General features: G+C 62.2%; 44 protein-coding genes and 1 pseudogene. 23 read left to right on the forward strand and 22 right to left on the reverse strand.

All coding sequences use genetic code 11. The features are described 5' to 3' along the window. Positions 1–3,050: DUF5801 repeats-in-toxin domain-containing protein (locus AC1D05_RS33960; RefSeq protein WP_477447132.1), on the reverse strand; the 3,050-nt coding region annotated here is incomplete at its 3' end. A gap of 322 nt (positions 3,051–3,372) precedes the next feature. Here AC1D05_RS33960 and AC1D05_RS33965 point away from each other — a divergent pair. Next, positions 3,373–4,317, forward strand: a complete 945-nt coding sequence (locus tag AC1D05_RS33965) for a transglutaminase-like cysteine peptidase (RefSeq protein WP_477447134.1) — start codon at positions 3,373–3,375, stop codon at positions 4,315–4,317. Positions 4,318–4,401: 84 nt separating this feature from the next. On the opposite strand, the gene AC1D05_RS33970 is transcribed toward AC1D05_RS33965, so the two are convergent. Genes AC1D05_RS33970 through AC1D05_RS33985 form a run of 4 tightly spaced genes read right to left on the reverse strand, consistent with a single transcriptional unit; the run spans position 4,402 to position 9,989 of the window. Beyond that, positions 4,402–5,043: a ribbon-helix-helix domain-containing protein gene (locus AC1D05_RS33970; protein WP_477447136.1), complete on the reverse strand. Its 642-nt coding sequence runs from the start codon at positions 5,041–5,043 to the stop codon at positions 4,402–4,404. Beyond that, positions 5,033–6,322: an HlyD family type I secretion periplasmic adaptor subunit gene (locus AC1D05_RS33975; RefSeq protein WP_477447138.1), complete on the reverse strand. Its 1,290-nt coding sequence runs from the start codon at positions 6,320–6,322 to the stop codon at positions 5,033–5,035. The genes AC1D05_RS33970 and AC1D05_RS33975 overlap by 11 nt, the downstream gene beginning before the upstream one ends. Positions 6,323–6,367: 45 nt before the next feature. Further along, on the reverse strand, positions 6,368–8,500 hold the full coding sequence (locus AC1D05_RS33980; protein WP_477447140.1) for a type I secretion system permease/ATPase: 2,133 nt from the start codon (positions 8,498–8,500) through the stop codon (positions 6,368–6,370). A gap of 40 nt (positions 8,501–8,540) precedes the next feature. Continuing rightward, a complete protein-coding gene (locus AC1D05_RS33985; protein WP_477447142.1) occupies positions 8,541–9,989 on the reverse strand; it encodes a TolC family protein in 1,449 nt (482 codons plus the stop codon). Positions 9,990–10,445: 456 nt separating this feature from the next. Here AC1D05_RS33985 and AC1D05_RS33990 point away from each other — a divergent pair, with 456 nt between their 5' ends. After that, positions 10,446–10,982 carry a hypothetical protein gene (locus tag AC1D05_RS33990; RefSeq protein WP_477447144.1) on the forward strand — a complete coding sequence of 179 codons (537 nt, stop codon included), beginning with the start codon at positions 10,446–10,448 and terminating at the stop codon, positions 10,980–10,982. A 36-nt stretch (positions 10,983–11,018) separates the two neighbouring features. On the opposite strand, the gene AC1D05_RS33995 is transcribed toward AC1D05_RS33990, so the two are convergent. The 11 genes from AC1D05_RS33995 to AC1D05_RS34045 form a co-directional block, all read right to left on the reverse strand. Beyond that, positions 11,019–11,594 carry a hypothetical protein gene (locus AC1D05_RS33995; RefSeq protein WP_477447146.1) on the reverse strand — a complete coding sequence of 192 codons (576 nt, stop codon included), beginning with the start codon at positions 11,592–11,594 and terminating at the stop codon, positions 11,019–11,021. Continuing rightward, the gene (locus tag AC1D05_RS34000) at positions 11,591–12,163 is read right to left on the reverse strand and encodes a L,D-transpeptidase (RefSeq protein ID WP_477447148.1); all 573 of its coding nucleotides are present in this window, start codon (positions 12,161–12,163) and stop codon (positions 11,591–11,593) included. Before AC1D05_RS34000 ends, AC1D05_RS33995 begins: the two co-directional genes overlap by 4 nt. Then, positions 12,147–13,310, reverse strand: a complete 1,164-nt coding sequence (locus tag AC1D05_RS34005; RefSeq protein WP_477447150.1) for a CpaE/TadZ family protein — start codon at positions 13,308–13,310, stop codon at positions 12,147–12,149. The genes AC1D05_RS34000 and AC1D05_RS34005 overlap by 17 nt, the downstream gene beginning before the upstream one ends. Next, entirely contained in the window at positions 13,307–13,942 is a 636-nt protein-coding gene (locus AC1D05_RS34010) for a TadE/TadG family type IV pilus assembly protein (RefSeq protein WP_477447152.1), read from the reverse strand. Before AC1D05_RS34010 ends, AC1D05_RS34005 begins: the two co-directional genes overlap by 4 nt. Next, positions 13,936–14,433 (reverse strand): TadE/TadG family type IV pilus assembly protein, encoded by a 498-nt coding sequence (locus AC1D05_RS34015; protein WP_477447154.1) that lies wholly within the window; start codon positions 14,431–14,433, stop codon positions 13,936–13,938. Before AC1D05_RS34015 ends, AC1D05_RS34010 begins: the two co-directional genes overlap by 7 nt. Positions 14,434–14,437: 4 nt before the next feature. Continuing rightward, on the reverse strand, positions 14,438–15,937 hold the full coding sequence (locus AC1D05_RS34020) for a TadE/TadG family type IV pilus assembly protein (protein WP_477447156.1): 1,500 nt from the start codon (positions 15,935–15,937) through the stop codon (positions 14,438–14,440). A gap of 68 nt (positions 15,938–16,005) precedes the next feature. Further along, positions 16,006–16,302, reverse strand: coding sequence for a hypothetical protein (locus AC1D05_RS34025; protein ID WP_477447158.1), 297 nt, complete (start codon positions 16,300–16,302; stop codon positions 16,006–16,008). After that, on the reverse strand, positions 16,289–17,725 hold the full coding sequence (locus AC1D05_RS34030; RefSeq protein WP_477447160.1) for a type II and III secretion system protein family protein: 1,437 nt from the start codon (positions 17,723–17,725) through the stop codon (positions 16,289–16,291). The genes AC1D05_RS34025 and AC1D05_RS34030 overlap by 14 nt, the downstream gene beginning before the upstream one ends. Before the next feature lie 57 nt (positions 17,726–17,782). After that, positions 17,783–18,823 carry a Flp pilus assembly protein CpaB gene (cpaB, locus tag AC1D05_RS34035; RefSeq protein ID WP_477447162.1) on the reverse strand — a complete coding sequence of 347 codons (1,041 nt, stop codon included), beginning with the start codon at positions 18,821–18,823 and terminating at the stop codon, positions 17,783–17,785. Positions 18,824–18,917: 94 nt separating this feature from the next. After that, positions 18,918–19,133, reverse strand: coding sequence for a Flp family type IVb pilin (locus AC1D05_RS34040; protein ID WP_477447164.1), 216 nt, complete (start codon positions 19,131–19,133; stop codon positions 18,918–18,920). 16 nt (positions 19,134–19,149) lie between these two features. Then, on the reverse strand, positions 19,150–19,374 hold the full coding sequence (locus AC1D05_RS34045; protein WP_477447166.1) for a Flp family type IVb pilin: 225 nt from the start codon (positions 19,372–19,374) through the stop codon (positions 19,150–19,152). Between the two features lie 552 nt (positions 19,375–19,926). Here AC1D05_RS34045 and AC1D05_RS34050 point away from each other — a divergent pair. From AC1D05_RS34050 to AC1D05_RS34095, 10 genes are all read left to right on the forward strand, one after another. Then, positions 19,927–21,057, forward strand: a complete 1,131-nt coding sequence (locus AC1D05_RS34050; protein ID WP_477447168.1) for a phosphatase PAP2 family protein — start codon at positions 19,927–19,929, stop codon at positions 21,055–21,057. 109 nt (positions 21,058–21,166) lie between these two features. Further along, positions 21,167–22,555, forward strand: a complete 1,389-nt coding sequence (locus tag AC1D05_RS34055; RefSeq protein WP_477447170.1) for a CpaF family protein — start codon at positions 21,167–21,169, stop codon at positions 22,553–22,555. After that, positions 22,555–23,526, forward strand: a complete 972-nt coding sequence (locus AC1D05_RS34060) for a type II secretion system F family protein (RefSeq protein ID WP_477447172.1) — start codon at positions 22,555–22,557, stop codon at positions 23,524–23,526. Before AC1D05_RS34055 ends, AC1D05_RS34060 begins: the two co-directional genes overlap by 1 nt. An 18-nt stretch (positions 23,527–23,544) precedes the next feature. Continuing rightward, positions 23,545–24,495, forward strand: a complete 951-nt coding sequence (locus tag AC1D05_RS34065; RefSeq protein ID WP_477447174.1) for a type II secretion system F family protein — start codon at positions 23,545–23,547, stop codon at positions 24,493–24,495. Positions 24,496–24,560: 65 nt separating this feature from the next. After that, positions 24,561–25,109 (forward strand): tetratricopeptide repeat protein, encoded by a 549-nt coding sequence (locus AC1D05_RS34070; RefSeq protein ID WP_477447176.1) that lies wholly within the window; start codon positions 24,561–24,563, stop codon positions 25,107–25,109. 1 nt (position 25,110) lies between these two features. Then, positions 25,111–25,650, forward strand: a complete 540-nt coding sequence (locus AC1D05_RS34075; protein WP_477447178.1) for a prepilin peptidase — start codon at positions 25,111–25,113, stop codon at positions 25,648–25,650. 295 nt (positions 25,651–25,945) lie between these two features. Beyond that, on the forward strand, positions 25,946–26,614 hold the full coding sequence (locus tag AC1D05_RS34080) for a methyltransferase family protein (protein WP_477447180.1): 669 nt from the start codon (positions 25,946–25,948) through the stop codon (positions 26,612–26,614). 15 nt (positions 26,615–26,629) lie between these two features. Then, the gene (locus tag AC1D05_RS34085; RefSeq protein ID WP_477447182.1) at positions 26,630–27,643 is read left to right on the forward strand and encodes an acyltransferase family protein; all 1,014 of its coding nucleotides are present in this window, start codon (positions 26,630–26,632) and stop codon (positions 27,641–27,643) included. A 128-nt stretch (positions 27,644–27,771) separates the two neighbouring features. Then, complete coding sequence (locus AC1D05_RS34090) at positions 27,772–28,914, forward strand: hypothetical protein (RefSeq protein ID WP_477447184.1); 1,143 nt, start codon at positions 27,772–27,774, stop codon at positions 28,912–28,914. 261 nt (positions 28,915–29,175) lie between these two features. After that, the gene (locus tag AC1D05_RS34095) at positions 29,176–30,816 is read left to right on the forward strand and encodes a peptidoglycan L,D-endopeptidase MepK (protein WP_477447186.1); all 1,641 of its coding nucleotides are present in this window, start codon (positions 29,176–29,178) and stop codon (positions 30,814–30,816) included. 12 nt (positions 30,817–30,828) lie between these two features. Here AC1D05_RS34095 and AC1D05_RS34100 read toward each other — a convergent pair. Then, positions 30,829–31,588 (reverse strand): annotated as a pseudogene (locus tag AC1D05_RS34100) (SDR family NAD(P)-dependent oxidoreductase). Positions 31,589–31,811: 223 nt separating this feature from the next. Between AC1D05_RS34100 and AC1D05_RS34105 the strand changes: the two are divergent. From AC1D05_RS34105 to AC1D05_RS34120, 4 genes are all read left to right on the forward strand, one after another. Continuing rightward, a complete protein-coding gene (locus tag AC1D05_RS34105) occupies positions 31,812–35,678 on the forward strand; it encodes a caspase family protein (RefSeq protein WP_477447188.1) in 3,867 nt (1,288 codons plus the stop codon). Between the two features lie 173 nt (positions 35,679–35,851). Further along, positions 35,852–39,661 carry a methionine synthase gene (metH, locus tag AC1D05_RS34110; RefSeq protein ID WP_477447190.1) on the forward strand — a complete coding sequence of 1,270 codons (3,810 nt, stop codon included), beginning with the start codon at positions 35,852–35,854 and terminating at the stop codon, positions 39,659–39,661. A gap of 139 nt (positions 39,662–39,800) precedes the next feature. After that, on the forward strand, positions 39,801–41,195 hold the full coding sequence (locus AC1D05_RS34115) for a multicopper oxidase family protein (protein WP_477447192.1): 1,395 nt from the start codon (positions 39,801–39,803) through the stop codon (positions 41,193–41,195). A gap of 82 nt (positions 41,196–41,277) precedes the next feature. Continuing rightward, positions 41,278–42,594, forward strand: a complete 1,317-nt coding sequence (locus tag AC1D05_RS34120) for an NAD(P)H-dependent oxidoreductase (protein WP_477447194.1) — start codon at positions 41,278–41,280, stop codon at positions 42,592–42,594. Between the two features lie 3 nt (positions 42,595–42,597). On the opposite strand, the gene proC is transcribed toward AC1D05_RS34120, so the two are convergent. Genes proC through AC1D05_RS34135 form a run of 3 tightly spaced genes read right to left on the reverse strand, consistent with a single transcriptional unit; the run spans position 42,598 to position 45,786 of the window. Then, on the reverse strand, positions 42,598–43,413 hold the full coding sequence (gene proC / locus AC1D05_RS34125) for a pyrroline-5-carboxylate reductase (protein WP_477447196.1): 816 nt from the start codon (positions 43,411–43,413) through the stop codon (positions 42,598–42,600). Positions 43,414–43,472: 59 nt separating this feature from the next. Further along, the gene (locus tag AC1D05_RS34130) at positions 43,473–44,819 is read right to left on the reverse strand and encodes an O-antigen ligase family protein (RefSeq protein ID WP_477447198.1); all 1,347 of its coding nucleotides are present in this window, start codon (positions 44,817–44,819) and stop codon (positions 43,473–43,475) included. Beyond that, positions 44,788–45,786 (reverse strand): glycosyltransferase family 2 protein, encoded by a 999-nt coding sequence (locus tag AC1D05_RS34135; RefSeq protein ID WP_477447200.1) that lies wholly within the window; start codon positions 45,784–45,786, stop codon positions 44,788–44,790. Before AC1D05_RS34135 ends, AC1D05_RS34130 begins: the two co-directional genes overlap by 32 nt. Positions 45,787–45,956: 170 nt before the next feature. Between AC1D05_RS34135 and AC1D05_RS34140 the strand changes: the two genes are divergently transcribed. From AC1D05_RS34140 to AC1D05_RS34150, 3 genes are read left to right on the forward strand one after another with little or no spacing between them, the layout of a single operon-like run. Then, positions 45,957–47,129, forward strand: a complete 1,173-nt coding sequence (locus tag AC1D05_RS34140; protein ID WP_477447202.1) for a glycosyltransferase family 4 protein — start codon at positions 45,957–45,959, stop codon at positions 47,127–47,129. Next, on the forward strand, positions 47,126–47,920 hold the full coding sequence (locus AC1D05_RS34145) for a WecB/TagA/CpsF family glycosyltransferase (protein WP_477447204.1): 795 nt from the start codon (positions 47,126–47,128) through the stop codon (positions 47,918–47,920). The genes AC1D05_RS34140 and AC1D05_RS34145 overlap by 4 nt, the downstream gene beginning before the upstream one ends. Continuing rightward, on the forward strand, positions 47,917–48,840 hold the full coding sequence (locus AC1D05_RS34150) for a DUF6492 family protein (protein ID WP_477447206.1): 924 nt from the start codon (positions 47,917–47,919) through the stop codon (positions 48,838–48,840). The genes AC1D05_RS34145 and AC1D05_RS34150 overlap by 4 nt, the downstream gene beginning before the upstream one ends. 39 nt (positions 48,841–48,879) lie before the next feature. On the opposite strand, the gene AC1D05_RS34155 is transcribed toward AC1D05_RS34150, so the two are convergent. Beyond that, positions 48,880–50,175 (reverse strand): lipopolysaccharide biosynthesis protein, encoded by a 1,296-nt coding sequence (locus tag AC1D05_RS34155; RefSeq protein ID WP_477447208.1) that lies wholly within the window; start codon positions 50,173–50,175, stop codon positions 48,880–48,882. A gap of 198 nt (positions 50,176–50,373) precedes the next feature. Here AC1D05_RS34155 and AC1D05_RS34160 point away from each other — a divergent pair, with 198 nt between their 5' ends. From AC1D05_RS34160 to AC1D05_RS34175, 4 genes are all read left to right on the forward strand, one after another. Next, entirely contained in the window at positions 50,374–52,953 is a 2,580-nt protein-coding gene (locus AC1D05_RS34160) for a GumC family protein (protein WP_477447210.1), read from the forward strand. A gap of 182 nt (positions 52,954–53,135) precedes the next feature. Further along, positions 53,136–54,035 carry a bifunctional methylenetetrahydrofolate dehydrogenase/methenyltetrahydrofolate cyclohydrolase FolD gene (folD, locus tag AC1D05_RS34165; RefSeq protein ID WP_477447212.1) on the forward strand — a complete coding sequence of 300 codons (900 nt, stop codon included), beginning with the start codon at positions 53,136–53,138 and terminating at the stop codon, positions 54,033–54,035. A 28-nt stretch (positions 54,036–54,063) separates the two neighbouring features. Further along, positions 54,064–55,062, forward strand: coding sequence for a GlxA family transcriptional regulator (locus tag AC1D05_RS34170; RefSeq protein ID WP_032938715.1), 999 nt, complete (start codon positions 54,064–54,066; stop codon positions 55,060–55,062). 159 nt (positions 55,063–55,221) lie between these two features. Continuing rightward, positions 55,222–56,895, forward strand: a complete 1,674-nt coding sequence (locus tag AC1D05_RS34175; RefSeq protein ID WP_477447214.1) for a vWA domain-containing protein — start codon at positions 55,222–55,224, stop codon at positions 56,893–56,895. A gap of 152 nt (positions 56,896–57,047) precedes the next feature. On the opposite strand, the gene AC1D05_RS34180 is transcribed toward AC1D05_RS34175, so the two are convergent. Continuing rightward, positions 57,048–57,327 (reverse strand): transposase (locus AC1D05_RS34180; RefSeq protein ID WP_477447216.1); only part of this gene is annotated, 280 nt, incomplete at its 5' end.

Here is a 57,327-nt window from a genome sequence, read left to right on the forward strand (position 1 = left end):
GTCACCGACACCAGGCCGGCGCCCAGCAGGGTCCCTTCGCTGGTGTCCGGGGTCTCGCCCGAGCCTTCATGCACGCCGCGCAGTTCGGTCATCGTCACCTTGCCGGCGGCGTCGACCGTCAGCGTGAAGACGGTATGGCCAAGGCCATCCTTGCCGTCGACTTCGCCCGCCCCGTTCTGCACCAGCGTCACCGGCGTGCCGGTGAGCGAGTCGACCAGTGTGGTCGTGGAATTGTTGATGGTCAGCGAGTAGGCGGTCGAGCCGGACTGGCCGTCCGCACCCGGCGTCACCGCGAAGGTGGCCGCGAAGTTGCCGGACGAGACGTTGCCGCCGCCCACGCCAACCGAGCCGATCACCGGAATGAAGCTTTCGTCGACGCTCAGCGTCGGCGCCGAGCCGGTCAGCGTGATCGAAGGAACATCGTCCTGGATATTGATTGAGATGGTCGACGTGGATGTATTGCCAAAGCCATCGGTTACCGTGAACGTGAACACGTCCTGCCCGGGTTGCACGTTGGCGCCGTCGTTGCCCGCCGGAACATTCGCTTCCGGCGACGTCAACGTATAGGTGTAGGTGCCATCCGCGTTGACGTGCAGGATGCCGTACGTGCCATTGATGTTCGTGCTGACATTGCCGCTCACGTCGCTGCCGATATTGCCTGATGCAACGCCGGTCACGGTCGCCCCGTCGGGATCCGAGAATGTCAGCGTGCCCGTCGTCGTCTCCGAGCCGTCGCCTGCATGCGAGCCGTCAACCGTCCCGGGGCCCAGGTCGCCGGCCGGCGGCGTCGTGTCGAGGCCCGCCTCGTTCACCGTCGCAATCTCTGCCACCACACGCGGTTGGCTGCCGGTCACTTCGATCGTCAGTGTAGCCGGCGAGGTGTCGCCGTCGCCGTCCGTGATCGTGTAGTTGAACACGTCATTGCCCGTCGTCGTATTCGGGGTGGCGTGATAGCTGTAATCGCCGTCGGCGAAGACCGTCAGCACGCCGTGCGCGCCCGTTACCGTCGTCACGCCGTTGCTGGTAACCGAACCCGTCCAGGCGATCGACGCGATCCCATCGGCTCCCGCCGTGTCCGCCACGCCGGCGCCGTGGGTGCTCGTGCCGGTCTCGACATTGCCCGTCACCGTCTCGCCGGACTGCGCGGCGTCCGTATCGGCTTTCGCCGTCGGCACGTCGTCGATGACATTGATCACCAGGTTCCCGGATGCGGGCTGGTTGTCCAGGTCGGTCACAACGACCGTGAAGCTGGGTGCCGCTTCCGTATTGGCTCCGTCGCCAGCCGTGGCGCTGTGGTAGTCTGCCGTCAGCGTGTAGCTGTAGTGGATCGTGCCTGTGGCGTTCGCGCTGGTGTACTCGTACCACGCGCTCACTGTGCCGCCCGTGGTGGCGTCCGTAAACGTCGTCGGATTGCCCGAATCGCTCGACAGCGTGTGGCCGCCCAGCGACACCGAGTTCACCCCATCCTGCGAGGTGAAGCCGATCGTGCCGCTCACCGCGTTCGAGCCGTCATGCTGCGAGCCGCTCGCCAGTCCCGCCTCGTACACGATCGCACCGGCAGCACCGGCGGCCGGGATACCGCCCAGCGTCGGCGGCTCGTTGCCGATATTGATCGTCAGCGTGGTGTTCGACTGGTCGCCGTCACCATCCGTCAGCGTGTAATGGAACACATCGTTCACGCCGCCCGGCGTGTTCGTCGCGCGGTCATAGGTGTAGTGGCCGTCCGAGTACAGCGTCAGCGTACCGTACTGACCCACGATCGTCGTTCCGGTGACGGCGGACGTCACGTCCTGCGCCGCGCCCGTCCCATAGGCCGAGGTCACGCTCGCGCCGTCCGCACCCTTCACGTCCGCGCTAGCGGACGGGTCGGTCTCGCCGACGCCCGTGATCACATTGCCCAATATCTGCGTATGGCTGCCCGCTCCGACGCTGTTGGCGTCCGCGTTCGCCGTCGGCACGTCGTCCACAATCTGGACTGACAACGTGCCCGGGAGGGAGATGTCACCGTCGGTGTCGGTCACCGTCACCGTCATGTTGTCAAAGATGGGATCGTTGCCTGCTGGATGTGTCTCGCTGTGCAGCAGCGTGTAGCTATAGCTGACCTGACCGGTGCCGGCGTTGTAACCGTTGATGGTCAGCGTGTTGCCGAGCGGCGTGGTGATCTCGATCGGCGTCGATGCGCTGTTGGCAAGTGCTGCACCCGAAATTACCTGGCCGGCGATGGTCAGCGAGCCGACACCGTCGGGCGAGGTGATGGTAAAGGTGCCGGTGTTGATCTCGGACTGGTCACTGTTGGGGGCGGGATTCTGCGCCTCGCCGGAGCCTTCCGAGCCTGAGCTTGCCGGCAGGCCTTTTTCATTGACGATGGTATCGCCGCCATCGACGGAAGGCGTCAGGTCGATGATCGACGGTATGGAATTGGGCTTGATAAGAGACGGGAACAACTCGCGATGATCCGGCTGACCGAACGCCAGATCCGTCGGCGGCAACAGTGCCGAAAGGCCGAATCCGTCGCCGATACCGCCGGGAGGAACCGAGAAGTCTCCGCCCGCACTCGACGTCGAACCGCCTGGGCCTGCCGATATGGAACCGTCGGCGCCGAAAGCAACGTCGACATGGCTCGCCTCGAGCGCCGCGATCAGGGCGACGCGCGGCACTTCGACATCGCCGATGATGAAGGTCGGCACGTTCAGCGCACCGTCCTTGATAACGATCACCGAACCGTCCGCCTGCTCGAGCACGAGGTTATGGCCGTCGACCTTGATGTTGTCGATCGAGACATTGGCTGGAAGTTTCACCACATGGTTGGCGTCGGCCACATATTCGTGCGGTGCGGCTGCCGCCGGGGCCTTCGCCTCCGCGGGTGCTTCCGGCTTGACGGGCGCGCCGCTGCCGACATCGACGGGAACCGGTTCGGCTGCCGCCGGGGCGGCCTTTTGTGCCGGGGCTGCCTCCGCAACCTGGATCTGCGCCTGCGACGGCAGGCCGTTATGTTCAGAGTGCTCGTCCCAAGAATGAGAGACGGTGTCCAAATCGTTACTGTTTGTCATGGCCAAACCCCTTCGGCATTTCCCGGAAAGAGACAGTGGCCACCTCTACTTTGCAACTATCATGCAATCCATTTCATATATTCTGGTATGCTGGCGTCCGCATTTTTTACGCGTGGTAAACTCGAAACATATAACCCGATATACATTGGCTGGTATGCGATCCATCCGATAGGGATCGGCTCTGGTCGCTTGGTAAACAGAAGTATAAATTCGTATAAAATTTTACATAAAATAGGCGTTATCAAGTACAGGAAACTTATCCACCTTCCTTTCCAATAATTTGAGGCGGAATTGGTAGCGTCCACAGTCAAAGGTGGGCGTTATGACAAAAGAAAAATCTGCCCAAGGGGCAATCGGGCTCAAAGCGCTGCTGCTGCTGGTCGGCATCATGAGCCTGCCGCAGCCGTCGTCCGCGAGCAATTTCCCGACGCGTGTCGATCCGGCCGATGCGCTGCTGGCGAAGGTCGAAACGCCTTCGACCCTCGGTGGCATTTCGCTCATGCGGCCGCAGCCCTGGCAGTCTGTCCCAGCCTACAGGATCGGCATGGTTTTCACCAGCTATGGTCCTGCCGCCGTCGATCAGGAAAACGATTCTTCGACGACGCAGGACAATGCCGGGATCGATCCCATCCAGACGGCGGCGATCATCCCCGGCGTGTTCGGATCGGTTGCGCTGTCCATGCATAATTTTCCGGTTTCGGCACGTTGGGCGCCGGTCTACAGGGCAATCGTCGACTGTTCCACGGGCAGTGCGTGCGATGGCAAGAACAGCCTCTTTGTCGCGATCGTCAATGCTGCCAAGGACAAGCGGTTTATCGACAAGCTGTCCTTCATCAACTCAAGCATAAACCACGCGATCGCCTACAAGAAGGACAGCGCGGTTTACGGCAAGCTCGACTATTGGGCCAAGCCTTCGGAAATTCTCGAGCGGCGTGCCGGTGACTGCGAGGATTTCGCCATTCTCAAGATGGCGGCGCTGCTGCGTGCCGGCATTCCGGCGCAGAGCATGTCGCTCGTCGTCCTGCAGGACCGCAAACGCGGTTTCTTTCATGCTGTGCTGTCGGTCAGCACCGGCAGCGGTGTGTTCATCCTGGACAGCCTGAGCAACGTGGTCTCGCGCGACAGCGATCTCCCCGACTACATACCATTGTACTCGTTCAGCACCGACCGCGCGTGGATCCACGGCACCAGGCCCGGCGCGGCGCAAGTTGCCGACATCAAAGGTGGTCTTGCGACGGTCGCGCCCGGCGAGGGCTTGCAGCCGTAGCGTTCCCAAGACAAGCGAAGCAGCCGGTTCGGGACGCCTTCTCTCAGAGGCACGTCACGTCGAGACGGATTTATGCGGCGTGCTTCAGCCGCCGAAAACGAAGGCCATCAGCAGCTCCGGCTCAATCACCGGCGCTCGCACCGCGTTCAATTGCCCCCGGTAGCGGCGATCGCCTGCGCCGATGACGAAACCGGTGGCGACCGGCGTTTCGCCATTGGCGTCGAGCCGCGCGAATATGTCAGCGACATTGAGGTCCAGCGCAAGCTTCAGGTCGTGGCGTGCATCTTCGTTTGGCGCCACCGGCAATTGACGCCTGACCAGTTGCTGGAACGGCGCGTTGAAGGTCAGGATCCTCTTCGACGATGAGAGTGCAAAAGCTGGTGACGGACAGGCGACCAGAATGGCGTTGATCGTCTTGATCGACGCGAGCCTTCGCAAGGTCTGGTTTTCGTCGGCCAATCCGCGCATGCAGGCCACCCGAATTGCCGACGTCAGGTTTCCTGTGTTGGCATGGCTCTCGGCGATCTCGTCGATTAGCATGCCGATCGTGCATTTGCGGTTTTCGGCCATCTGCTTCAGCGAGGTCCAGAACGCCCGCTCCAGACGGATACCGCGTCGTGTGCCGCCACGCGCCACAACACGGAATTCCAGTCCGAAATCCTCCGTCGCCATGGGCGGAAGCAGCCGCTCGCGGTCGGCATTATGGGAGATGGCGCTATCGCTCACTCATTGCCTCCTCGCGTGCCTTGTTGATCGGCTTCATCAGATAGGTGAGGATGGTTTTGCGCCCGGTCTTGATGTCGACCGAGCAGATCATGCCGGGGATGATCGAATAGGTCTTGCCATCCCGCGTCAGCGTCGACCTCTCGGTTGCGACGCGCACCTGATAGTAGGGTTCTCCCGTCTTCTGGTCGACCAGGCTGTCGGCGGTGATGTTGGAGACCTTGCCCTCGATGCCGCCGAAGATCGAGAAATCATAGGCGGTTATCTTGATCAGCGCGTCCTGGTCCGGCCGGATGAAGGCAACATCCCGTGGTGAGACCCGCGCTTCGACCAGCAGGGTCTCGGAAGTCGGCACGATGCCGGCCACGACCGCACCGGGCTGCACGAAAGCGCCAACCGTGTTGATATCAAGCGTGTTGACGATCCCGTCGACAGGCGAGCGGATGTCCGTGCGCGCCACCTTGTCGGTGGCGCCGCGTATGGTCTCATCGACGACCGAAAGATCGGCCAGCGCCTGTGTCAGATCGCCGAGCGCCTCCTGTTGCAACTGCAGGCCGAGCTCGTCGACCTGAAGCCGGGCCTCCGTGATGGCCGACTTGGCTTTCTTGATGGTTTCTCCAGCGAGCGTCAGCTGGCCGTTGAGCTCGCTCATCTCGCGCTCGACGCGGAGCTGCTCGGTACGCGCCATCAAGCCTTTCTTGACCATCGATTCGACCAGCTTTGCCTCCTGGTCGCTGACGGCAAGATTCTTCGTCAGGCGATCGGCATTGGCGGTCGCTTCGTCCAGTTCCTTCTCGCGCTGATCGAGGCGCGACTTGAGAACCGACAGTTTGACCTGAAAGTTGTCGCGGCGCGCGACGAGCAGCTTCTGCTCGTTGTCGCAGATTTCCGGGGCAACCTTCTGGATTTCGGACGGGCACGGAAATGAGCCTTCGAGATTGCCGGCCTGTTCGAAGTTGAGCCGGGCAATGCGCGTCTGCAGAGCCCGCGCCTTGGCCTGCTGCTCGCCAAGACTGGAGGTATTGAACGTATTGTCGAGGCGGATGATGAGGTCGTTCTTCTTGACGACCTGCCCGATCGTCACTGCAATTTCCTGAACGACGCCCGGCTCGCTGGCCTGGATGATCTGGGTCTTCGAGGCGGGTATGATCTTGCCGTCGCCGCGTGCGATTTCGTCGACCTCGGCAAAGGACGCCCAGGCGACAGAAGACACGAAGAGTGCCCCGATGATGAATAAGGACGCCGACGCGAAGAGCGGCGGCCGGTCTTCCCTTGCAAGCATGTCCTACAACCCCAACGCATTGAATGCGTTCAATAAGTCTGTTTCTCAGGCGTTTGTTTTCTGCAGCGCCTGTATCACTTGATCCTTGGGTCCATCGGCGACGATCCTGCCTTGCTCGATGACGATAAGACGGTCGGCCAGCTCGAGCATGCTGAAGCGGTGCGTGGAAACGATCAGCGTCGTGTTCCGGTCGAAAGCCACTTTGAGCTGCTTGATCAGCTGGCGCTCTGAAGCCAGATCCATCGAACCCGATGGCTCATCCAGAAAGACGATTTTCGGTTTTGTCAGCAACAGACGGGCAATCGCCATGGTCTGCCGCTGGCCACCCGAGAGATTGGTGCCGCGCTCGCCGACATTCATGTCGTAGCCACGCGGGTGGCGGGAGACGAAATCGTCGACGCCGGCAGCCTTGGCCGCTTCGACGATCTGCTCATCGGTCGCCTCCGGACAAGCCATCAGGAGGTTTTCCTTGATGGTGCCCGAAAACAGGTCGTTGGCTTGCGCGACGATCCCGACCGCGGCGCGAACCTCCGATGGGTGGTATTGGCGGATGTCGATCCCATCCAGCAGCAACTCGCCTGATGTCGGCAGGAAGAGCCTGCCGATCAGCCGGCCCATGGTTGTCTTTCCCGAGCCTATGCGGCCGATGATGCCGATCCGCTCACCTGGCTTCACAGAGAAATTCAGACCGGTCAGGACCTCGTTCTCGGAGCCCGGATAGACGAAGCCGACATTCCTGAACGCCATGGCGCCGTTGCGAATGGGCCGGTTGACGAAACCCACCGTATCCGGGCGATCCTCCGGCTGCGCCATGATCGAGTTCACCATGCGCAAGGAAAGCATGGCCTGGCGAAGTCTGGACAAGGTGATGGCGATCTGGCCGAGTGGAGACACCGCCCGGCTGGCCAGCATGACGGTGCCGATGATGGCTCCGGTGGAGACGTGTCCCTCCGAGAAAGCGTAGGCGCCGGCCACGATCAGGGCGACAGTGACCAGCTGCTGGATGGCCTGCGTTATATTGCTGGCGGCCGCCGAAAGCTGCTTGATCTTCTCGGACGTGTTGGACGCGTTCTTGGAATGCTCTCCCCATTTGCGCAACAGATACGCCTCGGCCCGCAGCGACTTGATCGTCTCCAGCGTGGAGATGGATTCGACCAGCAGGGACTGTCGCTGCGAGGCTTCGTTCATGGAGGCGGCGACGCGCTTCCCGATGCGCCGCTGCGTGATCAGTCCAACGATCACGGAAGCGACGAAGGCCAGCGCCGGGATGATGACCAGCCAGCCGCCTATCGCATAGATGACCAGGAGAAAAATGAACACGAAGGCCGTGTCGATGAACACGCTGATGGTGTTCGACGTGAAGAATTCGCGTACGAATTCATATTGCGTCACCCGATTTGCGTATTCGCCCGTCGAGCCGGGCCGTGCCGACAGGGACGAGTTCAGCACTTTCTCGAACAGCAAGTATGAAATGCGCAGGTCGGCCTTGCGCCCGGCATAGTCGATGAGGGACGCCCTGGCGGTCTTCAAAAGCAGGTCGAACAGTATGACCGCGCCGATGCCGATCGACAGCACCCAGAGCGTCGATATTGCCTTGTTGGGCAGGATCCTGTCATAGACGTTCATGGTGAAGATCGGCGAGGCGATGGCCAGCATGTTGATGAATATTGCCGACAGGATGACCTTCGAATAGGTGCGCCAGAACGGACCCATCGTTCCCGTCAGCCAATGTCGCCGCTCGATCTTCGGTGCCGAACCGACGTTCATCCCTTCGGCAGCGTTGGCATAGGTTATCGAGAAGGAAACGCCGCCGCTGATGTAGCTGGCGGCCAGCTCGGATTTCGTGATGGTTACGCGGCCGTCTTCCTGAGGAGCGGTGGTGAATGCGCCGTCCTCGGTTTCTGCCAGCAAGGCAACTGGCAACTGGCTGACGCGAAACACGATGGCGGGGAGGTCGATGCGCCCCCGAAGAAAGTCACGATGGCTGAACTCGGTGATTTCAAGGCCGATGCGCTCGGCAATATGCCGGATGGCGTCGATGTCGATACGCGTGTCCGACAGCGGCACGCCGGCGAACAGCACCGTTTGTGCGCTCGGCCTGCCGAGATAGCCGGCAACGGCCGAGAAGCAGGCCTTGAACGCCTCCTTCGGGGAGAGGATGTTGGGTTGCTGGTTCACGATCCGCCCTTAGGGACTTTCGATCGGTCCTTGCCTCCGCCTACTTTTTCCTGACCGGTGCCAGGATATCGAACGGCAGGTCGTTCTTCTGTTCCGACGGCGTCCGCGCGTAGGTTTCGGTGTCGGCCGTTTCCGGTGCCGCGAACTCGGTCCGTGCGTAGGCCACGGCCTGCTTTGGCGGGCGGATGTCCATGGTTTTCAGCAGCTGCCCGGTGGCTGCCAGAAGCCGATACTGGGCAAAGAGAGAGGCGTAGGATGCGGTGTCGGCCAGCGTTGCCGTGTTGAACCGCGTATTCTGCGCATCCAGCACATCGAGCAGCGAGCGCTGCCCAACCTTGAATTGCTCGCGATAGGACGCAACCAGTTTCTCGTTGGAAGCGGCTTGCAGCTTCAGGGTCTTTGCCAGGTCGGCTTGCCGGAAGCGGCGATCCCATGACGTGCGAACGGCTTCTTCGATTTCCCGCAGCACCTGGTGCTGGGCAAGCCGCTGCTCGCTGGTGCGGCGGATCTGCTCCTGCTCGTTGGCCTTGTCGATGCCGCCCCGGTACAGGTTCCACCGCAGCACCAGGCGTGCTTGCAGGTCGGACGTGTCTCCATTGTCGCCGTCGATGTCGTACCCACCCCGAGCGACGCCTTCGGCGACGATCGAGGGGCCGTATTTCGCGCGGGCCGCGTCCACCAGCGAGGCCGCCGCTGCGATATCGCTGTTGGCCATATGGACGCGCGGATTGCTCTCCCGCGCAAGGCCAATCGCATCGTCCAGAGACCTTGGCAGCGCGCCGGAGACATCGGCCGGCCTCGATGCATTGGTGAGTGGCTTCCCGACGGTCTTGTAGAACCGTATCCTCGAAGCCTCCAGCTCCTCCGAGGCTTCCTGCATACGGGCCTTGGCCGCGAACAGACGCTCTTCGGCCTGTTGCCGGTCGGCCTCGTTCAACCCGCCGCCGGCAATGCCTTCCTGGATGTCGTGAAGGATCCCTTGATGGAAGCCGAGGTTCTTCTTTGCTTCTGACACGATCGAAGCCTGAAGCATGTATTCGAGGTAGTCCTGGACGACCGAGAGCCCGATGAATTCTGACCGCTCCAGGACACGAAACGATGCGCCGTCGACGCGTGAGGCCTGACGATTCAATTCGGCTCGCCTTGCGCCACTGTCATAGAGCGTTTGCGAAACCGTCAAATCGGTTTCCGCCGGATAAAGCGCGTCGTGCTCTATATCGAGTGCGCGTCGCGACGAGTTGTCGAGGCGGCGAGCCCCAGCTGACGCTTCCAGGTCGACACTGGGGAGATAAAGCCCTTTCGCCTGGCGCAATTCGAACTCGATTGCTTCGCGATTTTCTATGGCCTGGCCGATCTCGGGATTGGATTCGACCGCAACCGCCATTGCTTCCTTGAGCGTAAGAGCATTCGCATTTGCACAGGTCAGCATCGTAGCTGCCATCAGAAGACCAAGGCGCTTGCCCATAGTCGAGATGCTTGTCGTATTCATTTACCCCGCCCCAACGTTTCCCCACGCCCTTTTCGAGCGCTGAACCAAGCCTGAGCCCGTCTCAGGCGACTATCCAACAATTTCAAGAAATATGTGAGCGAATATTAATTTAGAGCAATCTAAATTAGAGATTTCGGCCATAAGGTTGGGAAATGTAGCAAAAATGGCACAAAATTGGGGTCGACCAGCTTCGGCCAAACGCCGCCTGATGTGGAAAAGTCCAAACGCACAAATGGCTCAAGGCCGGCAGGATCGTGTGACGCCCGCCGGGGCCGAAAGCGCGCGGTCGAAAATCTGAATGACGTTCCGGCCAAGATCATGCCGCGGCTGCATCAAGGACCGATGCTGAGTATCGGGTTGCCTTATGAACTCGCAAGCACGGCCGTAGTGGCGCTTTTGCGTTAAGCCTCGCGCAATCTTTGCGATCTATGCTGATGCCAGATTGTCGAGGATAACATGAAGCGCAGGCCGATATTACTCTTCGCTTTTCCAGCTCTCATCCTGATGATTCTGGCGTGCGAACGGATATCGACCATGCTGCTCGGAGCCTATCCCGCCAGCCCTGCCATGTGGAGGATCTGGCTTGAACTGCGCCCCTTGTCGGCGATGTTCTGGCAACAGATCAACCTGGATCTCGGCGGCTCAATGGGCTTGGATGCCATCATCCTGGTTACGGCGGCAATGGTGTGCTGGAACGCTTGCCACATGAAGCGGGCGACCGCCTTCTTCCTGGCCAACCACGTTGCCCTGCTATTCGCCGGGCTCATGATCGCTTCCAGCAGTCATTCGGAGACGGCGAGCACGCTGGCGGCAATTCCGATGTCCAACGGCCTCCAATTCGCACTGAAGGTCGATTTTACCTGGCAGAACAGCCTGGTGCTCGTTCTGGGCTTCGCGGCCTGCGCGTACTGTCACGTCGCCTTCCTTCGCGAAACGCGGCTGCGCGGAGAGTCTCTCGCCCTGCGCCTCATGACCTTGGGACGGGATATTTAGTCCGGCGCACTTGGCTTTGCCGGAACTCGCCACGCCTCAATTGATCTTGCGATAGTAGACCTTGCCGTCCGGCGTTTCCGTTCGCTGGTAGCCCGGATTAGGGGCAGGGGGCGCGGCGGCAACCCTTCTCTTTGGGGGGCGCGGTGTATCGATAATTGTGGGTTCGGCCGCGACTTCGGTATCAGGAGACGCTTCCGCAACGGTACTCGTCGTGACGACGGGTTCCGGTGCGCTCGAGACGCCGGCGTCGCCGGCCAATGGAAGGTTCTGTTCCAACCGGGCTATGTTGCCGTTGACTTCGTTGAAACTGCCTTGCAGCTGGCTGTCCAGTTTTTCGAACCGGCTTTGAAAACCGTTGTTGACCGTGTCGAGCCGGGCAACGATCCGCTGCTCGAACGCACCGAGTTGCTCGAGATGTCCCTCCACGGTGCGCAGGTCGTTGATGCCTCGGTAGAGATAGATGGCGGCGGTCGCGTTCAGCACGGCAAACAGCGTCAATCCGACGCCGACCACGACGGCCAGCCGCGACCGGCTCGCATCCCTGTCGAGCAGTTGCGGTTCAACGGGCTCGGCTGCTACTGCCGGCACATGCGGGTCGCTGATCGTCGTCATTGAACCACCACCTTGGTGCCGATAGGCACGCGCTTGAAAAGATCGATCACATCCGTGTTGGTAAGGCGAAAGCAGCCCGATGTGCCGTCGAATCCCACGCCCGTGGGATCGTTGGTGCCATGGATGCGGTAGAGCGTGTCATGTCCATCCCGAAGCAAATACAGCGCCCGTGCGCCCAGCGGGTTGTACGGGCCCGAGGGCACCAGCTCCGGCAGCTCCGGCTGGCGGGCGCGCATTTCCCGGGGCGGGCGCCACTGCGGCCATTCCGTCTTGGCCCCGACCTTCACCACCCCGGTCCAGCCAAATCCGTCACGCCCGACGCTGATCTGGTAGCGCAGCGCCTGGCCCTGGCGGGTCACCAGGTAAAGCGCCTTCTCGTTCTTGCGGATGATGATCGTTCCCGGCTGCTCGGTGGTTGCGAAAGCAACGGCCTTGCGCAGGCTGGGGCCCATGGCCGGCAGTGGCGGCCGGTCCGAAAGCGACCGCGCCTCGGCGAAGTCCTGAACCGAGATCGCCAGCGCCAGACTGAGCAAGGCCAGCCCGATCCGATGTCTACCGGGCAGCGTCATCGAGCCGCTCTTTGAACATCTTCTTCAAATCCTTGTTGAAGCGCGCCCGGCTATCCACTTCGGCGGGCAGGATCGCTCGGTTCAAGGCATCGGTCACAAGGGCGTTGTCCAGCGCGACCGATTTGATGTGCGGCGCCTTGAATATCTTCTCGAGCTCGCTGCGCGAAAAATGGTTTCCGAACCATTTGCGCTTGTGCTTGTTGGCGACGAGCGTGATGCTGACCGCATTGCCGCGCAGCTCGCGGATCTTCTTGTAGAGCCGCTTGCCTTGCCGCAGCGAAGCGACATTGAGCTCGAAGACGATGAAGATCTCGTCGCTGGTCGAAAGCACCGAATTGTGCCAGGGCGTTTCGATATTGGGCAGGTCGATGACGATGTCGTCGAACCGGTAGGCGACGAGGTCCAGGAGCCGGAAGACGAAATCGCTGCCGCGCGGCTCGAACGGCAGTTGCGGCCTCTCGAACGCATAGAGGGTGAGACCGGACGGGCGCGTCAGCTTGATGACATCCATCAGCTCGACATCGAGCCGTTCCGGCTGAGCGATGATGCCCGTCAGGTCGAACTGGTTGAACTGATTGATATAGGCGCCGCAATTGGCGCTCTGGAAATCGAGATCGACCAGGCAGGTCGAAGCCGCGCGCTCAGCCGATTTCGTGGCCAGGAATTCGGCCGCCGACAGCGCAAGCGTCGTGGCGCCCGCACCGCCGCTGGCGCTGATGAAGGTGATGATCCGGCTTTTCGTTCCCTGGTTGCCGGTGTCATGGAAGGTCACCGCGTTGAGCAGTTCCTTGCCGTCGAGTGGCTTGTGCAGCCAGTCCGAAGCGTTCATGCGCACCAAAACGCGCGTCTGCTCCGACGTCAGCTCATCGGAAACCGCGATCAGCGGCACGGTCGCCCACAGCGCGCGCGCTTCGACGATGCCTGGCCTGCCGAGCAATTCGCCATTGCCGAGATCGAGGATGACGATGCCCGGGCGCGTGTCGACCGGTGGGCCTTTGAGAAAATCATCCGTCTCGGAAATCCGGACGTCGTAGATCGCCAGCGCATCGAGCCGCGTCGCCACATCGCGCTTGAAGTTCGGATCCGACGAAAACAGCGCCACCTGCTTTCGCTTGGTCGGCGTGACCTTGGTGTTGATGGCGTTCATGGATAGGTGCTCTTCATGTCTTCGCCCGTGACCGTGCTCAGCATGGAGGGCATGGTGATGGTTCCGAACCCGAGAAACCCGGCCAGAAAGAAGAACTGGAACGGATGATTGACAATGCTGACGGTGATCGTTGGTACCGGCCCATTGGGGCGCGTCCAGTAGCCGAGGCCCGAAGCCTGATACTGAATCTGGATCTCGGATTTCAGAAGGGTTGGCAGGAAGGTCAGCATTCCCGGCCGGGTGCTGCTGCCGCTGAAGATGAAGTCGAAAGCGGCCTGGTTCACATTGAGGTTCTGGCATGTTGCGCCTGTTCCACAGGTGCAAGACACAACTCCGGCGGCACTGGCCGTACAGATATAGCTGTAAGTGTTGATGGGAACTGCCTTTCCCACATCCAGTGAGTCGCTGGGTGTTTTTGCCTCGAGCAGAAGTCCGCTGGCGATCGGAGCGGAAATCTGCGCCAGCCTGGCGCCAGCCTGCACCGCTTTGTTGCCGGCATTCCATTGGTAGAAGGCATAGCCAAAGTCGACGAAGCCAAGCAGCAGAGTCAGCAGCAGGGGCATGGCAATGGCCGCCTCCACCATTGCCGCGCCGGATTGGTTTCTCCAGAACCTGCCGTGCGAGATCACCATCCCAAGACACGCTCCTGATGGAAAACATTGAGCGTAAGGGCACTAAAGCCAAGATAAGACCAGAGGCCCAGGGTAGGATACGAATATGCGGTGCTGACCTGCACGACGACGACGGTGCCGGTGCTGCTGAGATAGAGCTGGGTACCCGTCGTGGGATCGATTGCCTGGAGCGATTGTGCCGGGTTGATGGTGACTTGATCCGGGGTCCACCCGGTAACCCTCGCGCTACCGCCCTGAACGGCCCCCTTCGCTGCGAGGTTTTGTGCGTACCCTTTACAAGTATCCCAGTCACTGCTGCAGCGCGCCATATAGCGAGCGGCATCCTCGACGCCGGCTTCGAGAAGCAGACGCGTGTTGAAGATGTTCGAGAACTCGAACACACCGGCCGACAGCAGCAACACGAATGGCGTGACGATCGCTATCTCGACCAAGGCAGCGCCTTGTTCGTCGTGGTGGAACCGATGGAGGAACTGTCTCAGTTTAATCAACATGGCGCTACCGGTACAATTGCGCTTCGTTGCGCTGCAGCTTCTTCAGCGTGTTTTGGCCGGAGACAGTGCTGATATCCTCGATCTCGCCATAGATATCGGCATTGGGCGCCCCACCCGCCGGTTCTGTCAGGAACACACTCGCGAAAGCCTGCACGGGTAAGGTCTGTCCGCCGCCATGAACAGTGTTGGCCGTACAGTCGACAATCGCTACATAGAGCAGTCGTCTGTCAGCGGTCTGCGTCGTCGCATTGCAGGCCGGCGCGGTCTGTTCGAAAGTGCTCTTAAGATCCGCTTTGTGCTGAATTTCGTAATTGTAGACACAATATCGGCTTGGGCTTGCGCCGCACGCGGCTTTCACGCCGGTCCCATCGTCCTTGGGCCAATTCGTGTCCCAATAGCCCGGACTTGTTTTCGTACCCATGAAGTTCCAGTTGCCGTCGCCGAGAGATCCAGCATTTGAACATGTGGTCGCGAAACAATTGTCTCGGGGCACGGCCATAAAATTCTTGGCCTGCCCGGACGTGGGAGCGTTGTAGCTGCAATTGTTCTTGCCTGCGTTTTGAACGTCCATGCCTTTTCTGACATTCGGCGCAGGCGGGTTAATTGATGGGTCGGTCTTGTAGGGGCCGCCATTGTCGTAAATGTCAAAGCGGGTATTGATACCGGCATCCACCGGAGGAATGTTACCCGGACGGGTGGTCACACCACTTTGGTCGTAGCAGGCGGGCGGATTGGTGACAGCGAACATTTCGGTAATCGCAGCCGTATTCTTATCGCCCTCGGGTGATGACAAAAACCCGTAATTGCCCGGACCGTACTGGGCGCTGCTGCCACCTGTTTGTTCTTTCAGCCAGATCATCGGCTTCTTTGTTCCTGATACGGCCGTCTGCAGATCACTCAGGGAGGTTGCGCTATTGGTGAAAGGATTGCAGATGAACATCGGTGTGAACTGGCACAACGCATTGGTGAATCCCGCCACCGCTTGTGGCCGCACGTCCATCCTTTCGGTGCTGCCGACGATGCTGGCTGGAAAAATCGTCGCGAAGGCGCCCGCGCCGTCCGTCGCGCCCGATGCGTTCACAGTCACTTCGGCAAACCTGACAGCCTTGGGATCGGTGCTGGCCCAGTTCTTGGCATTTGAGTCGACACCCGCGGCAGTCAATGTGATGTCATCACTCGCCGGTATCCCGGTCAGATAGGTCACCGTTACGTCAGCCAGGGCGATTTGGTGATCACCTGATGTCGAAAACAGCGTCTTGTTGGCCACAAGGTTGGTGACGGCCCGGTTGGCCCGGGTGATCGCATCCGAATTGCCATCGAGTTCCGCCGCGGCGGCTAGCGCCATAGCGTCGACACCCTTCTGCAGATCGTTGTGCAGGCTGTTGACCCGGCTCATGTCTATGGCCAGCAGCGAGAAGCCGATAAGCACGGGTATCATGATCGCCACCAAGATCATCGCTACGCCGCGTTGATCCTTCCAGAAGGCACGAATGGTCCCCAACATGACCTTACTCTCTGCTTTCCTGCGCAGCCCCTCGCATGCCCGGCGCCCTCCGCATCCTTCCGTTCAGTTCACTGCGACGTCGTCACACCGGACCCGCCGACATTGACCGTGATCGCCGGCGGCGGCGGCGGCGGTGGTGGAAATTTGTAATTGTGCGCGACAAGTGCGGCGCGCGTGCCGTCGCCTTCGATATGTGTGTTCTTCGAAGCCGGATTGAGCGGATCGACGGTCTGCAGCAGCGAGTTGAATTTCTGCGTGTCGCCGGCGGCCAAGGTCACCGTGTCATAGTGGTTGAGATAGTCGGCGGCGCAGCCCGAAAGCGCACCGGCGCAGAGAATGAGGATCAAGGCGCTATTTCTTGACATAGAGCATCTTGTCCTTCGATTTGAAGTCGAGCATGTGGCCATAGGGGCCGGTGACGCCGTCGCCCGTTTCATATTTGCGGATCATGTCCTTGTTCACCTCGAGCTGACCAAGCACGAAGAATTCCGGGTCGTTGGCCGGCCGCGTCTTGTCGAACGGCGTCGCCAGCTGTTCGCCGGGCTTCACCGGCCGCACGATGTGCGGCGTTACGATGACGACCAGTTCGGTCTCTTCCTTCTGGTTGCTCGAATTGCGGAACAGCGTGCCGATAACCGGCACCTGGCCGAGCCACGGCACCTGGTTCTGCAGCTTGGTGGTCTTGCTCGACAGAAGCCCGCCGACCGCGAAGCTTTGGCCGTCGCGCAATTCAACGACGGTTTCCAGCTTGCGGTTGGTGAAGATCGGGTCGCCGGCGGTGGTGAAACTGGTCAGGTCGCTGACCTCCGGCGCCAGCTGGATGTGGATCTTGTCGTCGGCGAGCACTATTGGCGTGAACAGGAGATTGACGCCGAACTGCTTGTACTCGACCTGGACCTGGCCATCCTTGGTGATACTCCGGATCGGCACCTGGCCGCCGGCGTTGAAGCTGGCCGGCTCACCGGACAAGGTGGTGAGATTGGGTTCAGCCAGGGTGCGCACCACCCCCTTGGCCTCGAGCGCCTCGATGATCAGGTCGACCTTGATGTTGCTGTCGATCACCTGGGTGATCAGTGTCGCGAAAGGATTCGACTTCGACAGCAGGCCCGACACCAGGGTGCCAGGGTCTACTCCGTTTGGAGTGGTAGCCGCGATGCCCGTTCCAAACTTGGTTGCATTGCTGTCCCTGCTCCTGAACGAGACGCCGAGATCGCGCCCGGCATTGCGCTTGGCTTCCAGCACGCGCACTTCCAGATTGACCTGCTGGCTGTCATCCACGGTGACTGAATTGATGATGGCGTCGGGGCCATATTGCTGCGCCACCTGCATGATGGCCTCCAGCGTGGCGCCGTCCTTGACGTGGCCGCCAAGCCTGACCCTGCCATTGACCGAGCCGATTTCGATGCGCGACCGTGGCGACACCTGGCGGATGGCCGCCGCCATGTCGCTGACGTCGACACCGACCTCGATCTGAATGACGCCAAGCGATCGTTTTTCAGGTGAGAACAGATTGACCGTGGTGGTGCCGGCGCCCTTGCCGATGACATAGAGCGTGCGGTCGGTCATCGGCTGGGCATCGGCGATCTTCTCATCGCCGACGACGATATCGCCCAGATTGGCATTCACCTGCAGCGTCACCGACTGCGACATGGGCAGGAAGATGCGATGGACGCTCGGGTTCGACACGTCGATGAAGCGGTCGGCTGCATCGGCCGCGAGGCTCGATAGCAACAGCGCTGCCAGACAGGACAACGCGGCCGCAGCCATCCTTACGCAAAACCCCTGCATCCCCGTCTCCCCACTGCTGCTACCGCTGGCAGCCCGACTTTATTAGCCGCAATATTATCATGGTTGTCGCGGCACGTCATATGTATCGAGCTTCATGCCACGAAATACGCCCACTGTGACATTTTTCGGCGGTTCCGGCTGCACATACTTGACCACTTCCTTAACGACCTCGCGCACTTCCGGCGCGGATGCTACGGCCGGAGCGGGTTTGACCTTGCCCAACTCGTCAAGTCGGCTTCCCACCCTCTCCACGGCCTGGGTCAGGCCGGCTATCTTGTCGTCCGCCCGCTTACGCTCCTCGGCTGCGGCAGCTTCCGCCGCTGCTTTCTTGTCGAGTTCGGCCTGCCTTTTGGCAACATCGTCGGGCGTTTCGCCGGTCAAATCCGAGAGCGTCACGCGCTCGGTCGTTTCGCCCTTGCTGGCCGCCGCCTGGCGAAGCGCCAGTGACAATTGGCCGGCACCCGCCGCCAGTGTCAGCTTCTGCGCATCCTTGGTGCTGGCCTCGAGCGTCACTGATTTAACGACGGTAGGGCTATCCTTGCTCTCATCAGCCACCTGGTCGACGGCAAGCACCTTCATGCTCTGCAGAAGCACGTCAACGAAACTCTTGTCCGCGCCATCACTGTCGCGCGCCGTGCGCGTCAAAAGGACATCGACCCGGTCGCCTGGGAAAACGAAGCCGGCGACGCCAAGCACGTCGTTCACCCTGATGGAAACGGCCTTCATGCCTTCGCCGAGCACCGCCGAAAGCGTTGCGCGCTGGCCAGGGCCGGTGATCTTGGTGGCGAGAACAGGCTCATTGGTGCCGATGGCCTGCAACGCCTGCTTGGTGCCTTCGCCAGCCAGCGCTTCTTTTGTTGTCTTGAAAGCGCCGGCCGGAACCGCGCCCGCCGGCCACGCTACTTCGCGCAGCTTGTCGTCGGTCAGCATATCGCCGAATTTCAATGGTACGGCCGCCACGACGACCGTATCGCGCGGTACGTCATCCGTCCGCGCCATCGCATTGCGCTGACTGGCCAGCCAGATATTGGCGAGCACAACCGCCAGCACGCCGAACACGCCGGCGAGAACGATCATGATAAGTGTATTGGCACGCATTTTTCCACCCCACCATCGCCCGCCGGGCGAATGTTAGCCCCTTCAACGCGTAGAATTCTGGGCCGAAATCGAACGATTCCGGCCCAGAGAGTTCTTAGCAAGTGCCACCGGCACCGCCAGTACTGGATACACCCTTGGTGTTCAGGTTCGCGCAAAGGCCGGTGAACTGACTACCGACCCATCCGCCGATGGCAATAATCGCAACGATCGATGCCGCGGCGATGATGCCGATCAAGATTGAGTATTCCACCATGGCAGCGCCGTTTTCATCGGCGTTGAACTGCCTGGCTACGTCGACAAGCCACTTCATGGCTATCGCTCCTTGATCAACCCGGCACGCATGCGCCGGTGCCGCTGCCGGTCGAGCTGATACCCGTGGTATTCAGTTTGGAGCAGAGGCCGGTGAACTGGCTGCCGACCCATCCGCCGATAGCGATGACCGCAACGATCGATGCCGCGGCGATGATGCCGATCAGGATAGAGTATTCGACCATAGCAGCGCCGTTTTCGTCGTCGCGGAACTGCCGGGTCATCGTCATGAGCTTCTTCATGTCAATTTCTCCCTTTGGAGGTTTGAACCCGACGAGACAGAGCCAAGGATGAACCCCATACCCAAGCATCCCCCGTCATATCGATCCTAGGTCCCGAGAAATTGCGGAGTCAAACGGGATTAACGGTTCCTTAACTTTCCAATACATGAACTTGCGAGTTCAGAGCGACGTTAAATTCCAGCAAGAGCTTGATTCGTCTAATTTTTCAAGCGCTCTTAACCATTCGTTCACAATTATGTCGGCTGGCTAATTTAGCTATGTCTACTTTAGTGACAAAGCATACCCCTTTATATCTAAGGGGTTATAGCCAGTTATGGAGTGGATGCCGATGTCTGAGCGCTCAAGGGCTAGGGACGCCTCCAAAGCTTAGTCCGCTACTCATGTTTGGCGGCGTGGAAGTCGGAAAATAAAAAAAAAAAATTTCGCCGCTCGCATCTTAACTATCTTGTAAGTATTGGTCCTTCCCGAACCCAAGGGCGCTTGTCGCGCATGTGGTTAACCGTTAGTTTAGGTATTACAAATTTAGAGAGGGCTAACGGGATGGGGCGGTCGATGCCTGGACGGATGGAAGGCGAAGGACGGGCATTCTCGTACTCGTCGCTTCCGGCGGGCGACTCGACCGATCCGATGGCGGCCACATCATTTAACCGCAGGCCGTTCGGATGCACCCTCTGCGGGATGGCAGGATTTGGAAACGGTCGGCTTGTTGCCTTTATTTCAGTCTTGTTTGCCGGAGCTGTGGTCGCAGATCTGATCTGGTTGCCGTTCTCGACCGTGAATCTCAATAGACCCATCTGGTTCGAAGTGGCGATGTCGATGCCCATGGCCTTGCTGTGGGTGCTCCTTGCAGCGATGCGCCTTCAACTTCGCAAAACGCCTTTTGGCTATCGCGACATGGTAAGTGAGTTCGCTGGCAGGATACAGGCCCTGGCTATGGCGTTGACCGTTATAACCCTGTTTTCCCTAGTGCTTCTGTTCGTTACCTATTTGGCCGCCGCGACAAGCCGGCCACTACTGGACAGCTATCTGGCCGCGGGCGACGCAAGCTTGGGCTTCGACTGGGTCGCCTATGTAAGTGTGCTCAACGAATACCCATCAATCGATCATGTGCTTTCGATGGCCTACAACAGTTTGAGCGTACAGTTATTGCTGCTGCCCGCCATCCTCGCGTTGACCGCCCGATCGGACCGGCTAGAGGAATTTGTAGCGCATTACGGCGTGGCCGGTTGTTTGATGTGCCTGGTCACGATTGCAGTGCCGGCGGCAGGGGCCTTTGAGTTTTACCATCCGTCGCCGGATATTTTGAGTTCCTTTGGTCCCGGCGCCTCAACGCGGCACCTTGGGCAGCTTCATGCCCTGCGGACACTGAAACCATTCTTGCTGGAACATCCCGAAGGTCTTGTCTCGTTCCCTTCCTTCCACTCCACCCTGGCTGTGATCTTCGCCTATTCAATGCGTGGCATCCGCTATATCTCGCTTCCAGTCTACGCGCTCAACGCGATGCTGGTCCTCGCCACATTTCCCGAGGGCGGGCACTATCTCGTCGACGTGCTGGCCGGATTAGCAGTCGCGGCCGTTGCAATTCAATTTGTCCGCTGGGTTGCCCAAGGCCGGCCGTCCCCGCAGTCAAATTCGGACGTCGCTCAACGCTCGCCCGACCGACAACAGGTGTCTCTGTCATGACCGTCGCCAACCAAGCAGTTATGTTTCGACACGATCCGCCGGACCTGGGTTCGCACACTTCCGGGTCGGGGAGTGATTTCCTATCAAGTGAATTTTGGAGTTGTGCGAGATGTTAGGCCGCTTCATCAAAGGGCCGGCTGAGCAGCCAAAGCCGCTCGATCAGCCGATCACGACCGTACTCGCCGCTGCAACGCCAATTCCGGCGATTGTGGATCTGACGCCGCAAGGCGAGGACTTCCTGACGCTAAAAGTCGAACTGCATCGCCATTTGATTGACCGGTTCAATTTATCCGCGCTCGAAACCGCATCCAAGGACGAGATCCTGAACGAGATCCGCCCGATCGTGCGCGAGTTCGTGCGCACCCACAGCGTGCCGCTGAACGCGCGCGAGCTTGACCAAATTACCAGCGAAACCGCCGACGAGATGCTGGGACTCGGCCCGATCGAACCGTTGCTCAAGGATGACACGATCACCGACATAATGATCAACACCCACAAGCGCGTCTTTATCGAGCGGCGTGGCATCGTCGAAGAGACGGCAATCCGGTTTCGCGACGAGGCGCATCTGCTGCGGGTCATCAACAAGATCGTCTCGAACATCGGCAGGCGGGTCGATGAATCGTCGCCGATGGTCGATGCCCGGCTGGATGACGGCTCACGCGTCAACATCGCGGTGCGGCCGATCTCGGTCGACGGTCCGCTGGTATCGATCCGCAAATTCTCCAAGAATCCTTATTCGCTCGAACGTCTCGTGGTGCTCAATTCTATTCGGCCCCCGATGGTTGAGCTGTTGCGGATCGCCGTACAGGCACGCAAATCGATCCTGGTTTCCGGCGGAACCGGCAGCGGCAAGACGACCTTGCTCAACGCGCTATCGAGTTACATTCCATCGAGAGAGCGCCTGATCACCATAGAGGACGCGGCGGAACTGCAACTACAGCAGCCACATGTCGGCCGGCTGGAGACGCGCCCGCCTAATGTCGAGGGCAAGGGCGAGGTGCGCCAGCGCGAACTGCTCAAGAACGCGCTGCGCATGCGGCCCGATCGCATCATCGTCGGCGAGGTGCGCGGCGAGGAGGCCTTCGACATGCTGCAGGCCATGAACACCGGACATGAGGGCTCGATGACCACCATCCATGCCAACACGCCGCGCGATGCCATATCGCGGCTGGAGCAGATGGTCGGCATGGCGGGCATGCCGATGACGCACGAATCCATCCGGGCGCAGATCGCTTCGGCCATCGACATCATCGTGCAGACCCAGCGTTTGTCGGATGGCGGCAGGCGCGTGACGTCCATATCCGAACTGACCGGCATGGAGGGCAATGTCGTACAGCTCCAGGAGATCTACAACTTCGTGCGTCGTGAGGTGACCGCGGACGGTAAGGTCGTCGGAGACTTTCGCGCCACGGGCGTTCGCCCGCGCTTCGCCCCTGAGGCAGCGACGCTTGGGCATCATTTTGCCAAGGATGCCTTCAACCCGCAGGTTCCACTCTGATGCCGACCGGCCAGGCATTGCTATACTTTATCTATATGCTGGCGGCAGCGTCGGTCATTCTCGCCGGTGAAGCTCTATATCTTTCCTTTGCCGGTCGCCGGTCTCGGATTGGCGTGATCAACCACCGGCTGAGGCGGCTGGCTGACGAAGCGCCCGCGGAACAGACCCTGCAGGGATTGCTGCGCGAACGTGGACTGACGGAATCAGGCGACTTTCTATCCAACATGATCCGGCTGAACAGGCTCTATACCCAGTCCGGCATCACCGGAAACCCAATGGTTTTCGCCGCGACGTTTCTCAGCGCTGGACTGGCGATTGCGTTGCTGATGTCGGTCCTGTTGCATTTCTCCACCCTGGTGTCGCTCATCGTTTTTCTGGCGATCGGATTTGGGCTGCCGCTTCTCGTTCTCCGCCGCGCCCGCAACAAGCGCATTCAGAAGTTTGCAAAGCAGCTCCCGGATGCGCTCGACATGATCGTCCGTTCGCTGCGGGCCGGGCATCCGGCTTCGGTAGCGGTCGCGCTCGTAGCGCGCGAAATGCCCGATCCGCTCGGCACCGAATTCGGCATCGTTTCCGATGAAATCACATTTGGTCTGAGCATCGAGCAGGCAGTGCGGAAGCTGTCGCAACGCGTGGGCTTCGAAGGTCTTCATCTGCTGTCGGTGTCGCTGTCGATCCAGTCCAAGACGGGCGGCAATCTCACAGGAATCCTGTCCAATCTTTCCGTGGTGCTGCGCGACAGGCAGAAGCTCAGGATGAAGATCCGGGCGCTTTCTGGCGAGGGCCGCGTGTCCGCGTGGATCATCTCCCTGTTTCCCGTGGTTATGTTCCTGATCCTTCAACTGCTTGCCCCGTCCTACTACGGCACCGTCTGGGGCAGTCCGCTGATCTTGCCGGTGTTCACGATTTTCGGGCTGTGGGCGTTGTTGGGCGACTTTATCATGTACCGCATGGTCAATTTCGATTTCTGACGGGAGCGAAGAATAAACTTGTTTTCGATCATCCAGGATCTGGGCACTTTGATCTCCGTTGCCGTCTTCATCGCGGCGGTTGCATTGTTTCTGTTCGGCGCGCTTGTCCTCTTGCCGGCGCTGCAGACGCGGACTCTGGTCGCGCAAAGCCTGAAGACCGAGGGGTTTGCCGATCGTCGTTCGCTCGCCGGACAGGAACTGCTTGCCAAGATTGCCGCGCAGCGGCCGGTCGACGCCTATTTCCGGTCGATGGAGAAGGAACGGGACGAACCTAATGCGCTTGAGGCGAAGCTGTTTCGAGCCGGCTTCTACCAGACCAGCGCGCCGCTCATTTACACCTTGTCACGGCTTGGTGCTGCCTGTGCTGGCTTTCTGGCTGCCTATGCGCTCTTGTCGCGCGTTCTCCCACCTCAAATGCCCGGTTTCATAGGTTTTGCCGGTTCCGCTCTTTTCGGGCTCGCTTGCATCGTGGTTCCAAGCATCCTGCTCGATCGCTTCGAGAGTGCGCAGAGAGAGGTCTATCGCCGCGCCTTTCCCGATTTCATGGATATGATGATCACCTGCGCGGACGCTGGCATGAGCCTGGAGGCGGCGGTGGAGCGTGTCAGCAGCGAACTGGCCGGCACCCACAGATGGCTCGGCATCCAGCTTTCGATCATGAATCTGCAGTTGCGTGCCGGCAAGCCGTTGCGGGATGCGCTGCGCGACCTCGCCGACCGCATCGGCCTTGACGAGGCGCGGGCTCTGGCTGTGCTGTTTCGGCAGTCGGAAGAGCTCGGCACCAGTCTGACCGACGCTTTGCGGGTCTACAGCGAAGAGATGCGCAGCCAGAGAATTCTGCACGCCGAGGAGCGCGCCAACGCTCTGCCGGTCAAGATGATGATTCCATTGGGGCTGTGCATCTTCCCGGTGGTGATGATGGTGATCATGTTGCCGGTGATCATCCGCATGAAGGGCATTTTCTTCTAAATGGATATATGCTTTGATTCGAAAAAAGAGTCGGACGACTCTTGGGGGATAAAATGACAGGGCCAATGCGCCTCGCAGTCGCAGCCGCAGCCAGCCTGCTGATGATGGCGCTTGTTGGCTGTCAGACAAATGGCGCGGACACCGCAGATGGTGTCGTCCGCACCAACGAGCCGTCGAAAGGCGATGTCACGTCTTTTGGCGATGCCTTCGATGGATTGAAGACGGTCGGCAACGTCGAATATTACGCCTCGGACCAGGCCGTGGCCGAAGCCAAGAACCAATTCCGTGCGGAAAATTACGGCAACGCCGGCGCGCTGTTCTTCAAGGCCACGCAACTCGCGCCCAATGACGGCGGCGCCTGGATGGGGCTGGCCGCTTCGTGCGACCGCATCCACCGCTTCGACCTCGCCGACCGGGCGTATGGCCGAGCCTTCAAGCTGATGGGGGCGTCACCCGAATATTACAACAATGTCGGCTATTCCTACTTGCTGCGTGGCAAGCTGCAGGACGCGCGCGCGAATTTCCTCAAGGCCTATGAACTGGCGCCCAACGATCCGACTGTGGCCAACAATCTGAAGCTGCTGTCGTCAAGCGTGCAGAACATCGAGCGCTAGCATGCTGCTTGTCGAAGCGCTCCTGCTGAAGGCCCTCGCCATTCCTCTGCTCGCAAGGATTGCGTGGCTCGACTTCACGACGCAGAAGATTGCCAATCGCGATGTGCTGCTGCTGCTCTGTCTTGGGGCGGGATCGCTGTTGCTGCTGCTGCTCCGATCCGGATCCTGGTTGGACATGGGCTTGAGCGCGGCTGCCGGCCTCGTGCTGTTTCTTGCCTTGTTCCCGTTCTGGCTCTTGCGCAAGATCGGCGCCGGCGACGTCAAGCTGATGGCGGTCATCCCTTTCCTGACCGGCGGCAACGACCTCGTCGTGTTTTCCATGCTGCTACTGGTTTTCGCCCTCGTCACCGCAGCAGCCATGAAAAATCCATTCCTGCTGCCCGCGGGTGCCTTCCGCGTCTACGTTCAGCATCTCGACCGCAAAGGCGTTGTGCCGTTCGGCGTGCCAATCTCGGTCGCGGCGATCTGTACGCTAGTGCTCGTGATCTACGAAAGTTTGGTGTTGGCGAGCAGCTCTGGAATCCTGAATCAGCTTAGCTGAACGGCGCCAGCGCGCTCTGCTATGCGAAATGCGGGCCATTCAGCCGGATTCATAGGCAACGCAAATCAAAAACGAAAACGTTGTGCTGTGAGGGCTGAGTGCAATCATCGCAATGGAAAACCACAATTGAGATCGGCGCCTGGATACGAAGCACGAAGATCTGGCATGTGGCCGCGATGGGACGGATAGATTAATCAAAATTTGAGACGGCATAGCCGTTAACTCTTTGCAAACCATCTTCTTGTCGGGACGCGGAAGTGATGTTTCAATGACTGCTTAGGTACGGGGGGTGAAAATGTTGAACGAGGATTTTTTTGGCCGTATTGCCATCGTCTTTGTCATGACGGTTATGGCGACGTCCAGCGCGATACCTCTACTGCACTATTTCCGTCAGGATACCTCGGCAAGTTCGCTCGCAATCGTCACTCAACTGGCGTCAACCGTTTTTCTGTTGCTGCTGCTTGTGATGACCATCACCCGCCTTCCGCCAAAGGGAACTGCGCAGGGAATTGAACCGAGAGTAACCGCGGTAGCTGGAACATTTATGATCCTGCTCGCATTGAACCTGACGCCGGCATTGCAAAATGAGGCGGCGCAAGTGACGGGCCTCTGCCTAGTCCTCATCGGTACGGCCAGTTCGATTTTCTGTCTTTATTGGCTGGGCCGTTCCTTCGCTCTCATGGCGACAGCTCGTCGCCTGGTTACCACTGGCCCGTACTCGATCGTCCGGCATCCGCTCTACATCTGTGAGGCGGTATTCGTTCTCGGGATGGTGCTTTCGCATTTTTCAATTCTGATGGTGGCGCTGAGTGCGGTTCAATTTCTTTTGCAGTTTAGACGCGCGAGAAATGAAGAGGCTATCCTTCGGCAAACCTTCCCAGAATACGACGATTACGCTCGGCGCGTCCCCATGCTCTTGCCGCGGTTCCTTGGTGGCGCCATACCAAACTCTAGCAGCCAATAGTCAGGACTCGCCCGGTTGATCTGGTCCCTGCAAGTACTTCGCTTCGTTGCAGCGCTGATGGTCGTATATGTCCACGCAGCACAGACCGCCGTTAAGGTCACAGGATCCAATGGCCTGTTGCCTCATGATTTTCAGGTGGCCGGTTTCGCAGGCGTCGACATCTTCTTTGTCATATCAGGGGTGATTATTGCCAAGACTGCACCAAGTCTGACGTGGCGATCTTTCGCCTGGAGACGGTTCCGGCGCATTGTTCCGCTCTACCTGCTGATCAGTATCCCCTACGCGATCGTCGCCTACAAAACCGGCTTCGGCTGGCGGGACGCGGTAGCGACGCTCTTGCTGTGGCCGGCTACCGATCAAATGACCGCGCCAGCATTGCCAGCAGCCTGGACGCTGTGCTTCGAAATGCTGTTCTACGCTGCCGCGACCATCGTTCTCATCGACCGGCGACTGCTGTCGGTAGTCGTCGGTATCTTCGGCCTCGCAATGATATTTCGCTCGGCGGGTCCGGTGCTGCAATTTCTTGGCAACCCGCTGATCATCGAGTTCGGCTTCGGCGTCGTTCTCGCCTATGCGCCCAGGTGGAAACCGGCGGTGTGGTTGCTGCCGATCGGCGCCGCGGCGATGATAGCTGTCGGATTCGTTGGGATAGCGCCGCAAGGAGGGACGATGGAGTTTCTCGCCGGCGATAACGGCTTCCAGCGCGTGCTGGTCTATGGTGTCCCGGCAGCGATGATCGTTTTCGGCACGATGCAGATCGACGCGAAGCCGAGCGTCTGGACGGTTCTCGGTGACGCCTCCTATATGCTGTATCTGATCCACACTCTGCCGATAACGCTGCTACTGATGGTGTGGACCGCTTTTCCAATTCCTCCGGACCTTATCATCGTGATCGGCACAGCCACATCCGTTCTTTTCGCTTGGCGGATGTACATTCGGTTCGAGTTGCCGCTGCGCAAATTCCTGCGCCGGAATGATCCCCCACTGAAGACTGGCCCCCATCTAACTGGCTTGGCATTACGGGATTGACGGGTATGCTTCGATGCTGGCAACCGCGATCATATGGGCCGTTGCCGGACGCGTAGTGAGATCCTCGCCGCCGTCGACACAAACGGTATCCGGGATGGCCAGATAAACGATCACAGGGAGAAGGCACCATGGCACTTCACCTTTCGGCAGATGCCCCGGCTTCCGTCGCAGCCACGCCGCAAAAATATCTCTTTGGCCCGTTCATCGACTTCTTCATGCTTGGCGGAAGCGCGCTTATCATTCTGCCGGTGCTATATTTCCTGCCGCTTCGGTACGAAGCCGCCGTGACGCTGACGATGTTCCTGCTCTCGCACCTCATAAACCAGCCGCACTTCGGTCATTCGTACCAGATCTTCTACCGCAACTTCGCGCACAAGCTGCGCGGCGACGGTTACAGCCGCAACCTCCAGATCCGCTACATCATCGCCGGCATTGTCGTCCCGTTGGCGATGACCGCCTTCTTTGCCTATGGCACGCTGGCGGGGAACGCCCGCCTGCTGGGCAACGCAACCAACGCAATGGGCTTTTTCGTCGGCTGGCACTACGTCAAGCAAGGCTACGGCATGCTGATGGTGGACGCTGTGCTGAAGCGCAAATTCTTCAGCGAACAGGACAAGAAGGTGTTGCTGTTCAATGGCTACGCCGTGTGGCTGTTCGCCTGGCTGCAAACGAATGTGGTGATCACCGAAAGGCAATTCTGGGGTTTGCAGTACTACACCTTCGCGGTCCCGCCATGGCTCATCACCATCGCCATGGCGGTCGCTGCCGCCTCCTCGGCGGCCACCGCCGTGATGTTCATCAATCGCTGGCGCAAGCATGGTGGGGCGCTGCCCTACAACGGCGTCGTCGCCTACGTCGTGTCCCTCTATGCCTGGATCCTGTTCGTGACGCTGAACCCGCTCTGGCTGCTCGTGGTGCCGGCGCTCCATTCCTTGCAGTATCTGGCGGTGGTCTGGCGCTACCAGACCAATGTCGAGCGCGACCGTGCGGATGCCGTCGAGACGCCGCGACTAAAGGCCCTGTCCATTCTTGGACCGTGGTACAGGCTGCGCGTGCTGGCCTTCATCATCGTCGGCGCAATTCTTGGAGCGCTCGGCTTCTGGCTGGTGCCGATGATGCTGATTGACCTGGTTCCCTACGACAAGGCGGTGCTCGGCTCGTCGCTTTTCCTCTTCATCGCCTGGATCTTCATCAACGTGCACCATTACTTCCTGGACAATGTGATGTGGCGGCGCGGCAATCCGGAAGTCTCGAAATATCTGTTCCGCTGAAGCGATCGGCTGAACGCCTTCGGGCAATCCGCGACTTGTCGGGAAGGCCCGTGTCCGGCACGAACACGATTCATTAACCAAGATGCTGTTCATCGACAGGGCGGGGACGGATGCCCGTCTGCCTGGTCAAGCCTGCCTGGTCAAGCCTGCCAGATCAGGCCTGCCAGATCAGGCCTGCTTGTCGGGTCGAGCGCTTCGAAAAGAAGGCTCCGCATCCGGCGAAGACGTCAAATCGCCCGAAACAAGAACAATGTGCAAGGCATGAACGTGATTGAAAGCGAACAGAACGCGCCCTCCCATCGTTGGGCATGGCTGCCGGCCATTGTGGTCGCGTTCCTTTGCCTGTGCGTCACCGGCGCGTCCGCCGAGACGCGCGCTTTGCGGATTCAACATCTTCATACCGGCGAGAAGGCCGAGATCGTCTTCAAGCGCAACGGCCGCTACGATCAGGCCGGATTGAAGAAGATCAATTTCATGCTGCGCGACTGGCGCCGCAACGAACCGACCAGGATGGACCCGCGCCTGCTCGACCTCGTCTGGCAGGCCTACCGCGCCAGCGGCTCGACGGGCTATATCCACGTGGTCAGCGCCTATCGCTCGCCGGCGACGAACGCCATGCTGCGCAGCCGCTCGAAGGGCGTCGCCCGGGAAAGCCAGCACATGGTTGGCCGCGCGATGGATTTTTTCCTGCCTGACGTGCCGCTGAAGAAGCTGCGCGACATCAGCCTGAAGATGCAGGGCGGCGGCGTCGGCTATTACCCGACCTCCGGCTCGCCTTTCATTCACATGGATGTCGGCAATGTGCGGCATTGGCCGGACATCAGCCGGCAGGAACTCGCCAGGGTCTTCCCGAACGGCAACACGCTGCATGTGCCGAGCGATGGCAGGCCGCTGCCCGGCTATGACCAGGCGCTTGCCGCCTACAAGTCGCGCAAGAGCGCCGGCACGCCCAACATCGAACTGGCAAGCGCCGACGCCGGTCAGAGAAAGTCGCGCGGCCTGCTGGCGACGCTTTTGGGCGGGCGCGGCGCCGACGAGGCGGAGGATGTCGCGGAAGCGGCGCCGGCGTCACGCAAATCGGCCAAGTCCGTGGAGCCCAAGCCGGCGGGGCGGGGCATCGCCATCGTGCCGCCGGAGGCAGCCCAGCGGGCGGACGTCCAGGTGGCTTCCGCCGGCGCGGCTGAAGAACCACTCACTGACCAAAAGAATAAGACGCCTGAAGCAATCGTCATGGCGATGGCGCCCAACACGGTGCCGTTGCCGGCCTTCGCCCCGCGCGATGTCCCCACGGCCAGCATTCCGGTCGCGCAAACCGCGCCCTTCGCAACGGCCAGCGCGTCCACCGCGCGGGCTGAACTGCCGGGAGCCAAGCCGGCGGCAGCCAATGCCGAAATGCCCTTGGGCAAGACGGATACAACTGCGGCTGCCGCCGCGCCGGAGATGGCGGCGCTCACCGTCCCCTTGCCGACATGGCGGCCGCAAAGCCCGACGCGTCAGCCGGATGCAGCCAAATCTGGCGACGCCGTCGCTGCCTTGCTGGCCATGCATCACCCCGATAACGGCCTCGATGGGCTGGCCGGCCAGCGCGCCGCGGTCCCTGCACCGAAACCCGAAGATCGCGTCCGGACCAGCCCCAAGGCCGATCGTGTCCAGCCACGTCTCGATCCCGAAGCCACCGCCGTCATTGTGCCCGCGGCGTTGACCAGTCGGCCGCTTGAGACAGGTCGCGGCATCACCGGCGGGACCGGATCAGCAGCGGCGCCCGTCATCGCCGCCAATTTCATCCGCACGGCGCCGGAGCAGGTCTATCTCGACGGATTCCAGCCGCGAGGACAGACGTCCGATCACCGCCGCTTCACTGGTTCAGCAGTGAAATTCCTGCCCATCGCCAGCTTCAAATAGGCTGGCTGCGGCCTACGCCACCGACCAGCCGCCATCGACCAGTATATTCGTTCCCGTAATCAGCGACGCTGCCGGCGAAGCGAGGAACACGACGGTTCCCGCTACATCGATCGGGTCGCCGATGCGGCCGAGCGGAATGTGGCCGAGCACATGCGCATGGAAGTCCGGTTCGGCGAGCGACGGCCGTGTGCCGTCGGTCCAGATGAAGGTCGGCGCCACGCTGTTGACGGCGATCTTGTGCTGCGCCCATTCGGCCGCCAGGCAGCGCGATCGCCGCCTTGGTCATGCAGTAGATCGCCTCGCCCTTCAACGTCACCGTGCCGGCCTGAGAGCTGATGTTGATGATGCGCCCACCTTTTTGCGCGATCATCAGTTTGCCGACCGCCTGGGTGGTGAAGAACGTGCCCTTGAGGTTGACGTTCACCGTCAGGTCGAAATCCTCCTCGGTGACGTTTTCCGCCAGGTTTTCTGGCCCGAGCCCGACATTGTTGACCAGGATGTCGATGCGGCCGAAGGCGGCATGCGCATCGGCGACGCCTTTGCGCACCGTGGCGAGATCGGTCGCGTCCATCTGCACGGCAAGCGCCCGGCGGCCGATGCGCTCGATCTCGGCGACAAGCTCCGCCCCGTCGGCCTTGCTGCGCACGCCGACGATCATGTCGGCGCCGGAGCCGGCGCAAGCCAATGCGCAGGCGCGGCCAATGCCGCGCGAAGCGCCTGTGACCAGCACCACCTTGCCGGCCAGATCGAATTTTGGTGTGAAGTCCGTCATCGCAACCTCCCTGAAGCTTTTCGGGCCGAACCTGTCGCCAGCGTGCGCATCGGAGCGGCCGCTTTTGCTGAACACTACCTGCTCACGGCGTGAAAACCAGGCGGCATCTGCACCTCACGACAAGAACACCGTTCATCCCCTGACTTGCCATGCGCCGGCCATCATGATGCCATCTCCTCGGGGAAGATTGCGGGTTCCGGGGTGGGCGATGCGGTTTGGGCGAATGACCGTCGAAAGGGTGCGCATATGCGTGGCGTTTGCAGCCGCGCTTATGTTCTGCCTGTGCGCGCTCATTTCGGCTCGCGCCGAGGAGCCGAAGGCGCTGAAGGGCGTCGCGCTGATCATCGGCCAGTCCGACTACAAGCACGTCGGCAAACTGCCCAACCCGGAAAATGACGCCCGCGCCATCGAGGAAATGTTCGACAAGCTCGGCTTCGAAACGACCGTCGCCACCAACCGCGACGCGCGCAAATTGCGCCGTGACCTCGAAGGGTTTGTCGACGACGCCGAGGGCGCCGATGTTGCCGTCATCTATTATTCCGGCCACGGCATCGAGGCCGGCGGCGAGAATTTCCTGGTGCCTGTGGATGCCGACATTTCGGCGCTCGACGATGCCGGCGAGAAACTCGTGCCGCTGTCGTCGATCGTGGCCGAGATGAAGGCCAAGGTACCGGTCACCATCGTGCTGCTCGACGCTTGCCGCAACGATCCGTTCCCGCCGGGCACCTTGCTGAAGCTGACACCGGGCGATGACGGCAAGCCGATTGGTGCCGGTGGTCTCGGCGAAACGCGCAGCGTCGTCGCGCTGAACAACAACAATGCGCCGGCCAAGGGCTCGGCCGACGACAGTCTTGGCCAGGTCATCGGCTTTGCCGCCGAGCCCGGCAAAGTGGCGCTCGATGGCCCGGCCGACGGCAACAGCCCCTATGCGGCGGCGATCCTGCGCCACATCGACACGATGGGCGGTGAGGAATTCGGCACCGTGCTGCGCATGATCGGCGAGGAGGTCTATCTCAAGACCAACGGCCAGCAGCGGCCATGGGTCAATGAGAGTTTGCGCCGGCTGCTCTATTTCGGCACGCCGGCCGGGGCGCCGAAAGGCGATGAGGGCGACATCCTGACCGAGCGCCGCCGGCTGCTGCTCACCATTTCAGCGCTGCCGGATCCCGAACGTCGCCAGATCGAAACCATCTCGCGCGACGGCGGCGTGCCGATGGACGCGCTCTATGCCATGCTGAAGACACTGGGCACCGGCACGCCGAAAGACCCCGCCGAGCTCGACAAATTGCTGCGCGGCCAGACCGAGCGGCTGAAGCAGGTGCTGGCCGAGCAGGCGGCGCTGAAAAGCCAGGACCCGGAGATCGTCCGGCTGTCGAAACTGGCCGATCAGGCAGTGCGCGAAGGCGCGCTCGATGCCGCCCGGAAATTCCACGAACGGGCCAAGGCGCGCGTCAGTGAACTATCAAACACTGTCGACAAGGCCGAAGCCGATCTCAAGGCGCGCCGGCTGGAATTCGCCGAGGTGTTTGGCGACAGCGCGAAAACCTACGAAATCTCCTTCAAGTTCCAGGAGGCGGCCCAGGATTACGGCAAGGCCTATGAGCAGGCGGAGAAATGGGACGATGAGGACGCCTGGTTCTACAAGGCCGCTGAGGCCAACGCGCTTTCCCAGCAAGGTACTTTCTCCGGCGACAACGCGTTTCTGACACAGGCCGTCGCGGCCTATGAAAAGAGCCTGACCTATGTGTCGCCCGAGAAAAGCCCACGGCAATGGGCGGCCACCCAGAACAACCTCGCCACCACGCTGTCGACTTTGGGTGAGCGCGAGGCCGGGCGCGAAAACCTCGACCAGGCGGCCGCCGCCTTCGAGCAGGCGCTGACGGTCTATACGCGGGAAACCTATCCGGACGATTGGGCGTCCACATCAGGCAATCTCGGCACGGTCTATTGGCGGCTTGGCCAGCGCGAGACCGGCACGGCGTTGCTCGACAAGGCGGTCGCCACCTTCCGCGCGGCGCTCGAGGTGCAGGGGTCGAAGAAGGCGCCGCTCGAATGGGCGGCGACGCAAAACAATCTCGGCATCGTGCTGTCGGAGCTTGGCGAGCGCGAGACGACCAGTGACAGTTTTCGCGCCGCCATCGAGGCGCATCGCGCCGCGTTGACGCAATACGACCGCGAGCGCGTCCCGCTCGACTGGGCGTTGAGCCAGGTCAATCTCGGTGCTGCGCTGTTTCGCCTTGGTGCACGCGAGAAGGACGTCGCAACGCTCGAGCATTCGGTCGCCGCCTACCAGTCGGCGACGGACGAAATGACCAGGGAGCGCGCGCCGGCGCAATGGGCGACGATTGAGAACAATATGAGCTCTGCGCTGGAGACGATCGGCGAGATCAATGGCGACATCCCGACGCTGCAGCATGCGCGCGAAGCGGCGGAGGCGGCGCTGACCGTGTGGACACGCGAGCATGCGCCGGCAAGCTGGGCCAACGGCCAGCTGACGCTCGGCAACGCCTTGCAGCGCCTTGGCGTGAAGCAGGACGACACCGCGACGCTGCTCAAGGCGGTGTCCGCCTATGAGGCCGCGCTCTCGGAGTATCCACGTGAAAAGCTGCCGCTGGACTGGGCCTCGCTGCAGCAGAATCTCGGCTCCGCCTATGCCTCGCTCGGCGATCGCGACACCGGAATCGATTATCTGCGGAAGTCGGCAACCGCGTATCAAAGCGCATCGGAAGTTTACACGGCCACGGCCGCGCCCACGGAGTTCGCCTCCATCGAGCACGGTCTCGGCAGCACGCTGTCGACCTGGGGCGATCGTGCCAGCGACAGAGCGGTGCTCGAACAGGCGGTCGCCGCCTACGACGCCGCGCTCACCGTGCGGACCAGGGACAATGCCGCGAAGGACTGGGCAAAGACGCAGTATCGGCTGGGCGCTGCCCTCTCCATGCTGGGCAAATCCAGCGATGGTCCGACCGAGGCGCTCGAACGCTCGGTGACGGCCTATCGGGCGGCCCTCGAAGTGCAGACCCGCGACAGCGATCCCGACGCCTGGGCGGCGACGCAATGGGGGCTGGGTCATGTGCTTCTGGTGCTCGGCGACCGGGTGCACGATGGAGCCCATTTCAAGCAGTCGGTGACGGCGCTCGAAGCGGCTTTGCCCTTCTATGACCTTGCCAGCGTGCCACAGGATCACGCCCAGCTGCAGAACGATCTCGGCAGCGCCTATTACTACCTCGCCGGTGCGAGCAATGATCAGTCGCTCTACCAGAAGGCGGCGACGGCGCATGAGGCAGCCCTTGCCGTCTATGCCATGCTGCCGGACCGCATGCTGTGGGCCTCGGTCGAAAGCGATCTCGGCAATGCGCGCATGATGCAGGCGAGTGCGGCTTCCGATCCGGACGTCATGGCGAAGTCGGTGCAGGCCTATGAGGCGGCGCTGACGGTGACGACACGCGACAAGGACGCCGACGGCTGGACGCGCAACCAGTCCAATCTGGCGAGCGCGCTGTCGTCGCTGGGCTATTGGCGCAACGACGTCGCCCTGCTGAAGCGCTCGGCCGGCATCTACCGCAGCATACAGGCCGTTCGCACCCGCGCCCGCGATCCCGAGCGCTGGGCGACCACGCAGGGCAACCTCGCCAATGTGTTGAGCATGATCGCGGGGAGGGAACCATCGCCTGATGTGTTCGACGAGGCGATCGCCGTCAACCGGGCGCTGGCCGACGAGGTTGGCCGCGACCGCGATCCCGACCGCTGGGCGAGCCTGCAGAACGAGGTCGGCTATGCCCTGACGATGGCTGGCCGTTCCGAAAACAGCGTCGCCCGTTTCGAGGAAGCGGTGCCGATCCTGCGCGAGGCGATCGCCGTGCAGAAGAAGATCAATTCGGTTCCGGCCGTCGCCTTCACCGAGGACAGCCTGTGCGATGTGCTGACCGATCTGGGCGCCGCCCGCAAGGACAAGGCGCTGGCTGAGGAGGCGATCGCCGCTTGCCAGGAGGCGCTGGTCATCTTCAGGGACCGCAAGATGGACGACCTCACCGCCGGCTCCGAGAAGAACCTTGCCGAGGCGCAAGCCTTGCTGGCCGACTTGCACTGACACAGGAGGCCGCGTGTCCAGTTGGACTAGCAAAGGACGCTCCGGCAGGTTGTTTTTGGCGTTTGTTGCTATGGCACCTGCAAAAGCGCGTGACACCGTTCGGTGAGGGGCGTATATTGACATAAAGATATCCTTATGTGACATGGACAAGACTGTCGTCCGAAGGATAGAAAATGTCGCAGAATTCTGCATCGCTGGATGACCTGTTCGGCCCTGTCGTGGCCAAGCCCGACGGCTCGGAAGTGCTCGCGGCGCTGACCGCTGCGGCGCGCGAACGCATTCTCATTCTCGACGGTGCCATGGGCACGCAGATCCAGGGGCTTGGCTTCGACGAAGACCGTTTCCGCGGCGATGCCTTCGCCGGCTGCGCCTGCCACCAGCAGGGAAACAACGACCTGCTGATCCTGACGCAGCCCGCCGCGATCGAGGAAATCCACTATCAGTACGCCGTTGCCGGCGCGGATATTCTCGAGACCAACACCTTCTCGTCGACCTCGATCGCCCAGGCTGATTACGGCATGGAGGATGCCGTCTATGCGCTGAACCGCGACGGTGCGCGGCTGGTACGCCGGGCGGCGAAGCGGGCTGAGCAGGAAGACGGCAAGCGCCGCTTCGTCGCCGGCGCTCTGGGGCCAACCAACCGCACCGCCTCGATGTCGCCTGACGTCAACAATCCCGGCTATCGCGCGGTGACCTTCGACGAGTTGCGGCTGGCCTATGGCGAGCAACTGCGCGGCCTGATCGACGGTGGCGCCGACATCATCCTGATCGAGACTATCTTCGACACGCTGAACGCCAAGGCGGCGATCTTCGCTTGCAACGAGATCTTCATCGAGAAGGGCGTGCATCTGCCGGTGATGATTTCGGGCACCATCACCGACCTTTCCGGCCGCACGCTGTCGGGCCAGACGCCGACGGCGTTCTGGCATTCGGTGCGCCATGCCAATCCCTTCACCATCGGCCTCAACTGCGCGCTCGGCGCCAACGCCATGCGCGCGCACCTGGCCGAAATATCTGATACCGCAGACACCTTCGTCTGCGCCTACCCGAATGCCGGCCTGCCCAATGAATTCGGCAGATATGACGAGAGCCCGGACTTCATGGCCGCGCAGATCGAGGACTTTGCACGCGAGGGCTTGGTCAATGTCGTCGGCTGCTGCTGCGGCTCGACGCCGGATCATATCCGCGCCATCGCCGAGGCGGTGAAGAAATATCCGCCGCGCGCCATCCCCGAGATCGAGCGCAAGATGCGCCTGTCCGGACTGGAGCCGTTCACGCTGACCGACGAGATCCCCTTCGTCAATGTCGGCGAGCGCACCAACGTCACCGGCTCTGCCAAGTTCAGGAAGCTTATCACGGCGGGCGACTATGTTCCCGCACTCGACGTGGCGCGCGATCAGGTCGCCAATGGCGCGCAGATCATCGACATCAACATGGACGAGGGCCTGATCGATTCGAAGAAGGCGATGGTCGATTATCTCAACCTGATCGCCGCCGAGCCGGACATCGCCCGTGTTCCTGTCATGGTCGACAGTTCGAAATGGGAGATCATCGAGGCCGGCCTCAAATGCGTGCAGGGCAAGCCGCTGGTCAACTCCATCTCGATGAAGGAAGGCGAGGAAGCGTTCCTGCATCACGCGAAACTGGTGCGCGCCTATGGCGCGGCGGTGGTCGTCATGGCCTTCGACGAGGCCGGCCAGGCCGACACCAAAGCGCGCAAGGTCGAGATATGCACCCGCGCCTACAAGCTCTTGACCGAACAGGCCGGCTTTCCGCCGGAGGATATCGTCTTCGACCCCAACGTCTTCGCGGTCGCCACCGGCATCGAGGAGCATGACAATTACGGCGTCGACTTCATCGAGGCCACCGGCGAGATCACGTCGACGCTGCCGCATGTCCATATTTCCGGCGGTGTGTCGAACCTGTCCTTCTCGTTTCGCGGCAACGAGCCCGTGCGCGAGGCCATGCATGCGGTATTCCTCTACCACGCCATCCAGCGCGGCATGGACATGGGCATCGTCAATGCCGGTCAGCTGGCCGTCTACGACATGATCGAGCCGGAGCTGCGCGAGGCCTGCGAGGATGTCGTGCTCAACCGCGTGCCGAGCGCCGGCGGCACCGCCACCGAGCGCATGCTGGAGATCGCCGAACGTTTCAAGGGCACGGCCGGCAAGGAAGCCAAGGAGCGCGATCTCGCCTGGCGCGAATGGACGGTCGAGCAGCGGATTTCGCATGCGCTGGTCAATGGCATCACCGAATTCATCGACGCCGACACCGAAGAAGCGCGGCTCGCTTCGGAGCGGCCGCTGCATGTCATCGAAGGCCCGCTGATGGCCGGCATGAATGTCGTCGGCGACCTGTTCGGCGCCGGAAAAATGTTCTTGCCGCAAGTGGTGAAGTCCGCGCGTGTCATGAAGCAGGCGGTGGCCGGGCTGCTGCCGCATATGGAGGCCGAGAAACTGGCCAACGCCACCAACGGCATCGACAATGGCGAGCGCCAGACGGCCGGAAAAATCCTGATGGCGACGGTGAAGGGCGATGTCCACGACATCGGCAAGAACATCGTCGGCGTGGTTCTCGCCTGCAACAATTACGAGATCATCGATCTCGGTGTCATGGTGCCGGCGGCGAAAATCCTGCAGACGGCGCGCGACAGACAAGTCGACATTATCGGCCTGTCCGGCCTGATCACGCCGTCGCTGGACGAGATGGTGCACATGGCCGCCGAGATGGAGCGCGAAGGCTTCGACATTCCGCTGCTGATCGGCGGCGCCACGACCAGCCGTGTGCACACGGCGGTGAAGATCCACCCGCGTTACGCCAGGGGGCAGACCGTCTATGTCACCGATGCCAGCCGGGCGGTCGGCGTGGTCTCGGCGCTGCTGTCCAACGACAGCAAGGCGGACTACGTCGAGACGGTGCGGACCGAGTACAAGAAGGTTGCCGACGCGCATGCTCGCTCCGAGGCCGACAAGCAGCGGCTGCCACTGGCCAAGGCGAGGGCCAATGCGCACAAGGTCGACTGGTCTGCCTACCAGCCGCCGAAGCCGACTTTTACCGGCGTGAAAGTGTTCGAGAACTGGGACCTGACGGAGCTTGCGCGCTACATTGACTGGACGCCGTTCTTCCAGACCTGGGAGCTGAAGGGGCGTTATCCCAAGATCCTGGAAGACGAGGTGCAGGGACCGGCAGCGCGCCAGCTGTTCGAGGATGCGCAGGCGATGCTGAACAAGATCATCGCCGAGAAATGGTTCGCGCCGCGCGCCGTCATCGGTTTCTGGCCGGCCAATGCTGTTGGCGACGACATCAGGCTGTTCACGGACGAGGGGCGCTCGAAGGAATTGGCGACTTTCTTCACGCTGCGCCAGCAACTGACCAAGCGCGACGGCAAGGCCAATGTCGCGCTGTCGGATTTCGTCGCACCAATGGACGGCGGCAAGTCCGACTACATCGGCGGCTTCATCGTCACCGCCGGCATCGAGGAAGTGGCGATATCAGAGCGTTTCGAGCGGGCCAATGACGATTACTCCTCAATTATGGTCAAGGCGCTGGCCGACCGCTTCGCCGAGGCTTTCGCCGAGCGCATGCACGAGAACGTGCGCAAGGAATTCTGGGGCTATGCTGCCGACGAGAAGCTGGCGCCGGACGAACTGATCGGCGAGCCCTATCGCGGCATCCGCCCGGCACCCGGTTATCCCGCACAGCCAGACCATACCGAGAAGGCAACGCTGTTCCGGCTGCTCGACGGCGAGCGCAATGCGGGCGTCAGCCTGACCGAAAGCTACGCGATGTGGCCGGGCTCCTCGGTGTCCGGCATCTATCTCTCGCATCCCGAAAGCTATTATTTCGGTGTCGCCAAGGTCGAGCGCGATCAGGTCGAGGATTATGCTGCTCGTAAGGACATGCCCTTGGCCGAGGTCGAGCGCTGGCTCGGGCCTATCCTCAACTATGTGCCCGCGCAGTATGCCGAGGCGGCGGAGTAGCGGCGGGAGGCTCTGTCGTCTCATCCTGCCACCATGGCAAGACGCGATTTGCCAAATATCGGCATTTGCACTGGTGGCTCGCCTGTGATCCAAGGCGACGATAAATCCCAGGCACTCGTCTTTGCAGTTGGAGCGCTGAATGGCCGGATTGACACGTCGCAGGCTTTTGAAAACGGCCGCCATCGCTGGCGCAAGCGGGGTCGGCCTCTCGGCCATCGGCAGGCTTGGCAGTTGGGCCGCCGGCAGTCCGGAACCGGTGGTGCTGCAGACGGCGAAAATTCAGGCCAGGCTGATGGATGTCGGCCCGACCAACAATGTGCTGACCTATGGCAACGCCGGAATGCCGCCTGTGCTCAGGATGAAAAAAGGCGAGCCCTTCGCTGCCCGTCTGATCAACGCCATCGATGATCCGACGACCATCCACTGGCACGGCATTCGCGTTCCAAACAAGATGGATGGCGTGCCCTTCCTGGTCCAGCCCTACGTCTACACCGGCGATCATTTCGACTACGCCTTTACCCCGCCCGACGCCGGCACCTTCTGGTATCACCCGCATTGCAACACGCTGGAGCAGATGGGCCACGGCCTGACCGGCGTGATCGTGGTCGAGAATCCGAACGATCCGAAATTCGATGCCGAATTCGTCCTCAATCTGCGCGACTGGCGTCTTGGTGATGACGGGCAGTTCATCGATCAGTTCCGGCCGCGCGATGCGGCGCGAACCGGCACCTACGGCACGGTGCGCACCGCCAATTGGCTCGACCAGCCCCAATATGATGCGCCGGCCGGCGGACTGGTGCGGCTGCGCGTCGCCATCACCGACGTCACCCGCATCTATGCCTTTCGCGTGGATGGCGCCGAGGCGATTGTGATGGCGCTGGACGGCAATCCGGTGCCTGAGCGTTTTTCACCCGATGCCTTGCTGCCTGGGCCGGGACAGCGCATGGAACTCGCCATCCGCATGCCTGATCAGGAGGGCGCGATCGTCAGCCTTCGGGACGTCAGGGGCACCAAGCCCAAGATCCTGGCGACCTTGCGTGCGACCGGCAGTTCTCTGAAACGAGACGTTCGCGATGTTGCACCGCTGGAGGTCAATCCGGTGGCGGAAGTAGACGTCACCGCCGCCCAGCACATCTCCCTGGCGCTCAGCGCCACGGCGGAAAACGTCCCGAGTGACGGCATCTGCGGTTCGCTTGGCTACAGTTTCTGGGCCATCAACAAGGTGCCGTGGCCAGGCGACACATCCGATCCGACCGCGCCGCTGGCCGAACTGAAGCTCGGCAAGAGCTATGTCATCGACATGGAGAACCTGACGCCGCAATCGCATCCGATGCATTTGCACGGCATGAGCTTCAAGGTGCTGTCGTCGTCGACGCGGCCGGTGCAGCCGTTGATTTCCGACACCTATCTCATCCAGCCCAATGAGAAGGTTCAGCTCGGCTTCGTCGCCGACAATCCCGGCGACTGGCTGCTGCACTGCCACATCATCGAGCACCAGAAATCGGGCATGACGAGCTACGTCAGGGTGGTTTGAGGCCACGTTCGAGCGGTTTCGTTGGCAAAAGCGGGCATTTCCCTGCTATGCCGCCTCCAAATCAAGAACCATGGACATCCGCATGACCAATGTCGCCTTGACCGGCCTTGCCCGCGATCTCGCCAAGCGTGCCGCCGAGGGCCGCCCGGTGCGCATCGGTGTCATCGGTTCGGGCGAAATGGGCACCGACCTCGTCACGCAAGGCATGCTGATGCCGGGCATTTCGGTTTGCGCCGTCTCCACCCGTCGGCCGCACACCGCGCGTGACGCCATCCGCATCGCCTATGGCGATGAGGCGATGGCGGTCGAAGCCGACACCGCGTCGAAAGTCACCGCGGCAATCGAGGCGGGAAAAATCGCCATCACCTCGAACGAGATGCTGGTCACCAATCCGCTGATCGACGTCGTCATCGACGCCACCGGCAAGCCGGGCGTCGCCGCCGATTTCTGCCTGTCGGCGATGGAGCATGGCAAGCATCTGGTGATGATGAATGTCGAGGCCGACGTCACCATCGGCTGCTATCTCAAGCAGCAGGCCGACCGGCTTGGCGTCGTCTATTCGGTTGGCGCCGGCGACGAGCCGTCGAGCTGCATGGAGCTGATCGAGTTCGCGTCCGCGCTCGGCCTGACCATCGTCTCGGCCGGCAAGGGCAAGAACAACCCGCTTAACCACGACGCCATGCCCGATGACTATCGCGAGGAAGCAATCCGCCGCAACATGAACCCGCGCATGCTGGTCGAGTTCGTCGATGGTTCGAAAACCATGGTCGAGATGTGCGCCATCGCCAAGGCCACCGGCCTGGTGCCCGACGTGCCAGGCATGCACGGCCCCAAGGCCGACCGCGACGACCTCGTCAAGGTGCTCATTCCGCGCGAGGATGGTGGGCTGCTCACGAAGAAGGGCGTTGTCGACTACACCGTCGGCAAGGGGGTGGCGCCTGGTGTCTTCGTCATCGTCGAGGCGATGCATCCGCGCATCATCGAGCGCATGGACGATTTGCATATCGGCCACGGTCCCTACTACAGCCTGTTCCGGCCGTACCATCTGACCTCGCTGGAAGTGCCGCTGACCGCCGCGCGCATCGTGCTGTTCGGCAAGCCCGACATGGTGCCGCTGCCACGGCCGGTCGCCGAGGTCTGTGCGGTCGCCAAACGGGATCTCGCTGCCGGCGAGACCTTCGATGCGATCGGCGAGACCTGCTACCGCTCCTGGACCATGACCGTTGGCGAAGCCCGCGCCCAGCGCGCCGTGCCGGTCGGCCTGCTCGAGGGCGGCAAGGTGTTGAGGCCGGTCAGGAAAGGCCAGTTGCTGACCGCCGACAATGCCGCGCCCGACGAGACGACGAGGCTGTTCGCCTTGCGCAAGCTGCAGGATGAGATGCTGTACGGAACGAACTAAGGCTTATTTCCCCAGTTCAATCGACCGCAGCCGCGCCGCCTCCACCGCCTGCGTCAGCAGATTGGTCAACCGGTCCTCGCCCATCAGCACGCCAAGGGCCGCCGCCGTGGTGCCGTTGGGGCTGGTCACCTGCTGGCGCAGCACGCCCGGATCCTCGTGGCTTTCGGCGGCGAGCGAGGCAGCGCCGTAGACGGTCTGCATGGCGAGCAGCCTGGCGGTCGCCGCCGGCAGGCCGGCCTTCTCGGCGGCCACGGTCAGCGCTTCGATGAAGTGGAAGATATAGGCCGGCCCCGACCCTGACACGGCGGTCACCGCATCCATCAGGCCTTCGTCGTCGATGGTGGCCACTTCACCGCTGGCCGACAGCAGGTCGGCGACGAAACGCTTTGTATCGTCGGAAACCAGCGGGTTGGAAAACACCACCATCATGCCCTTGCCGATGGAAGCAGGCGTGTTGGGCATGCAGCGCACGATCGGCGCGCTGTTGCCAAGGATCTGCTCGAAGGTCGCCACCGGCGTTCCGGCGGCGATGCTGACAAAGGTGGTGCGGCCGTTGCCGAAACGCCTGTAGGCGGCCGTCACCTCGCGGATCACCTGCGGTTTCACCGCGATGACGATGAGATCAGGCACGGCGTCTGCCGGAATGTCACTGGCGTCAGCAGCCGTGGTACAGCCGAGTGCGGCGGCGCGCTGGCGCAGATCGGTATTGGGCTCGACCACGAAAACCGCCGATGGCGCGAGCTTACCGGATTTCAGCCAGCCCGAGAGCATGGCGTAACCCATATTGCCGCAGCCGGCGAGAACAAGCCTGATCGTCATTGGAGCTCTCCAGAAGAAGGCCCTGACATAGACGCTCGCGCTTCCCTGGGGAAGCCCCGTCAGACCGGGCGGGAATATCGCGAATCGTGATCGGGGTTGCGCACCGCGATTGGCCGCAGCGACACTTGCCTCAGGCCAAGCACGCCGAGCACGAAGAACAGCCAGACTGGGTCGCCGCGATGGAAGAAGAAACTTTCGAGGAAAGCGTTGAGCGCGGTGAAAAGCACCACCATCATGAAGAAGTCGCCGAGAAAGATGTTTTCTCGGCGCAGCGGGATGCGCATGTAGTCGCGCAGCGGCGCGATCAGGAAAGTGTAGACTGCCACGCACAGGGCCGGGATGCCCATCAGCACCGCGATGTCGAGATAGCCGTCATGGCCGTGCACGATGGTCCTGATATCCCACGGCCGGTCGAAGGGCTGGTCCTGGTTGAGCAGCAGCGGCGTGCCCCAGAAGCTCTCATAGCCGTAGCCGGTCCACGGCTTCTTCGCCAGCATCGAGCCCGCGAACTCCCACAGCGTCGTGCGGCCGGTATAGGTCATATCGGGGAAATAGATCGCCGCCAGATGTTTGACCGGCGGCAGGAAGACGATGCCCAGCGTGCCGACCGCGGTGGCGATGATCGCCAGAGCGAACAGGATCGGCGTGCCGAGCCGCATGCCCATCAGGCTCGGCAGCACCACGATCAGGATCGAGAACGGCACCAGGCCGGCCGTCGTCTTGGAGCCGGTGTGCAGCATGAAGACCATCGCCGCGCAGAAGATGCCCGCGCCCCACCAGCGTTGTCCGCGCCGGTAGAGGTAGAGGCCGGCGAAACTGAGGCAGGCCATGATCGGACCGGCGATGTTCTTGTGGGTGAACACGCCGCGCCACAGGCCGGCATGTTCGGGCTCCTGCGAATCGGCCGTGTGCATCGCCTCGTGCGGAAAAACGATGAGGCCGAGATAGGAAAGCCCCATCACCACGACCGCGGTGAAGATGATGACTTTCGAGAAGGATTCGGCATCGCGCGGCAGCGCTAGGATCGTCGCCATCGTCAGGATGCCGATCATGGTGAAGGACGCGGCGCGCATGGCCGAGGGCGGGTCGGTCGCCAGCACCACCGACAGGAAGAAGAAGCCCAGCATCAGCACCCAGGACGGGCCGAGCAGCGAGCGCACGATGCGCGGATCGGCAAAGGCCATCAGCGAAAAGATCGACACGGCGCCGAGCGAGCCGAAGCCGAGCTGGTTGACGATGTCGCCGCCGTCGCCGGTGAGTTCGGCCCCTGCCGGCTGGAACGGGCGGAAGGACACCATGATGACGGTGAACAGCAGCGCGGCGATGGCGGTCGCCACGCCGTCGCGCGTGAACGCGTCGCTGAGCGGCGCGCGCTCAGTTTTTCTCGGGCTGGCGATACTGCTCATTGGCATATCCAAATTCGGCCATCACGCGGCCGAGCGCCACATGGACGGGGTAGATGGCGATCGCCGGCGATCCGGTCCGCGCCAGCCGGATCAGGCCGCGAAACGGCGCGGCGGCCAGCAGCGCCAGGCTCTTCGCGAACACTCTGGCGCCGGCCAGTGGCGTGCCGGCGCGCTTCTTCCTTTCGACCAGTGTCGAGATGACGCCGTTGCGCAGGCTACGGGCCCGGATCCAGTCGGCCTCGACACGCCGCGCCGGAACGGTTTCGTGCACCTTTGCCTCGGCGCACCAGCCCAGCACAAAGCCCCTTTGCACTGACCGGCTGAGAAAATCGGAGTCGCCGCCGCCCATGAAATTGAATCTGAGATCGAGGAAGGGCGGCCCCATCGCGATCAGCACATTGCGCCCGACCAGAAGATTGCCGGATGAATAGAGCGCCGGCACGCGCCCCGTCTCCCGGTAGGGTGGGGCGAAGACGGGATGCTCGGCCCATTTGGCATGGGCGGGGTCGGCGAAGACGGGCACCTGCGGACCGCCGACAATATCGGCGCCGAGCGTTTCGGCAGCAGTACACATCCGTTCCAGCCAGTGCTGATCGGCGATCTCGTCATCGTCGATAACCAGCAAATGCCTGAAGCTCGGGAACTGCAGGATCGCCGTCTGCCAGCCGGCATTGTAGGCGCTGCAATTGCCGCGCTCATGCGCGATGATGACCATGCCCGGTATCCCGCCGCGCTCGAACAGTGGCAGCACCGCCTTGGCGCCTTCGCGCGCCTCGGCTTCGTTTTCCATGACGATGACGGCAAAGCGCCTGCCGGTCTGCTGCGCGCTGAGCGAAGCCAGCGTTTCCAGCACCTGTTCGGGCCGCTTGAAGGTCGGCAAGGTGACGACCGCTTCGACAGCCTCCACGTCAAGCCGGGGAGACCGTCCAGCGATCGATACCGAACCATCCGATGGCAAAGGGATCATCCGCGTCCAGCCACATCTCAGTCGCGTTCTGGTAGCACCACGATGATAAGGTTTCGTTAATCACCTTGCACGGAGAAGCCCCTCAGGCAGGGGCTTTCGGGCGTTGAATGTGCTCGCTTAATCAAGGGTTCACCGCGCTTTGCTACCGGCTACACCACAGGATAGGTGAGATGCATCTGCTGTTCGCCACATCGATCGTGCCCGACGGTGCTCTCACCTCGGGCTACGAGATCGCCAACGCTGCGATCATCGCCGCCTTGCGGCGCGCGGGCGCGCGCGTCACGGTGATCGGCTTCACCTGGCCCGGGAAGGACGCTGCCGACCCCGAAAACACCGTGGTGATGGGTGCCATCGACGTCCGCACCGAAAGTGCCTCTGCCCTGCAAAAGCTCGCCTGGGTCGTCAAGGCGATATTGTCAGGCCTGACCTTCGCGTCGGTCAAGCTACGTGCGGTGTCCGACCACGATGTCCGCGCCGCTCTCGAACAGGCCGGTCCCTTCGATGGTTATGTGTTGAATTCCGTGCAGTTCGCCGGCGCCTTTGAGAAGCTCTTCGAAGACCGGCCGTCGATCTTCGTCGCCCACAATGTCGAGCATCTCTCGGCGCGGGAAAATGCTGCTGCCGCCGGCGGCCTCTTCCAGCGCCTGCTGTTCCGCCGCGAGGCAAGGTTGCTGAAGATCGTGGAAGAGCGTCTCTGCCGCCGCGCGCGCTTTGTCTTCACGCTGGCCGAGGAAGACCGCGCGGCCCTCGGCGTCGCCGCCGACGACCGCTCAGCGGTGCTGCCGCTGGTGACCGGCGCCAAAGCGCCAACCCGGAGAGCCCCACGCCGGATCGACTGCGACGTCGCTTTGATCGGCACCTGGACCTGGCAGCCGAACCGCATCGGACTCGACTGGTTCCTGGGTAAGGTGGTGCCGCATCTGCGGCCCGGTTTCCGCATCCGCATCGCGGGCCATATGCCCTCCGGCGTCAGCTCGACGCATCCGGGTGTCCAATTTGTCGGCCGTGTCCCGGATGCCAGCGCTTTCGTGTGCGGCGCGGCTGTCATCCCGCTGATCAGCACCGCCGGCAGCGGTGTGCAATTGAAGACCATCGAGACCTTCGAGCTTGGCCTGCCTTCGGTCGCCACCAGCCGCTCGCTGCGCGGCATCGACCATCGCCCCGACAATTGCGTCGTCACCGACGATCCGGCCGATTTCGCCAGGGCATTGGAGGCTGCGGCGGCGGATATGCGGGACGTCGATGGCAGCGCGTTCCATTGCCAGCAGGTCAAGGCGCTCGATACCGCCATCCGGCATGGCTTGGAAAAACTAGGCGTGGTCGGGCAGGAGGTGTTTGCATGAACATGCACACCGCCCGCGCCGCCTCCGGCCTCGACAGCCTGAAGACGATCCTCGGCATCTCGGTGCTCGCCATCCGCTGGGACGATGCTATCGCCTTGCTGAACCGCCTGATTGCCGAGCAGCGCTTCACCAAGGTCAGTTTCCTCAACGCCCACAATGCCAACATCGCCTGTACCGATCCTGTCTTCGCCGAGGCGCTCGACGATTTCCTCATCCTGCCGGACGGCATCGGCGTCGATCTCGCCGCCAAGATTCTCTATGGCGCGCCATTTCCGGACAATCTCAACGGCACCGATTTCGTGCCGGCCTTCCTGCAGGCCTCGACGCGGCCGCTGACCGTCGGGCTGCTCGGCGCGACGCGTGTCAACGCCGAGGCGGCGTCGGTCAAGCTGGCCGCCCTTGCCGTGCAGCACAATTTCGTGGTCATTCATGACGGCTATTTCTCCGCCGAACAGGAGCCGGAGATCATCGGCCGGATCGCGGCGCTGCGGCCGGATATGCTGCTGGTCGCCATGGGCGTGCCGCGTCAGGAATTGTGGATCGCGCGCCACATCGATGAACGCCACTGCACCATGCCGGTCGCGGTCGGCGCGCTACTCGATTTCCTGAGCGGCTCGGTGCCGCGCGCACCGCTGTGGATGCGCCGCCTGCGCCTGGAATGGCTGTTCCGGCTCGCGGTCGAGCCGGGCCGGCTTTGGCGCCGCTACGTGGTCGGCAATCCTGTGTTCCTGTGGCGGGTCGTCAAGCAGAGATGGTCGCATGGAGCAGAAACGGACGGAGATCTCCGTTGAACAAGCGGTTCGTTCCAGACGCCCTTGCCGGTCCAGGCCTGTTGCCGAAGACGCCGACGGCGGCGGTGGTGACGGCAAGCTACGCGCCGGATTTCGAGCGCTGCCGCCTGCTGTGCGAGACCCTCGACCGCCATGTCTCGGGCGCCGCGCACCACTACATCCTGGTCGAACATCGCGACGTCACGCTTTTCCGCCAGTTGGAGACAGGTCGGCGCACGGTCGTCGATGAGCGTGACCTGCTGCCGCGCTGGCTGCGTGCTTTCGACGATCCGCTCAGCCTGTTCCGCCGGCGTGTCTGGCTCAGCCTGAAGACGCAGCCGCTGCGCGGCTGGCACGTGCAGCAGCTGCGCCGCATCGCCATCGCCAACCATGCCAGGGAAGACGTTCTGGTCTTCTGCGATTCCGACGTCGCTTTCCTGAAGCCGTTCGACTGCGCCGCCTTCTGGCGCGATGGCAAGGCGCGGCTGTTCCGCCGCGACGGCGTGCTGGCGGATGACGGTCACGACGAACATCGCATCTGGTCGCGCAATGCGGGTTCGGCCCTCGGCATCGCCCCGTCCCGCACATCGACCCACGACTACATTTCGACGCTGATCGCCTGGCGCCGCGACACCGTGCTTGCCATGTGCGGTCAGATCGAGAAGGCGCATGGCCGCGACTGGGTCGAGGTCGTCGGCTCGGCGCGCAGATTCTCCGAATGCATGATCTACGGCCGCTATGTCGACGATGTGCTCGACGGCGCCGGCCACTTCCACGGTTCGGAAGAATTCTGCCGCGTCCACTGGACGGGCGAAGCGTTGTCGGACGATGAGTTCCGCCGCTTCGTTGCCGGCATGGCGCCGGAGCAGGTGGCGATCGGCATGCAATCCTTCATCGGCACCGATATCGGCCGCATCCGCCGCCTGATCGGGCTGGATTAGCCGGCGCAGGAATTCAGGTCAGGCTGGCCTCACCTGTATTCAGATCGCTTTCGCCGGCTTGCGCATCGCCGAATAAGTCAGCAGCATCGAGGCGAGATAGAGCAGCAGGAAGACGATGTTGAGCGACAGCACCAGCTTCGACGTATCGGAGATGGTGGTCAGCACATAGGTCAGCAGCAGCGCCTTCAGTGCGGCAAGCAGGCCGAGATTGAGCGCCCGCACCGCCGTCTGGCCGCGCGCGAACAAAAGCTCGGCCTGGTATTCGACCAGGTTGCGCAACCCCGGAACGCAGATCGCCAGCGCCACCAGCGGTGCGGCTTCGGAGACATTCCTGCCGAGTGCGTTGGGAAAGAAATGCAGCACGATGCCAAGCGCCAGCAGCGCCAGCGTCGAGACAAAGAACACGCCGCCCTCGATGCCGCTCTTGACCGTCAGCCGCGACAACAGGTCCGGCGCGCGCATCATGCGTTGCACCAGCATCATCGAGAAGGTGCGGATCGGGATCGCGGTCAGGTCGACCAGCCGCATGATGATCGCATAGATACCGGCCAGATGCGGACCGCCGATCGCCAGCACCAGCAGCTTGTCGAATTCCGATTGCAGGTAGAACAGAATTTCGGCGCCGGCCACGTAGAGCGAATCCGCCAGTCGCCTGAGGTAAAGCGCGATGCGCAGCCGCAGTCTTTGGCGCGGATAGAACCAGCCGAAAGCCAGAACCAGCGAGGCGGCATTGGCGCCGATATAGAACCATGACCAGATCCAGATGCTGTGCTGGGCCCAGAGCATGAACAGCACCGCGCCAAGTGCCCGCAGCGCCGTCGCCAGGATCGCCAGGACGGCGGCACGGCCGAATTTGCCCAGCCCATTGTTGACGATCAGCGCCACCTCCACCGGCCGCCACAACAGCGCTTCGGCAAAGACGATCGCGGAAAACACTGACAGAGGCACGGTGCCGGCGAAGAAGATCAGGTAGACGCCGAACGAGGCCGCAGCCAGCAACGGCAGCGAGGCGACACCGAGCAGCAGGAAGCCGGCGGTGAAGGTACCGATCAGATTGGGGCGGATGGTGGCGGTGCGATAGAGCGCCGAGATGAAACCAAAGGCCAGGATCCGCGACAGCATCACGCCGGCCGCCGACGCGGTGGCGAACATGCCGAATTCGGAGATGGACAGCGTGTTGGCGAGCGCGATGAAATAGGCCAGCGAAAACACCAGTCGCCCGCCGGCGCCGCTGATCGCCGAAAAATAGTCGCGCACCAATCCCCGTCGTTCGGCCACGAAAGTGCCGATCCGGGCGAAAGTCCGCCTTTGCGGTATGCCGCGAGCTTCGGTCATGTCTGGGAAGCCATAGGCGGCAAAGCTTAACGTGCCGTTTTGAGGTCCGGATGCGCTGAAATTCCCGCCCGTGAGGTTATGAAAAGCTTACCTGCCGCCCGGCCGAAATTAACCTTTTGTTTCCTATGCTTGTTTAGCGTGACTTAACGATTGGCCGACCGCCGCTGCCAAGCGGCCAAAGAGTGAAGCTCCAAGACAATGGTCGACAGGGAAAACCGTGAAGACTGGAGGCGCGAGCGTTCCTTGCTGGCGCTCGGCCAGGCCATGCGCGGTGAGGATGACGCGTCCCTGGTCTCGATAGGGGACCGGGCAGATTCGGCTTGGCGCGAGGATGCCGCCACGCGCCATCGCCTTGCCCGTTCACGGCGTGAGGCGCGGGCGAACCCAACGCTATCCGCTGCTGCCGGAACAGAGCGGTTCCAGCCGGACGAGCAATCGCAAGCGGCTACGCAGGACGACGCTTGGCGCTCGCAGGACGACACCGGCACCAGCGATCTGCCGCCGGCCACGCCGTACGCACGGTCGGCTGCTGAAGAACCGTCCGGCAGCGCTCGGCCTCATGAAACCTCTGGACCCCGCTATGAGGGCGAACCGAATGCGTCCTTTGGCGATCGCAGGGATGATCAGCAGTGGAAGCCGCTGATCGATCCGATGCAGGTGGTGCGCGGCATTGCCAGGTCGAAGCTGCTGATCATCACGACCACCTTGATCGGTGCCGGGCTCGGCATCGCGATCGCGCTGTCGACGCCGAAGAAATATGAAGCCACCGCTGAACTGATTGTCGATCCGCGCGACCTCAAGCTCACCGACCGCGACCTCACCCAGAATGTCGTCGCCTCCGACGCCACGCTTGCCATCGTCGAAAACCAGGTCAGGGTGCTGACATCGGGCACCGTTCTCAACAAGGTCGTCGACAAGCTCAACCTGAGCAACGATCCGGAGTTCAATGGCCAGGGTGCCGGCGGCCTTGGCATCAGGTCTCTCATTCGCTCGATTCTACCGCACCAGGATGGCCCGAGCGGTGCCGACGAGGTTCGCCGCCGCGCGCTTGCCGTCGGCAACCTGGCCGAAAGCCTCTCGGTCGAGCGCGGCGGCAAGACCTTCGTCATCACCGTCAGTGCGATCACGCAGAATGGCGAGAAATCGGCTCTCATCGCCAACACGATGACGGACGTGTTCCTGCAGACCTTTGGTCAGATCCAGTCCGATACCGCTGGCCGCGCGACCGATGAACTGACGGCAAGGCTCGATGAACTGCGCAAAGGCGTCGAGGTGGCAGAGCGCAAGGTCGAGGAGTTCAGGGCCTCGCACGATCTTGTCGATGCACAGGGCCATCTGATCAGCGACGACGAGATGCTGAAGCTCAACGAGCAGCTCTCGGTCGCCCGCGCCCGCACGCTGGAGCTCAATGCGAGGGCGGCATCGGCGCGCTCGATCGACGTCAATTCGGTTCTCTCCGGCACCTTGCCGGAAGAGATCAACTCCAACACGATGAGCGATCTGCGCTCGCAATATGCGACGCTCAAGCAGGAGGCGGACCGTGCCGCCATCCGGCTTGGCCCGCGCCATCCTGAACTCCAGGCGCTCAACGCACAGATCGCCGGCGCGCGCGACCGCATCGCCGGCGAATTGCGCCGCATCGCTTCCTCGCTGCAGGTCGACCTGAAACGCGCCGTCCAGCTCGAGCAGGATCTCTCGTCCCGCCTTGCCCAGCTCAAGGTCCGTAGCGGCGACGTCAACAACGATCTGGTGTCGATGCGCGAACTGGAGCGTGAGGCCTCCGCCAAGCGCTCCGTCTACGAACAATATCTGCTTCGCGCCAAGGAGACCGGCGAGCAGAAGGACATCAACACCGCCAATATGAACGTGATCTCCAAGGCCTTTGCACCGCTCGAGGCGAAAGGCCCGTCGCGCGCCTTGATGGCACTTGCCGGCCTGCTGCTCGGCTTTGCCTCTGGTGTCGGCCTCGGCGCCATGCGCGGGGCCTATGAGAGCCTGCGCGAGACCGCGAACTCGCGATCGCGCCGCGAGCGCAAGGCGCCTCTCGAGGAGCAGGCATTCCGGGCAGCACCGCCGCCCGCGCCACCAATGCCGGCAGCGCCGGTGCCCCCGGCGCCGCCACCTCCGCCACCTGCATCGCCGCCGCCTCCAGCACCACCACCCTTGGCACAGGGCGAAGCCGCTCCCGTCGAACGGCCCGGGCGTATCGCCGCGCTCATGACGAAGCTGCGCAATGCCGTATCCCGCAAGCCGTCCGCAGAGGCGGACGACGACGAGTTCCCCGCCTTTGGTGGAAACACGCAGCCGGCGGATGCTGCCATGCCCTCCGGCGTCCCGAACCCGGATTCCGCCTTCATGCCTCGGACATCGGACTATGCGCGGCCGCCTTTCCCGCCAGGCTTCGATGCCAACTATTCTCAGCCGATGGGGCCGCCGTCGCGGTCGCCCTTGATGCCGCCGCCCATCTATCCGGCTCCGCCACCCTATCCCCCTGCACAGCAGGCGGGCTCTCCGCAGATGCAGCCTTGGCAGGCGCAGCCGCCGGCAGGTTCCCCCTATACACAGGCCATGGCGCCCTATGCCGGGCACATGCCGCATCCGCCGCAGTCTGCCACGCCGCAATCGCAGGCCTATCCAGCCCAGCCGCCGGTAGCGCCTTCGCAGGTCGAGGAAAGCGCCGAACAGGCACCGATCGAGGAAATTCGCGCTAGCCTGCGCGAATTCCGCGAGGCGGTCCGCGAACTCACCGAGAGCCGCACCCGCCGCCGCTATTTCTGAGCCACAAAATACGTTGCCGAGGCCGAACAAAACCATCCCGGTTTCGCGTAAACGGCATCGGACGGCGTTTTGGCGGGATTGCGTGGTGGTATTTTCGTGACAATGCCGCGCTGCATGTTGCCGGCGCCGTTGCATTGTGTTCCCGAAAGTGGCGTTGGGCGAAACAGGGTTGAGGATGGTTCATGGCCGAAGTGATTGACGGAAAGAGCGTTGCCGAGGATGTGGTGCGGACGGTCAAGACGCTGACCGCGGAGCTGGTCGCCAAGGGCAAGGCCAAGCCCGGTCTCGCCGTCGTCATCGTCGGCGAGGATCCGGCGAGCCAGGTCTATGTCGCTTCCAAGTCGCGCACCGCCAAGGAATGCGGCTTTCATTCGCTGCAGCACACGTTGCCGGCGGAGACCTCCGAGGAGGCGCTGCTCAAGATCATCGGCGACCTCAATGCCGATCCGGCGATCAACGGCATCCTGGTGCAGCTGCCGCTTCCCGCCCATATCGATGCAGGCAAGATCATCCAGACCATCGCGCCGGAGAAGGACGTCGACGGGTTCCATTTCATCAATGTCGGCAAGCTCGGTACCGGCGAACTGGAGACGGCTTTTGTTCCCTGCACGCCGGCCGGCTCGATGCTTCTGATCGAGCGCGTGCGCGGCAAGGACCTGTCCGGCCTCGCCGCCGTCGTCGTCGGCCGCTCCAACATTGTCGGCAAGCCGATGGCCAATCTGCTGCTTGCCGCCAACTGCACCGTCACCATTGCCCACAGCCGCACCAAGGACCTGCCGGCGCTCGCCCGCACGGCCGACATCCTGGTCGCCGCCGTCGGCCGGCCGGAGATGATCAAGGGGGATTGGGTGAAGCCCGGCGCCACCGTCATCGATGTCGGCATCAACCGCATTCCCGCGCCCGAGAAGGGCGAGGGCAAGTCGCGTCTCGTCGGCGATGTCGCCTATGCCGAGGCAGCCAAGGGAGCCGGCGCCATCACGCCGGTGCCCGGCGGTGTCGGGCCGATGACCATTGCCATGCTGATGGCCAATACGTTAGCTTCCGCCTACCTTGCGGCCGGATTGAAGCGGCCCTCCTTCTGAGCCCGGGTTGACCCTGAAAGCGCCAGTTTTGCCGAACCCCACCATTTCCCCGGAACGGCCGGTCACGAGTGATCCCGTTCAAGGTGGCCGGCAGTTCGCCTTCCTGCTGGTCGACAAGTTTTCCATGTTCTCGCTGGCCGCCGCCATCGACACCTTCCGTTCGGCGAACCGTCTGCTCGGCCGCGATTTCTATGGCTGGACCACGGTGTCGGCCGATGGCGATCCGGTGATGGCGTCCAACGGCCTGCCGCTCAAGATCGACTATGCCGTCGCCGACCTGCCGCCGGTCGACATCCTCTTCGTCTCTGTCGGCCTGACGACGGAATTTCCCGGCAAGAGCAAGGTTCTGGCGGCGCTGCGCAGCTGGGGCCGGCGCGGCAACGCGCTCGGCGCGCTGTCGGTCGGGTCCTACCTGCTGGCCGAGGCCGGCCAGCTCGACGGCTACCGCTGCACCATCCATTGGGAAAACCGCGCCGGCTTCATGGAGCGCTTTCCCGACATCAACTGCACCGGCAATGTCTTCGAGATCGACCGCAAGCGCTACACCTGCGCCGGCGGCACCACCTCGATCGACCTGATGCTGGAGATCGTGCGCGGCGATTTCGGCTCGAACCTCGCCAATGGCGTCGCCAACCAGTTCCAGCACGAGCGCATCCGCTCGGCCGGCGACCGCCAGCGCGTCGGGCCGGAACGCGACCTGACCGGCAAGTCGGAGAAGCTGAGGCGCATCGTCGAACTGATGGCCGACCATCTCGACGAGCCGCTGTCGGCGGTGCAACTCGCCAAGTCGGCCGGCCTTTCGGTGCGCCAGGTGGAGCGCCTGTTTCTGCGCCACCTCAATGTCACGCCTGGCCGCTATTACATGCGGCTACGGCTGGAGCGGGCGCGCGAATTGCTGCGCCAGACCAACATGCCGATCCTCGATGTGGCGATCGCGACCGGCTTCACCTCGCATTCCTACTTCGCCCAGAGCTACCGGCTGCAGTTCGGCAGGCCGCCCTCGGAAGAGCGCCGCACGACCTATTGAGCCGGACTCCGGTCTGGGCTCGGGACGCCCGCTGCCCGGCACGAACGCGCTGTTCCCGCTCAGGGCGCCTGAACGAGATGGCTGCGCCCGGGCTTGTGTCCTGACGCCGCGTCAAATAGCTTCCCTGTGCGGACTAGGGGGCTAACTCAGGAGATTTCGATGGCGGTATTTGCGCGGGGCGTCGCTGCGGCGATCCTCCTGTTTTTCATGACGACGTTCGGCTTTGCCGCAAACAAGGTCATCATCATTCTCGACGCTTCCGGCTCGATGTGGGCGCAAATCGACGGCAAGCCCAAGCTCGAAATCGCCCGCGAGTCGCTGAGGACCGTGCTTCAATCGGTTCCCGCCGACGACGAGATCGGCTTCATGGCCTACGGCCACCGCGAGAAAGGCAGCTGCGACGACATCCAGCTGATCGTTCCGCCTCAGGCGGGCTCGGCGAGCGCAATCACGGATGCTGCCGACAGTCTGAAATTCCTCGGCAAGACGCCGCTGACGGCGGCCGTCAAGCAGGCGGCCGAAGCGCTGAAATACACCGAGGACAAGGCGACCGTCGTCCTCATCACCGATGGGCTCGAAACCTGCGGCGGCGATCCCTGCGCTCTGGGCAAGGAGCTCGAGGCGTCCGGCGTCGACTTCACCGCCGATGTCGTCGGCTTCGGCCTGACCGCCGATGAAGGCAAGCAGATCGCCTGCCTCGCCGACAACACCGGCGGCAAGTACATCCAGGCCTCAGACGAGAAGGCGCTGCAGGAAGCGCTGGTCGAAACCGTCGCAGCGCCGGCAGCAGCCCCGGCCCCCGCGCCAGCACCCGAACCGGCGCCTGCTCCCGCGCCCGCCCCGAAAGCGGCCGAGGTCGACTACAATCTTGTCCCGCAGGCATTCCTGAAAGACGGCGGTGCGGCCCCGACGACCGACGTCTACTATGAAGTCTTCAAGGACGATGCCAAGGGTGTCGGTGGAGACAATGTCAACTACGGTTACAACGCCATCAAGTTCCACATTCCGGCTGGCAACTACATTGTCGTAGCCACCAGCGGCGCCGCCAAGGCCGAGCAGAAGGTCTCACTGACGGCCGACAAGACGACGGAGGTGGTGCTCAACCTGAATGCCGCGGAGATTTCCATCCACGCACGGCCGGCGCCTGGGGCCGATGTCGACCGCAATGCTCAGATCAGCATTGCCTATCCCGGCGGCACGTCCGACAGCAATTATGGCGAGGTCAAGTTCGTCGTTCCGGCCGGCGAGACCAAGGTCACCGTGAAGTTGGGAGCCGGCGAGGCAAGCGAGACCATGCAGCTTGTCGCCGGCCAGGTCGTCGACAAGGACATGATCGTCGGTGTCGGCAAGGCCAAGGCCAACGCCTTCTACACCCAGGGCGGAGAGAAGGCCGAAACCGATGTGGGTTGGAAGGTGTTCAAGGCGGCCAAGAAGCTCGACGGCACGCGCGACCAGGTGACCTACGCCTACGGCCCCGACAGCCAGTTCGATCTGCCTCCAGGCGACTATGTGATGGGCGTCGATGTCCAGGCCGTGTCCACGGAACAGCCTTTCAGTGTCACGGTGGGGCAGATGACCGATGTCAGCGTGATACTGAACGCGGGCGTCCTGGCGGTCGACGCGCCAGGCGCTGACGGCTTCAAGATCTTCGAGGCCAAGAAGAACCTCCAGGGCGAGCGCAAGCAGGTCACCTACGCCTATGGAGAGAAGATGCAGACCACGCTGGCGGCGGGCGACTACGTGCTCGTGACCAATTTCACCACCGACAAGGCCGACAAGGAAACACCTTTTACGGTCAAGGCCGGCGAGCGGAGTGAGCTCAAAGTCGAGTAGCATCCAACTGGGCAAGCAAAAAAAGGGCGGCTCAAGGCCGCCCTTTCAGACTGCTGACAAACCCCGTCGATTTTCGGCGGGTTTTTTTTGTTATGTGATTGAAGTGTCTTGGAATGTTTGTGTCAGGAGATTTTGACAGGAGGCGTAGGGCCTCATGCGAGGGCCGGTTTGGGSTTYGGCCATAGGCAAAGGGCGATCTTTTTGATGTTCTGGGCGGYGGCGGCGATCAGGCACTGGCAGGCGACCCTGATGAGACTTCGGAACCGCGCATAGCGGTGACCATGCAGTTGCTTGGCGTCGGCGAAAGAGCGTTCAACGGTTTCCTTACGGCGACGGTAGACGGCCTTGCCCCATGCGGTGAGCCGGTTGGCGTCGGTGCGCTCCTTCGCATCGGCCCAGACATGGCGGATGATGGTGCGCTGGGCTTTGGCA

The sequence above is a fragment of the Mesorhizobium sp. P2_E9 genome, from assembly GCF_056403815.1.

Bases quoted from the DNA above. Each gene is read 5' to 3' on its own strand.
- AC1D05_RS33965 (WP_477447134.1), top strand. From the start codon at position 3,373: ATGACAAAAGAAAAATCTGCCCAAGGGGCAATCGGGCTCAAAGCGCTG.
- AC1D05_RS33975 (WP_477447138.1), bottom strand. From the start codon at position 6,322: ATGCTTGCAAGGGAAGACCGGCCGCCGCTCTTCGCGTCGGCGTCCTTA.
- AC1D05_RS33985 (WP_477447142.1), bottom strand. From the start codon at position 9,989: ATGAATACGACAAGCATCTCGACTATGGGCAAGCGCCTTGGTCTTCTG.
- AC1D05_RS33990 (WP_477447144.1), top strand. From the start codon at position 10,446: ATGAAGCGCAGGCCGATATTACTCTTCGCTTTTCCAGCTCTCATCCTG.
- AC1D05_RS33995 (WP_477447146.1), bottom strand. From the start codon at position 11,594: ATGACGACGATCAGCGACCCGCATGTGCCGGCAGTAGCAGCCGAGCCC.
- AC1D05_RS34000 (WP_477447148.1), bottom strand. From the start codon at position 12,163: ATGACGCTGCCCGGTAGACATCGGATCGGGCTGGCCTTGCTCAGTCTG.
- AC1D05_RS34005 (WP_477447150.1), bottom strand. From the start codon at position 13,310: ATGAACGCCATCAACACCAAGGTCACGCCGACCAAGCGAAAGCAGGTG.
- AC1D05_RS34010 (WP_477447152.1), bottom strand. From the start codon at position 13,942: ATGGTGATCTCGCACGGCAGGTTCTGGAGAAACCAATCCGGCGCGGCA.
- AC1D05_RS34015 (WP_477447154.1), bottom strand. From the start codon at position 14,433: ATGTTGATTAAACTGAGACAGTTCCTCCATCGGTTCCACCACGACGAA.
- AC1D05_RS34020 (WP_477447156.1), bottom strand. From the start codon at position 15,937: ATGTTGGGGACCATTCGTGCCTTCTGGAAGGATCAACGCGGCGTAGCG.
- AC1D05_RS34025 (WP_477447158.1), bottom strand. From the start codon at position 16,302: ATGTCAAGAAATAGCGCCTTGATCCTCATTCTCTGCGCCGGTGCGCTT.
- AC1D05_RS34030 (WP_477447160.1), bottom strand. From the start codon at position 17,725: ATGCAGGGGTTTTGCGTAAGGATGGCTGCGGCCGCGTTGTCCTGTCTG.
- cpaB (WP_477447162.1), bottom strand. From the start codon at position 18,823: ATGCGTGCCAATACACTTATCATGATCGTTCTCGCCGGCGTGTTCGGC.
- AC1D05_RS34040 (WP_477447164.1), bottom strand. From the start codon at position 19,133: ATGAAGTGGCTTGTCGACGTAGCCAGGCAGTTCAACGCCGATGAAAAC.
- AC1D05_RS34045 (WP_477447166.1), bottom strand. From the start codon at position 19,374: ATGAAGAAGCTCATGACGATGACCCGGCAGTTCCGCGACGACGAAAAC.
- AC1D05_RS34050 (WP_477447168.1), top strand. From the start codon at position 19,927: ATGCCTGGACGGATGGAAGGCGAAGGACGGGCATTCTCGTACTCGTCG.
- AC1D05_RS34055 (WP_477447170.1), top strand. From the start codon at position 21,167: ATGTTAGGCCGCTTCATCAAAGGGCCGGCTGAGCAGCCAAAGCCGCTC.
- AC1D05_RS34060 (WP_477447172.1), top strand. From the start codon at position 22,555: ATGCCGACCGGCCAGGCATTGCTATACTTTATCTATATGCTGGCGGCA.
- AC1D05_RS34070 (WP_477447176.1), top strand. From the start codon at position 24,561: ATGCGCCTCGCAGTCGCAGCCGCAGCCAGCCTGCTGATGATGGCGCTT.
- AC1D05_RS34075 (WP_477447178.1), top strand. From the start codon at position 25,111: ATGCTGCTTGTCGAAGCGCTCCTGCTGAAGGCCCTCGCCATTCCTCTG.
- AC1D05_RS34080 (WP_477447180.1), top strand. From the start codon at position 25,946: ATGTTGAACGAGGATTTTTTTGGCCGTATTGCCATCGTCTTTGTCATG.
- AC1D05_RS34090 (WP_477447184.1), top strand. From the start codon at position 27,772: ATGGCACTTCACCTTTCGGCAGATGCCCCGGCTTCCGTCGCAGCCACG.
- AC1D05_RS34095 (WP_477447186.1), top strand. From the start codon at position 29,176: ATGAACGTGATTGAAAGCGAACAGAACGCGCCCTCCCATCGTTGGGCA.
- AC1D05_RS34105 (WP_477447188.1), top strand. From the start codon at position 31,812: ATGACCGTCGAAAGGGTGCGCATATGCGTGGCGTTTGCAGCCGCGCTT.
- metH (WP_477447190.1), top strand. From the start codon at position 35,852: ATGTCGCAGAATTCTGCATCGCTGGATGACCTGTTCGGCCCTGTCGTG.
- AC1D05_RS34115 (WP_477447192.1), top strand. From the start codon at position 39,801: ATGGCCGGATTGACACGTCGCAGGCTTTTGAAAACGGCCGCCATCGCT.
- AC1D05_RS34120 (WP_477447194.1), top strand. From the start codon at position 41,278: ATGACCAATGTCGCCTTGACCGGCCTTGCCCGCGATCTCGCCAAGCGT.
- proC (WP_477447196.1), bottom strand. From the start codon at position 43,413: ATGACGATCAGGCTTGTTCTCGCCGGCTGCGGCAATATGGGTTACGCC.
- AC1D05_RS34130 (WP_477447198.1), bottom strand. From the start codon at position 44,819: ATGAGCAGTATCGCCAGCCCGAGAAAAACTGAGCGCGCGCCGCTCAGC.
- AC1D05_RS34135 (WP_477447200.1), bottom strand. From the start codon at position 45,786: ATGATCCCTTTGCCATCGGATGGTTCGGTATCGATCGCTGGACGGTCT.
- AC1D05_RS34140 (WP_477447202.1), top strand. From the start codon at position 45,957: ATGCATCTGCTGTTCGCCACATCGATCGTGCCCGACGGTGCTCTCACC.
- AC1D05_RS34145 (WP_477447204.1), top strand. From the start codon at position 47,126: ATGAACATGCACACCGCCCGCGCCGCCTCCGGCCTCGACAGCCTGAAG.
- AC1D05_RS34155 (WP_477447208.1), bottom strand. From the start codon at position 50,175: ATGACCGAAGCTCGCGGCATACCGCAAAGGCGGACTTTCGCCCGGATC.
- AC1D05_RS34160 (WP_477447210.1), top strand. From the start codon at position 50,374: ATGGTCGACAGGGAAAACCGTGAAGACTGGAGGCGCGAGCGTTCCTTG.
- folD (WP_477447212.1), top strand. From the start codon at position 53,136: ATGGCCGAAGTGATTGACGGAAAGAGCGTTGCCGAGGATGTGGTGCGG.
- AC1D05_RS34175 (WP_477447214.1), top strand. From the start codon at position 55,222: ATGGCGGTATTTGCGCGGGGCGTCGCTGCGGCGATCCTCCTGTTTTTC.